Origin of the sequence: Hydrogenophaga sp., from assembly GCF_041913525.1 — a bacterium.
Taxonomy (GTDB): domain Bacteria; phylum Pseudomonadota; class Gammaproteobacteria; order Burkholderiales; family Burkholderiaceae_C; genus Hydrogenophaga.
This window is the reverse complement of the sequence record NZ_JAYSFD010000002.1, coordinates 1-53,419: the sequence shown is the minus strand read 5'-3', so window position 1 is coordinate 53,419 and position 53,419 is coordinate 1. Positions and strand designations below refer to the sequence as shown.

Genomic DNA, 53,419 nt, shown 5'->3' with positions numbered 1-53,419 from the left:
TGGCGGTACAGGTCAAAGTAGGTGACGCCGGGCTCGACGATGGCGTAGCCGTATTGCTCATTGACCTCAAGAATGCGGTTCATGCGCTTGAGGTCGAGCACGATGGTGCCCTTCAGCGCGGGCGAGGCGCCGCCGTAGGCGTAGTTCTTGCCCGTGGACACCGGCCACAGCGGCAGGCGGTAGCGGTTGGCCACCTTCACCACGGCCTGCACCTCTTGCACGGTGGCGGGGGCCACCGCGGCCGACAGGTCCACGCGGCGCGCGTCGCCCGGGAACATGGGGTCGCGCCAGGCCTGGCGGTCGTCTTCTTCGGTGAACACCCAGTCGGCGCCCACGATGGAGCGCAACTCGGCCACCGCACGCGTGAAATCGCGCGCACTGAGCTTTGGGGGGAGTGTCATGGCCTGGGCTTATTGGGTGAGGATCCAGCCGGCCAGCAGGTCGGCCTCGGCGTCGGTCACTTTGTTGGCGGGCATCACCGAGCTCTCGGCCGGGCCCCACACCCCGGCGCTGCCGCGCAGGATCTTGTCCTTGAGGTAAGCGCGGGCGTCGGCCTGGCCCTGGTACTTGGCCTTGATGTCCACCACGTAGGGGCCGATGCGCTTGAAGTCGGCCTTGGTGACGCTGTGGCAGGCGAAGCAGATCTTGTTGGCGAACAGGGCGTCGGCCTCGGTCTGGGCCTGGGCGGCCGCGGCGGCGCCGAAGAGGGCAGCGAAGGTGGCGAGTCGGAAGAGGTTCATCGCGTCGCTCCCGGTCAGGCGGCTTGCAGCAGCAACTGGGCGAAGCCCACCGGGTCGTCCACCATGGGCAGGTGCCCCTTCTCCACCGAGACGGTGTTCCAGCCCGGCTGGCCCTTGACGCGGTTGAAGTGCTTGAGCTCGTAGTCGCGGCCACGCGCGAACTGCGCCAGCATGATGTAGGTCTTCTTGGGCACGCGCTCCACCGCGCCGGTGAGCTTGAGCTTCTGCACGATGGCGCCCAGCGGGTGCGGGGTGTGCAGCTCGTCGATGCGCGCCCACTCTTTCTGCGGCAGGGCATAGAAAGCCGCTGGCGGGTTGGGCAGGCCCAGCTCGCCCTTGGCCAGGCGGGCGTCGATGTCGGCGTGCGAGCGCTGGCTCAGGTAGTCCTGGATGGAGGCGCCGTTTTCGTGCACGTAGGCGTTCACGAAGATCACCGAGGCCAGCTTGTCCAGCACCTTCTCGGCCACGCCGCTGACCACGCCACCGGTGAAGGAGTGACCCACCAGCACCACGTTGCTCAGCTCTTCCCACTTGATGAGGTTCACCACGTCTTGCACGTGGGTGTCCATGTTCACGTCGGGGCGCAGCAGGTGGGCGCGCTCGGCCAGGCCGGTGAGCGTGGGGGTGTAGACCACATGGCCTTGCGCGCGCAGCCAGTCGGCGGTCTTGGTGTAGATCCAGCTGCCGGCCCAGGCGGGGGGCAGCAGCACAAAGGTTTTTTTGGCGCCAGCGGCGGGCTGGGCCTGGGCCGGCGTGCTCACCAGCGGGGCGGCCACGGCGGCCAGGGCGGCACCCACCAGGCCACGGCGGCGGGACACGTTGACGGGGGAAACAGGGGCTTGGCTCATGGGGATGCTCTCAAACAGAAAGCCACGCCCCGGGTGAGGCGCGGCTGGTCAACACAGGCGGGTTTACTTGGCGGCGGCTTTGCCCTGGGCGCGGCGGTCGTCCACGTGCTTGAGCCACAGCTTCTCGGGGCAGTTGTAGCTGGCCACCACCACGTCGGGTGCGGCGCGCTTGAACACCTGCTTGCCCTTGACCGGGCGGGTGTAGACCACCGGGTCCACGATCTCGAAGTCGATCTCGATCAGGTCACCCTCTTTCGGGTCTTTCACCATCTTCCAGCGCTCGGTGAGTTCGGCCTTTTCCGAGCGCAGTTGCGGGCTCGGGTACAGGCGCTCGGCCAGGGCGGTGGTCTTGATGACCAGGGTGTCGTTGTCCCAGGTGGCGGTGGAGTAGCCGTTGATGCTGGGCGAGATGTTCTTGGGCGCGGGCTTGCCGTTCACGCGGATGCTGCGCGAGGTGTCGAACAGCTCGAAGAACACGTCAACGCGCTCGGCGGTCTGGTAGATCTCGGCCGGGTAGGTGCGGGCGCGCGACAGCATCATCCAGGGCATGCCCTTGAGGTCGCAGTACAGCGAGGGATCGTCTTTCTTGGGGTCCCACGACTTGAACTCGGCGGCCACCTTGGCGGCCTCGGGCGTGTACGGCGGCGTGCCTTGCTCGGGGCGAACCACCTTGGCCATGTCGAGCATTTCCCACACACCGTTGAAGTTGGGCTTGCCACCCAGGGCTTCAGACGACGAGGGCGACTGCGGCACCGAGCTGCAGGCCGCCAGGACCACGGTGGAGGCCAGCACGGCCAGGGCGCGCTTGAAAGGCAGGCGAGAAATCATGGGGGGTGTCTCCTGTTGTGAATCGAAAAAGAAAGCGTCGAAGCAGAGCGGATCAGTCGAGCGCGGCGTCATTGCCGCCCTTGTCGCCAAAGACCGTGCCGTCTTCAAAGTGGATCTCGCGGATGTAAATCTCGCGCGGCTGCTCCTTGTTCAGGTGCCCCACCACGCGGATCTTCAAACCCGGCGTGACCTTGGAGAAGTCCCAGCCACGGCGGCGCAGCAGGTTGGCCGCGCTGGTCTCCACGCGCCACTCTTCCGTCTGCCCTTGCTCGTTGGTCACCGCCAGCGTGATCTGCCCGTGCGGGTTGCGGAACGACGCGTCCTTCACCACGCCCGTGACGCTGTTGCGCTTGGTGATCTCCCACGCGGCGGGCGAGTGGTGGGCGTGCACGGCCACCGTGCCCAGGGTCAGCGCGGCCACCGCAGCGGCTTGCACCAGTTGGCGAATCGAAAACATGGCAGGTCTCCTCTCATGTGGGTCTGTCTGGGCCGGAATGGACCACTCCGGCAGGGGGATGGCGGCGATCTTAGGACCGAGACTTCATTCTTGTATTGGTGATTACACTAAGTATTTTGAGTTTTCTTTTGCTAGGCAATCTGAACCAATCGGGACCATCATGAACGGCCCCGGCTGTCGCGCGACTTGAAGCCGCAGGCCACGGCCGCCAGCCCCGACATCAGCGCCGCCAGCAGCAAACCGCGGTCGGCGGCACCGGCCCAACCGGCCGGGCTGAGCACCAGGCCACCGAGTGCGGCGCCCACCAGTTGGCCGCTCTGGCGCGAGATGGCGTGCATGCCGCCCACCGCGCCGCTGCGCTCCACCGGCGTGGCCGCCATCAGGGCGCGCACGTTCGAGCCGCTGAACAAGGCAAAGCCGGCGCCGGTGAGGGCCATGCGCCAGGCCACGTCCAGCGCGGTGGCGGTGCCGGGCAACCAGGCCAGCGACACCAGCCCCGCCGCGGCCAGCAAGAGGCCGGTGCTGCCCAGCCAGGCGGTGGACACCCGGTCGGACAAGGCCCCCGCCAGCGGGGCGGTGACCATCACCGCCAGGGGCCAGGGCGTGATGGCCAGGCCAGTGGCGCCCGGCCCCAGGCCCAGGCGGCCTTGCAGCAAAAAGGGCAGGCACACCATGGCCAGCACCTGGGCCACGAAGCAGGCGTAGGCAGCGGTGAAAGAGGCCGCGAACAAGGGCCGCTTGAGCAAATCCAGCGGCAGCAGCGCAAAGCCCCGCTGGCGCTCGCGCAGCACGAACGCCGCCCCCAGGGCCAGGCCCAGCGCGCACAGGGGCCAGCGCCAGGCACCGGCCAGCGGCGTGAGCACCAGCACCAAAGAAGCAAAGGCCGCGCCCTGAAGCACGGCACCCAGCGGATCGACGGCCGCCTCGCGCAGCACCGGGTTGCGCGGCAGCGAACGCCAGCCCAGCGCGGCCGTGGCGGCGGCGGGCACCAGCAGCAGCGCCAGCAGCGTTTCCCAGTTCGACCAGGCCAGTACCGCCCCGGCCACGCTGGGGCCGGCGGCATTGGCCGCCGCCACTGCCATGCCATTGAGGCCGATGAACCGGCCCAGGCGGTGGCTGGGGTGGGTGGCGCGCAGCAAGGCCATGCAGGTGGCCATCACCCCGGCGGCGCCCAGGCCCATCAAGGCGCGGGCCAGCAGCAGCGTGGGCAGCGGCCAGGGCGTGCGGGCCGACAAGGCGGCCAGCACGGTGGCGGCGGCAAACAGCGCCAGGCCGGCCATGAACACGCGGCGATGCCCGCGCGTGTCGCCCCAGGCCGCCAGCGGCAGCAAGGCCACCACGGTGGCCAGCAGGTAGAGGTTGACGACCCAGACGGTGACGCCGGCGTCCACGCCCAGCGACCGGGCCATGGAGGGCAAGGCCACGTAGGTGGTGGCATTGGCCAGCACCGTCATCACCACGCCCAGCACGATGGCCAGGGTGCTGAACCAGCGCCGGCGGCCTTTCAGCCCGTCGTGAACGGCCGCGCCCGGTGGCGGGGAATGCCCAGCCATGGCGCCCGGGCCCCGATCAGCGCCAGCGCGCGCCGTACACCGCCTCGGCGGTGCCACGCAGCACGGCCTGCACCTGCTCGGGCGAGAGCTTGGCGGTGGCGGCCCGGGCGGCGCCCACCATTTCGTCGTAGGTGCCGGCGGACTGGGCCACGTCAGAGCCCCACATCACGCGCTCGGCCGGGAAGTCTTGCAGCACGCGGTGCAGCACGTCGGCGCTGTTCACACCGTTCTTGGCCATGCGCGCCAGGTTGATGTGCGAGTACTTCAGGTAGACGTTGGCCAGCGGCTTGAGCGCCAGCAGGTCGGCGTCCACGCCGTAGTCGGGCGCACCGCTTTCCTCGATGGGGTTGGACAGGTGGTCCAGCACCAGGGGCACCTTGGGGAAGCGCTGGGCCAGCACCAGCAGGCTGCGCAGCACTTCCTGGCGGTTCCAGCGGTACATGTGCACGCACATCGACAGGCCCAGGCGCTCCACGGCTTCCCAGGCGCGCTGGGCGTTGTCGGAATCGAGCCAGCCGGTGCCCTGCCCTTTGGTCTTCTCCGACAGGCGCATGCCCACGGCGCCTTCGTCGGCCCAGCGGGCCACGGTGGCGGCAGAGTCGGCGGCGGCGGCGTCGATCACGCACACGGCCACCAGGCGGTCGGCGTGGCGCTTGGCCGAGTCGATCACGTAGGCGTTGTTGTAGCCATAGACGTGGGCGCGCTGCACGGCGCAGGCGCGCTCGACGCCCTGCTCGTCCATCAGGCCCAGCAGCACCTCGGCGGTGACGGGGTTGTCGAGCTTGCGGTCAAGTTCGCCCGACAGGGGCGAGACGGGGTAGCGGTCGAAGTCGGCCGAAACGAGGTGGGCGTGCGAGTCAAAGAGTTTCATGCGAGGGTGCGATCGAATCGTGAGAAAACGGCGGGGGCATCAGGCCACGCGGGCCATCTGCTGGCGGATGGCCAGGGCCGAGACCAGGGTGATGAACAGGGCGATGGTGATGACCACGAAGAAGCCCATGGCGGCGCCAAGGTTCAGCGCGGCCACGCCGGCGAAGGCGCTCACCACCGCACCAATGCGGCCCATGCCGGCGCCCGCGCCCAGGCCCGTGCCCTTGATGTAGGGCGGGTAGAGGTTGGCGCCCATGGTGTAGGTGAGGTTGAGCAGGCCGGCGGTGAAGAAGCCGAAGGCCGCCAGGCTGGGCATGGTGAAGGCCGCCACCTGGGCGTTGTACTGAAAGGCCACCGCGCAGGACATGGCGCTGGCCATGCCGCCGCCGCAGTACAGCAAGAAGGCCAGGCGCGAACCGAAGCGCTGCAGCACCCAGCCGCTGGCCAGGCCGCCCACCACGCCGCCCACGTTGAAGACCGAGATGCCCAGGCCCATGGTCATGGGGCTCAGGCCCTGGCCCATCATCATCACCGGGCCCCAACTGAACATGCTGTAGCTGGAGATGAAGCAGAAGAAGAAGGCCGACCACAGCAGCACGGTGCTGCGGCAGAACTCGGTGTTGAACAGGTCGCGCAGGCGCGCCTTGGGGCCGGTGCGGCCTTCGCCCACGAAGGGGGTGCCGGGTGCGAATTCGTGGCCGTAGCGGGCCATCAGGCGGCGCAGCTCGTCGCTGCGTTCGGGGTGCAGGGCCAGGTGGGCGGGCGAGTCGGGCAGCAGCGCGGCCAGCACGGCGGCCAGCAGCAATGGGCCCAGGCCCCCCAGCAGGAACAGGGTGTGCCAGCCGTGCGATTCGAGCACCAGCGAGGCCAGGCCACCGGCCAGGAAGCCCCCCAGCGGAATGCCCACCATGCTGGCGGCGATGGCGATGCTGCGACGGCGCACCGGCATCGACTCGAACAACAGGGCCATGCCGGCGGGAATGGCGCCGCCAATGCCCAGGCCGTCGAGCACGCGCACCAGCATGAGCTGCTCGATGTTGGCCACCAGGGACGACAGCGCGGTCATGCTGCCGAACAGCACCACGCAGCCAATGAGCGCGCGGCGGCGGCCGAACTTGTCGCAGAGGTAGCCACCCAGCACCGCGCCCAGGGCCACGCCCATGAGGCCGGCGCCCACCACGAACTTGAACGGGTCGCGGCTGAGGCCCCACTCTTTCATGAGCGCGGGAATGGCCACCGGCAGCACGGTGTTGGCCACGCCGTCCATGATGAAGACCAGCACGATGAGCAGCACCACCAGCTTCTGGTAGGTACCCAGCGGGTGATCGTTGATCACCTGCGAGGGGTTGATCGCGGCGGGTGAGGTGGTGGTGTTCACTGACGTGTCTCCGTTGGAATTTGTTATCGAAAGAATAGCGCCCTGGCTCAGCGCGATTGGCGCGCCAACAGGGTCTGCGCGTTGCCGCCGAACACGCCATCAACGGCCTGTGGGTAGAGCTGGCGCACCACCTCACGGCACAGGCCCAGTGCCTGGCCATAGCCTTCGCGCGAGGACACCACGGGGAAGTCGCTGCCCCACAGCAGGCGCTCGGGGCCAAAGGCCTCGAAGGCCGGGCGCAGCACCGGCGACGCCACGGCGGCCAGGGTGAACGGGTCGGCCGCCATCAAGGCAGGTCGCGCCAACAGCTCGCCCAGCCCGGGCAGCTTGATGCACACATGGGCATGGCGCGCCAGGCCGAACACGCGCTGGCGCGCGGCCACGGCGGCGGCATCGGCGTCGGGGCTGCTGTTGCTGCCCAGGTGCTCCAGCACGATGGTGAGCCGGGGAAACTGGGCCACCAGTGCGTCGAAGGCGGGGTCGCCAAAGGTGGCGCTGTTGCCCACGCAACTGACCAAGAGCCCCAGGCGCTCGGCCGCCCGCCAGATGGCCAGCGGGTCATCGCCCAGCGAGCGGTCGGTGGGGCGCAGGCGCACGCCCACCGCCCCTTGTGCGGCCTGGCGCTCCAGTTCGTCGCAGGCGTCGGCGCGAGACAGGTCCACGCCCACCACGCTCACGAAACGATCGGGGTGGCGTTGCACGCTGTCTTGCTGGTAGCCGTTGTCGAACTGGCCCAGCATCTGGATGAGCATGGCGCGTGAGACGCCATGGCGGTCCATGTGGTGCAAGAGTGTGTCGACGGGTTCGTACCAGCGGTCGCCGGTGTGGCAGTGGCTGTCAATGACCATGGGCTTTGGGGGCAAAAGCCGGCCCGCGTTAGCGGGCCGGCGGTCAGCAAGGGCGGACGATGGCGATCAGGTCGCCGCGGCTTCGGGGTGCAGGGGCACCTCGGCCTTCCAGTTGCTGGAGTCGGGGAAGCGCACGGTGGCGGCGCGGATCTTCGACCACGGCACGTCGGCACCCAGCACGGACGGGGTGGTGCCGTCCTTGGCGAAGTTGCGCGCGGCGCGAATCATCTGGCGACGCCAGGCGACCACGGCCACGTCGGAGCCACCCAGGTGTTCCTTGGTGCGGTCCAGGATGCGGCCCTGCGTCTCGCTCACGGCGTGGTCCTGCATCAAGATGCCTTCGATGCCCGACATGTTGGTCGTCTTCATCATCTGGCGGTCTTGCAGGTACCAGTTGTCGATGTTGCGCAGCTTGCGGAAGTTTTCGTCCACGTAGTGGCCGCCTTCCTTGATGCGGTACTCCACGTCAATGGGGGTGGTGTCGTCGAAGAACCACTGGATGTGCCAGGTGGACTCGTCGTCGCGCGGCACGAAGGCGTTGGCCATGCGGCGGTTCTTGCGAACGCCGGCGCCGTCCGGCGGGATCAGGGTGAAGAAGGGCATCACCACTTCGGTCACGCGGGCGTGCAGTTTGCCCTCGTCCACCAGGTTGCGCACGGCGCCGTAGCGCAGGCCGTACTTGGTGTATTCCACTTCGAGCTTGGGCGAGAGGTCTTTCTCGTGCTCGTACTTGGCGGGGTGGCCCCAGGGGCTTTCGCGGTGCAGCACGCCGGCGTGGGCCGAGTCGATGGTGCCTTCCACGGCCTGCGCGTAGTTGCAGTCTTCCAGCACCTTGAAGGGCACGCAGTGGCCTTCGGGGTAGTGCATCCACTCGAAGTCGGGGAACACGGGCTCGTGTTCGGCGGGGCCCATGTAGGTCCAGATCACGCCGGCCACTTCGCGCACCGGGTACGACTTGGCGCGCACGCGGCCCACCATGCTGGCGCCGGGCGGCTCGGCCGGGGTGTCCAGGCACTCGCCGTCGATGCCGAACTTCCAGCCGTGGTACAGGCAGCGCACGCCGTTCTCGGCGTTCACGCCCAGGGCCAGCGAGGAGCGGCGGTGCGGGCAGGCCTCTTCCAGAATGCCGACCTTGCCGTCGGTGTTGCGGAAGGCGATCAGGTCTTCGCCCAGCAGGCGAAAGCGCTTGGGGGCGCCGTCGGCCTCGGCCACTTCAGAGGCCAGCAGGGCCGGAACCCAGAAGCGGCGAACCAGATCGCCCATGGGCGTGCCTTGACCGGTTTGGGTCAGGATGTCGTTGTCTTCTTTCGAAAGCATCTCTCTCTCCTTGGAAAAATGGGGAAACGGGTGGGGTGCCGGTGGCCGGTTCAGGCCGCCGATTCGAGTTGGGTGGCCAGGGACCGCAGGGCCTGCACCGCGGTGTCGCGGTCCAGGTCAATGCCGATCAGGTCGTGAATGCGCATGACCTCGGCCTTGAGTTGGCGCCAGTGCGCGATCACGGCCGGCGCGGCGCGCACGTGCTGGGCCTGGCCCAGGCCCACGTCCACCCAGCGCCAGACCTCGTCGATCTCGGTCTCGCGGTAGATCAGCTCCATGTCGCCCGCCGAGGCCTCGATGCGCAGGGCCAGGGCCCGCAGCGTGGCCGGGCCGCAGTCGAGGATGTCGTGAAGCTCGTCGGCGCGGGCATCCACGCCGCCGGCCAGCAGTGCCGCGCTCATCGGCCCTTGACCCCGAACTTGGCGGGCGCCAGGCCCAGCAGGGCGCGGCCGTGGATGGCCATGGCGCCGTCCCAGGTGAAGGCGAAGTGCTGCGCGGCCGAGTTCACGTCGCGCCACAGGCGCTGCATCTCGGACGAGTCGTAGATGCCGGTGCCACCGGCCGCCTCGAACAGGCGGGTGGCGGCGTAGCGCGACTTCTGCGCGGCCCAGGCCCAGTCGCGGGCGATCTGCGAGGCCTTGAGCGAGGTGATTTCCGACGGGTCTTGGATCTCATCGCAGAACTGGGCGTTGGCCAGCACCAGGGCGTAAGCGGCGTCCAGGTCGGCGGCGGCCTCGGACAGGCGCGCAAACGTGGCCGACTGCTCGGCCAGTTGCAGCTCGCTGAAGGTGGACATGCGCGCAGCCGCGCCTTCCACGAAGTTGGCCAGGGTGCCACGGGCCATGCCCATGGGGGCACCGATCAGCGAGAAAGGCAGAACGGCCGTCCATGGCACGCCCAGGATGGGCTTGCCGGTGCGCTTGGCCTCGGCCGCCGCCACCACGCCCATGTCCTTGAACGACAGGGCGCGCGCACGGGGCACGAGCGAGTCTTTGATCTTGATGGTGCGGCTGCCGGTGCCGCGCATGCCGGCGGTGAACCAGTCGTCCACCACCTCGATGTCCGAGCGCGGCACGATCAGGAAGTGCGGCGCCATGCTGCCATCGGCGGCCTTCACCGGCACGCCCACCACGACCCAGCTGGCGTGGTCCACGCCGCTGCAGAAGCGGCCTTCGGCGTTGGTCAGGCGAATGGCGTCGCCTTCCACCACGGCTTCGCCATTGAGGCGGAACACGGTGGCCGACAGCGAGCGGCCGTTGGCGTGCACCTCGGCCTGGGTTTCCTGCGGGAAGAAGTTCAGGATCCAGCTATGGCCGGCCAGCACGCCGAACACCCAGCCGGTGGAGCCGCAGGCGCTGGCCAGTTCGGTGGTCACTTCCACCAGGGCGGCAAAGCCCAGGTTGGAGCCACCGTGTTCGGTGGGCGTGCCCACGCCGAACAGGCCGGCTTCCATGATTTCGGCAATGGTTTCGCGCGAGACCATGCGGTCGGCGTCGGTGCGGGCGGCGCGTGCCCGGATCTTGGGCAGCAGGGCCTTGACCGCGGCCATGGCGTCGGCGCGCGACTTCAAGACTGGCAAGGCAGCGCCGGTGGCGGCCTTGCGCTCGGTGGTGTCAACGTACATCTTTGGGCTCCGTGGGGTTCGGGGTGTGGCGGGCGCTGGCCTCAGACCGTTTCGGCGGGCTTCCAGCCGCGCATGGCTTCTTCGATCTGCAGGCGCCGCTCGTCCGTGAGGAACCAGCGGAAGTGGCCTGCCTTGGAAATGGGGGGCACGTTGTGGGCAACGCGCTCCCAGTGGTGACCTTCGTTTTCAGACACATAGACCTCGCCGGTGGCGGTGCCCACGCTGATGAGCACCTGCTCGCCCTGCTGGTGCAGGCCCATGGCTTCGATGTTGCCCACCACCGGGTTGGGCAGGCCTTCGCGGCGCTCTTGCCAGGTGGTGCCGAAGTCGTGGCTGACCATCACGGTGGCGTCGGCGTTGCGCTCCTTGGCCCATTCGCGCGGCGCGTGGCCGGGGCCACCCAGGTAGACGGTGTTTTCGTCGCGCGGGTCGAGGAACATGGCGTCGGGGTAGCCCACGCGCGACTGGCGGGTGAGCAGGTGTTCCCAGGTGATGCCGCCGTCCAGGCTGCGGAACAGGCCCTCACCGCCGCACAGCAGCAGGTGCTGGGGGTTGGACGGGCGAATCACCACGCGGTGGTTGTCGCGGCGGAACTTCTCTTCCACCAGGGCCACGTTTTCGTAGTCGGTCAGCTCGACCCAGCTCGCGCCGTCGTCCACCGACTTCAGCAGCGCGCCCTGCTCGATGCACACGTACAGCGTCTTGGGCTCGGCCGGGTGGAAGGCGATGTGCTTGACGTGGGCGATGTGCGGCGGGGGCGGGAAGGTCCAGCGGTCATTGCCGGGCACGTCGCTCACGGCGGGCAGATCGGTCCAGGTTTCGCCCATGTCGGTGCTGCGGTACAGGCCCACGGGCTCCGTGCCGCAATAGATCACGGTGCCTTCGGGGCGGGGCTGGGCCACCAGCATGTAGACGTGGGGGCGGTCCATGCCGCCGGTCTTCTGGCTCCAGGTGGCGCCGCCGTCGTCGCTGGCCCACAGGCCCTTGCCGCCGTGGGTGCCGGCCAGGATGCGGCCCGACACCGGGTCGTGCAGCACCGAGCTGATCTGGAACTCGACCAGCGCCCGGCGGGCCAGGGCCCAGGGCTTGCCCTGTGCTTCGCGCTCATAAATCAGCAGGCCCTGGATGGTGGCCACCAGCAAGGTGGTGGCCGGGCCGGCGCCCGAGGTGGTCGTCTGACCGTTCGGGGACAACACTGCAACGCTCATGAATCCTCCATTCGGCAAGGCCGGGGCGGGTGGCGCCGCGGCTTGTTCATCCCTGCTGACCGACGTGCACGGCCGCCAGGGGCTTCTTCCAATTCAGCCGACGCAGCGCGTCGATCCGGTTGTTGGGCTTGTGCGAATCATGCAACCGTGCCTGCGAACTTCACATAGGGACTTTCACTAACATGATTGCCTAGCAACTTGATTGGGCATTCTAGTGGAAGTTTTTGAAACGTCCAGCGGCAGTCGGGCAATGGGCACGCCCAGGCGACACCCCGGGCTTTCGGGCGCAAAAAAACCGCCGCCCGGCGCGGGCGGCGGTGGGGGTTGAGCGGCTGGGCTCAGGCCGTGATCAGGGCAGGCCCAGTTCCTTCTTGCGCTTGGCCAGGTGGCTGTCCCACAGGGCTTGCGGGCAGTTGTAGGAAAGGATGCGCACGCCCGGCTGGGCCCGCTTCCATTTCTGGGTGATCTTCTGCGGCTCGGTGTAGACCTCGGGGTCTTCGTAGACGCCTTCCACGTTGATGACGTCACCCACCTCGGGCAGCGTCTCCATGGTCCAGCGCTCGATCACGCGGGCCTTGGCGCTGCGCGGGAACGGATCTGGCATGGGGCGCGGCATCAGCTTGCGCGTCTCGATGACCAGGGTCTTGCCTTCCCAGCGGCCGATGGAATAGCCCTGCACCGAGGCACCGTCATCGGTCGGGAACGCCGTCTGGCCGATGTGGACGTTGCGCTCGGTGTCCATGCCCTCGAACAGCATGAACATGCGGTCTTCGTTCTGGTAGATCTCGTGCGGGTAGGTGCGGGCGCGCGAGCTCATCACCCACGGCATGCCGCGGTCGTCGCACAGCTTGATGCGGTCGTCCACGTCATTCACGTCGAAGTGCTTGGTGAAGTGGGCCATCTCCTTGGCGTACTTTTCGGTATACGGCGCCTTGGGGCCACCCGGGCGGGTCACGGCCTTGGCGTCCAGCATCTCCCAGACGCCATTGAAGTTCACTGGCGCGCGCTCGGCGGCGGCCTGCGTGGCCGGGCCCACGGCGCGCGGCGCGGCGGTTTGGGCAAAGACCAGCGAGCTGGCCAGGGCCACGGTGGTGCAGGCCAGTGCCTGCGCCATTTTTTGGAATTTCACTCGTTCATCCTCCACAAGACAAAGGCCTCGCCAGGGCGAGCGCCGCCCTCAGGCGAGGCCTGATAGCTCAAGCGCACCACCCGGCTGGGGTGGTGCCTTGTGTCGCGACAGGGCCGGTCAGGCCCGCATCAGAAGCGGAACGCCGCGCCCACGGTGATGGCGTTCACCGACTTGCCCTTGTCGGGGATAGCGCTGGTGAAGATGGGGATGCGCGAATCCGAGTCTTGGCGCAGCAGCGACAGGCCGCCGTAGACCATGAAGCCCGGCGCCACGTCGTGGGTGTAGGCAATGGCCAGGCCGGTGGCGTCGCGGTTGGCGCGCTGGTTGCTGTAGCGGCCCAGGCTCAGGCGGATCTGGCCTTCCTTGGACACCGGCACGATGGCACCCAGCAGCGCGGTGCGCTGGTTGCTGTTGTCACCGCCGGTGAGGGCCGGGTTGGTGGTGTCGCGCTGGATGAGGGTGATGTAGGGCTTGACCACGCCGAAGTCGTACGAAGCGGCCAGGGCGGCTTCGTTCACGTCGGTGCTGGTCTTGGAGCCGCTGGCGCGCAGCAGCAGCAGGCTGGCGTTGAGCGGGCCTTTGCCGTAGTTCAGCGAGAAGTCGAAGATCGACTTGTCGGTGTCCTTCGAGTCACGGCCGGCGTACGAGGTCTTCACGTGAAAGCCGTTGAACTCGGGCGACTGGTAGTAGATGGTGTTGTCGGTGCGGATGGTCGGGTTGATGTAGAAGCCCGAGGTCGAACCCGCCACTTGCGAACCCAGCGTGGTCAGCACGCCCCAGCCGTCCACCGTGGGCATCAGGATCGGGTCGTACTGCGTCATGAACTGGTAGGTGGGGCCTTGCTGGCGGCCCAGGCGCACTTCACCAAACTTCTTGCTGGCGATCGACAGGTAAGCCTGGCGCGACCACACGCGGTCGGTGCGGGCGGTGGCCTCGACCGGGTTGGTGGACGAACCGATGCGGCCCGAGTCCAGGTTGATGCCCGCCTCCAGGCGGCCACCCACGGTCAGGTCGGCGTTCACGTTGCGCGAGGCCAGGAAGCCCAGGCGCGAGCCGCCCACGCCGCCAGAGCCGACTTCGGTGGTGGTGTCGGTGACGCCGGCCGCGGTGGTGGAGTAACGCGCGGCGTACAGGTCGAACACACCGTAGATGGTGAGGTCGGTGCCCTTCACGGCGGTTTTGATGCCGCCCTCCTGCGCCATCGCGGGTGCGCAGGCCATCAGGGCTGCCACGCCAATCAATCCGAGTTTCATGCTGTCTCTCCTCAAGGTTCGCCCCCCGGGGGTGGGGCAGTGAGCGCGCATCAGGCGGCGCGCCATTTGTGTGATCAGGAAGCTGGTGCCCGCGCCTGCGGCGCTCAGCCCATGCCCTGGACTCATGCAGTCGCCGGCGTCTTTGCGGGATGTCGGCTAGGGCATGCGTGCTGGAGTCCATCCAACGCCGGCGACTCTACCATCGTGAATAACACATCTAATAGTGGTTTTCACTAGCTGTTGTGAATTGCAAGATTGCTATTCAATATAGGCTACCATCTTGGCAAAACAGGCGCTTCTGCGGCCTGTGCCGACAGAACCCCGAGAAGCCTTATGAACGCCAACACCCCGCCCAACGGCCCCCTTGCGGTGCGGCTGCGCTCCATCACCTACGCCGCGCGCGACACCCACCTGTACGAATTTGTCCGGCTCGACGGCCAGGCCATGCCCGACGTGGCCCCCGGTGCCCACGTTGACCTGCACCTGCCCAATGGCACGGTGCGCCCCTACTCGCTGGTGCGCGCCGGCCAGGGCCTGAAGTCGTACGTGGTGGGCGTCAAGCTCGACCCGAAAAGCCGTGGCGGCTCGCGCTACATCCACGAGAAGCTCATGGCCGGCACCGAGATGTCGCTGTCCGAGCCGCGCAACCACTTCCCGCTGAAAGAAGACGCACCGCACACCGTGCTGGTCGCCGGCGGCATCGGCATCACGCCCATCTGGTGCATGGCGCAGCGCCTGCAGGCCATCGGTGCCTCGTGGGAGCTGTGGTACTCGTGCCGCTCGCGCGCCGACGCCGCCTTCCTGGACGAAATGGCCGCCTTCGGTGATCGCGTGCACCTGCACTTCGACGAAGAGGCCGGCCACCTGCTGGACCTGCAAGCCCTGGTGGCCAAGGCCGCGCCCGATGCCCACCTGTACTGCTGCGGCCCGGCCCCCATGCTGGCGGCCTACGAAGCCGCCGCCGCCTCGCGCCAGCCCGAGACCGTGCACCTGGAGCACTTCGGCGCGGTGCAGGCCGCCGCCACCGACGGCGGCTTCGTGGTGGAACTGGCGCGCACCGGCGGCGAGCTGACCGTGCCCCAGGGCAAGAGCATTCTGGAAGTGCTCACCGCCCACAACGTGAGCGTGAATTCCTCTTGCCTGCAAGGCGTGTGCGGCTACTGCGAAGTGGCGGTGCTGCAAGGCGAGGTGGACCACCGCGACGCCATCCTCACCCCCAGCGAGCGGGCCTCGAACAGCACCATGATGGTCTGCTGCTCCGGGGCCAAGAGCGCCCGTCTGGTCCTTGACCTCTGACCTTCGCGAAAGACCCCCCCATGGCCAAGATCGTTCTGGGCGTCGGCACCTCTCACGGGCCGATGCTCTCCACCCCGCCCGAGCAGTGGGACCTACGCGTCACCGCCGACAAAGGCATGCGCCACCCCTTCCGGGGCCAGACCTACAGCTTTGATGAGCTGGCGCAACTGCGCACGCCCGAGCGGCTGGACCAGCAGATCACGCTGGACGTCTGGCGCGCGCGCCACGCGCAGTGCCGCCGCGCCATCAGCGAGCTGGCCCGCCTGTACGACGAGGTCAAGCCCGACATCGCGGTGATCGTGGGCAACGACCAGATGGAAATCTTCAACGACGACCTGGTGCCCGCCTTCAGCGTGCTCTGGGGCGACCAGATCATCAACAGCGAGTACACGCCCGAGCGCATGGCCAGCCTGCCGCCCGGCGTGGCGGTGTCGGTGAGCGGGCACATCCCGCCCGGTGGCGCGGTGCACGAAGCGGTGCCTGACCTGGGCCGCCACCTCACCGAGCACCTGATCGGCAGCGAGTTCGACATCACCGCCCTCAAGCGCCTGCCCGGTGACGAGACACCGCACGCCTTCGGCTTCGTGTTCCGCCAGATCATGAGCGACCGCGTGGTGCCCACCGTGCCGGTGCTGGTGAACACCTTCTACCCGCCCAACCAGCCCACGGCCAAGCGCTGCGCCGACTTCGGCCGCGCCCTGTTCCGCGCCATCGAGGCCTGGGACAGCGACGCCCGCGTGGCGGTGTTCGCCTCGGGCGGGCTGACGCACTTCACCATCGACGAAGAACTCGACCAGCTCCTGCTGTCGGCCATCACCGATGGCGATGTCGACCGCATCACGCAGGTGCAAGAGTCGTACTTCCAGGCCGGCACCTCCGAGATGAAGAACTGGATTCCCGTGGCCTCGGCCATGCAGGCCGGCGGCCTCAAGCCCACGGTGGTGGACTACGTGCCCTGCTACCGCTCGCTGGCCGGCACCGGCAACGCCATGGCCTTCGTGCACTGGCTGCCCTGAAGCGGCGCCCTTCCCTTCCACCCCCACCCACCCCAGCCCATGAACCCATCCGACTACGTGCGGCGCCTGCGCCGCCTGGACGCCTGCGCGGTGTCCGACGCCCTGGACAAACTCGGCCTGCGTGGCACCGCCACCGGCCTGCCCCAACGCTCTGGCAAAGGCCGCATCGCCGGCCAGGTGATCACCGTGAAGCTCGGCACCGGTGAGCCCCCGCCCGGACCACCCAAGCACCTGGGCTGCACCGCCATTGAAATGGCCGGCCCCGACCACGTGATCGTGGTCGAGCAGCGCACCGGCATCGAAGCCGGTTGCTGGGGCGGCCTGCTCACGCTGGGCGCCAAGGTGCGCGGCGTGGCCGGCGTGATCGCCGACGGCCCGCTGCGCGACGTGGACGAGGCCGTGGCCTACGAATTCCCCATCTTCAGCCGCAGCCTCACCGCCCTCACCGCCCGCGGCCGCGTGGTGGAAAAAGGCACCAACGTGCCGGTGCGCATTGGCGAGATCGCCGTGGACGGTGGCGACTACGTGCTGTGCGACGGCAGCGGCGCCATCTTCATTGCCGCGGCCGACATCGAGCGCGTGCTGCAAGCCGCCGAAACCATCGTCGCCAAAGAAGCCGCCATGGCCCGCGCCATCCTGGGCGGCACCGCCATCGGCCAAGTGATGGCCGGCAACTACGAACACATGCTGGAGAACTGAACCATGACCCAAGCCCCAACCGACACCAACGTGGCGCGCGCCGCCAAGCTCGACACCCCCACCCTGAGCGACGCGCTCGACAAGCTGGGCATCGTGGGCCAGTGCTACAAGATCAAGCCGCGCGACCCCAACTTCCGCCTCGCCGGCCGCGCCTGGACGCTGAAGTACGGCCCGGCCGCCAACCCGCCCGGCACGGTGGGTGACTACATCGACGACATCGAGCCCGGCAGCGTGATCGTGCTGGACAACAACGGCCGCGAAGACGCCACCGTGTGGGGCGACATCCTCACCGAGATCGCGCACCGCCGCGGCATCGCCGGCACGGTGATCAACGGCATCAACCGCGACACCCACCTGTGCCTCTCGCTGGGCTACCCGGTGTTCTCCATCGACAACTGGATGCGCACCGGCAAAGACCGCGTGCAAGTGGAAGCCACCGGCGTGCCGGTGAACATCGGCGGCGCGCGCGTGGCCCCGGGCGACATCCTCAAGGGCGACACCGATGGCGTGGTGGTGATCCCGAAGCAACACGAAGACCGCGTGCTGGCCGTGGCCGAAGAGATCGAGGCCGCCGAGCAGAAGATTCGCGACACCACCCGCGGCGGCGTGCGCCTGGACGAGGCCCGCCGCCAGTTCAAGTACCACCAGCTCCAGACCCGGGAGGCCCAATGAGCGACCGCCTTGACCCGGCCCTGACCACGCGCACCGACTTCGAGCGCGTCTCGGCCGCCACCGTGGCCGCCGCCACCGGCCTGCCCACGGCCACCTTGCACGAAGCCGCCGGCAAGATCGGCGTGATGCCCATGGCCATCAAGCCGGTGGCGCGAGGCATGCGCTTCGCCGGCCCGGCCCTCACGGTGCAATCGCCCGGTGGCGACAACCTCTGGCTGCACCGCGCCATCTACGCCGCCCAGCCGGGCGACGTGCTGGTGGTGAGCGTGTCTGGCGCCTACGAGCACGGCTACTGGGGCGAAATCATGGCCACCGCCGCCAAGGTGCGCGGCCTGGCCGCCCTGGTGATCGACGGCTGCGTGCGCGACGGCGAACTGCTGGGCGACATCGGTTTTCCGGTGTTCGCACGCGGCCTGTGCATTCGCGGCACCGGCAAAGACTTTGGCGCGCGCGGCTGGATCGGCCACCCCACCCTGTTCGACAACGTCACCGTCAACGCCGGTGACCTGGTGGTGGGCGACGGCGACGGCGTGGTGGCCATTCCACGCGAACGCGCCGATGCCGTCATCGAGGCCTCGCGCCAGCGCGAAGCCGCCGAGGCCGACCAGTTGCGCCGCATCGAGGCCGGTGAAACCACCATGCGCCTCTTCAACTTCGGGTAACGCACCATGACCATCAGCCTCGACGAGTTCAAGGCCGGCATGCGCCGCCTGGCCGCCGGTGTGTGCCTGATCACCACCTCACAGGGCGAGGGCCAGCGCAGCGGCCTGACGGCCACCGCGGTGTGCTCGGTGACGGCCGAGCCCCCCACCCTGCTGGTGTGCGTGAACCGCAAGAACGGCTCTTACGCCGCCATCAAGCAATCGGGCATCTTCGCGGTGAACGTGCTGGCCTACGACGACCGGCCCCTGGCCGACCGCTTCGCCAGCCCCATCGCCCCCGAGGAAAAATTCGGCCAGGGCCTGTGGCAGACGCTGGCCACCGGCGCCCCCGTGCTGGAGAGTGCCCTGGTGGGCTTCGATTGCCGCCTCACCAGCGCCATCGAGGCCGGCTCGCACGACATCCTGCTGGGCTCGATCGAAGCGGTGAAGGTGCGCCCCACCGACGTGAAGCCGCTGATGTTCGCCCACGGTGGCTACGGCGGCTTCTCGGCCGCCAACACCCCGCCCATGGCCGACCTGCTGTGGATGCCCACCTGGCCCAACCAGGTGGACTCTTGGTGGTGAACCCCACCGGCCCGGTGTCAGCGCGGCGGGTGCGCGGGCCGGGCGTGGTGGCGGGGGTGTCGCCAGCGGCCCCAGGCCACCACCGCCAGGCCCAGCAGGGCCACCGTCCACAGGGCTGAGAGGCCTAGGTCCAGCTCGAAGTTGGCCTGGGCGATCAGGGCAGGCGGCAGGTCTTGCACCCAGTCCAGCCACACGATCTCAAAGCCCGCGGTGAACAAGGCCACCACCACCGACAGGCCCAGCAACACCACCGTGGCCTTGGCCCGCCCGGGGTGACGGGGCGACCGCGCCAGCCACCGCCAGGCCAGCAGCCAGGCCAGACAACCCACCATCACAAAAGGCAGCGGGCCCACCGCCAGCGGCGAGAGCAAAAAGTGCAGCAGGCCCAACGGGGCCCAGAGGTACACCGTGCGCTGCAAGCGCTTCCAGCGCCGCCCGCCCAGGCGCCGCACGGCACCGTCGGTGGAGGTCAGGCCCAGGGCAAGCAAGCCCAGCGTGGCCACGGTGGCGAAGGCAATCGACCAGCGCCCCACGATCTCGCCTGCCATGGCCAGCCAGTCGGCCCGGCGAATGGCCACATAGGCCAGCACGTGCAGCAAGGCGTACACCAACGCGCCCACGCCGAGCTGGCGCCGCACCCACACCAGCGAGTGCCAGGCACCGATCTGGCTCAGCGGCGTGACGGCCAGGCAGGCCAGCAGCGCCCACAGCGACCAGATGCCGCTGTAATAAATGAGCGAGGGCAGCACCGAGTGGGCGAAGCCGCCACCCAGTGCCATGCCCACCGTCCACAGCCCTGGCAACACCAAGGCCGCCAGCACCGTGAGCTTGAAGAAAGAGAAGCGGCCGCGCGGATCGCGCCAGGGGACGAGGGACATGGTGGGCACCGTGGCAACAAAGCCGCCGGCCCGGCGCATCCTCATGACCCGCCGGGCAGCGGCGGCGCGCAGGCTATCAGATCTTCAGGTTGAACACCTTGCGGGCGTTGTCTTCGTAAATCATCTGGCGGTCGGCATCGGTGAGCCAATCGAAGCCGTCGATGTAGGGCTTGATGTCGTCCATGGTGCGGCCGGTGGCCGGGTTGATGGTGGAGCCCACGCCCGGGCACTCGGCGGCGAACAGGCAGCGGTCCACGCCCACGGTCTTGATCAGCAGGCGCAGCGCCTCTTCCGAATACAGCACCGTGTCGAAGTAGATGTTGCGCAGACCGTCCAGGAAGTCGTGCCCCTTGCGGTAGCCGCCCGACTGGAAGCGCCCGATCTGGTAAGGAATGGAGCCGCCGCCGTGCGAGCAGATCACCTTCAGGTTGGGGAAGTCCTTGAACACGTCCGAGTTCACCAGGCCATACACCGCGATGGTTTCCTCGTTGATGAAGTGCAGCGTGTAAGGCGTGCGCTCCGAGTACGAGCCAGTGGCGTGGATGTGCATCGGGATGTCGTACTCGCACAGCTTCTCGTACAGCGGGTACCAGTAGCGGTCGCCCAGGGGCGGGGCCTCGGTGCCGCTGTTCTCGTAGGGATCGGGGTTGAACAGCACACCACGAAAGCCCATCTTCACGCAGCGCTCCAGTTCGGGCAGCACGTTCTCGATGCGGTCACCCGAGACCTGGGGCAGGCCGGCCACCGGCACGAAACGGTCGGGCAGCAACTGGCAGGTGCGGGCAATGATGTTGTTGGTCTCTTCGGTGAACCAATGAACCAATTTGCCCGGCTTGGTGTTGTGCATCATCTGGAAGGGCCGGGGCGAGAGCATCTGCAGGTCGGTGCCCACGCGGTCGAGCATGTCGATGTGGCCGCACGGCGCCATTTCCTTCTTGTTGGCGTAGTGCAGGATCTCCTCGTCCGTCACCTCTGCCATGCGGCGACCGTGTTCGCCACGGTGGGACAAGATGAGCGCCTTGTAAGCCCACAGCTCGGCGGGGGGACTGACGTGACCGTGGCAGTCGATGATCATGAATATCTCCTTCGGGTTGACGATTGGCTTGGCTTAATGTAGAACCATCACAGAACCGGTTGCAATATTGGTTCTTATTGGTTCCATCACATGACCCCATCCCCTGACACCCCCGCCAGCGAAGGCCTGGACGACCAGCCCGAGGTGGCCAAGGCCCTGCGCGCGCTGCGCGACCGCCTCGAACAACAGCTCAAGACCCACCAGCGCCGCCTGCCGCCCGAGCGGCAGCTCGCCGCCGAGTTGGGCATTGGCCGCAACACCGTGCGCCGCGCCCTGGCCTTGCTGGAACAAGACGGCCTGATCGTTCGCCACGTGGGCCGTGGCACCTTCATCGCCGGTGGCGGCGGCCTGGCGCCACCCCAGTTGCACGCCCTCACCACCCAGGGCGCATTGGCCATCGACACCTCGCAGGGCCTGAGCCCGCGCGAGCTGCTGGAGGTGCGCTACGCCCTGGAGCCGGCCATGGCCGAACTGGCGGCCACCTGCGCGCGCCCGGCCGACATCGCCGAGATGCGGGAATGCCTGCGCCAGCGCGAAGAGGCCAGCCACCTCGACGCCTACGAGCGCTGGGACTACGCCCTGCACATGTGCATCGCCAAGACCACCCGCAACGCCATGCTCATCGAGCTGCTGGAACTGGTGAACCGCCTGCGCCGCACGGCCGGCTGGCGGCAGTTCCGCCGCGCCTCCATCCAGCCCGCCGAGCGCCAGCTCTCCAACGAACAGCACCGCGCCATCGTGGACGCCATCGCCCGCGCCGACCCGGCCGCTGCCTTCGCCGCCATGCGCCTGCACCTGGGCGCCGTCTCCGGCCACTACCTGCAACAGGTCCCCAGCCCCGCCCACCCCCTTGCCGCCGATGCCGACTGACACCGCCCCCACCCCCGCCGCCAGCCAAGACCCCGCCACCTTCGCCTGGCATGACGCCTTCCTGCTGGGCTTTGGCGAAATGGACGCCACCCACCGCGAGTTTGTTGACGTGGTGCAAGGCCTGCTGAACGCCGACGCCACCACCATGCCGCAGCGCGTGCAGGCCTTCATCGACCACGCCCACCGGCACTTCGGCGAAGAAGACACCTGGATGCGAGAGACCGACTTCCCCGCCGCCGACTGCCACATCGCCGAGCACGCCCAGGTACTGGCCTCGGCCGTGGAAGTGCTGGAACGCGCCCGCGCCGGCGACGTGGCCACCGCCCGCCGCTTCGCCGAAGAACTCACCCGGTGGTTCCCCGGCCACGCCGACTACCTCGACTCGGCCCTGGCGGCCTGGATGGTCAAGCGCCGCCACGGTGGCAAGCCGGTGGTGCTGCGCCGCCAGATCGCCTGAGCGGCAGCGGTGCGAACTGGGCGCAATCACCGGGCGAAATGATCGTTAAATCGAGTTTTACAGCCCTGACGATCGATTTCACGATCTCGTCATCCCTGACCGACTTCAACTGGCTATGATGTTCGTTTAATCAAGTTCTAACCTGATTAGCCTCGAATAATCGAACATGAAAGTCAGCCAAACCGCCATGCTTTCTCCTCGCCAGCTTGAGGAGTGCGCTCGCCTGGGGCGGCTGCTCGCCCGGCTGCGCCAGGCGCGGCAAGTGAAGCAGTCAGACGCCGCCTTGCGCGCCGGGCTGTCCCGCAACACGGCCTACCGCCTGGAAAAAGGAGACCCGGGACTCGCCATCGGGCAGGTGTTGCGCTATCTCGAGGCCATCTCGCCGGGCAGCACCCTGCTGGACCTGCTGTCTGAAACAGAGCCGGCTCTGCTGGCCCTGGCGGCACGCGAGAAGACCCAGCGCGTTCGCGACCTGAGTGCGGCCGAGCTGAAAGAGCTCGATTTCTGAGCCGCCCATGGCAAGCCAGAACCTCAAGTTGATGGTCTTCGCCCACCTCGGCGCGCAGTGGAAGCCATGCGGGCAGTTGCTCATGACCGAACAAGGCACCGAAGTGCAAGCCGCCAGCTTTGCCTACGGCCTGAACTACGCGCGGCGCCCGGACGCCCTGGAGGTCGACCCCGTCAGCCTGAGTCTTCGCCGCCCGCAAGACGTGCTGGGCAAGCGCCTGCTGCCCATCAACCGGCTGCCACTGTTCGGCGGCATTCGCGATGCCGCCCCCGACGCCTGGGGGCGACGTGTCATCGAGGCCAAGCTCAAGGCGCCGGCCAACAGCCTGCCGGAATCCCAGTACCTGCTGCACGCCGGCAGTGAGCGCGTGGGGGCGCTCGACATCCGCTCCAACATCACCGACGGCCCGACCCTTGGCCCCCAGGTGTCACACGACCTGACACACCTGTTGGAGGCCGCCGACCGCATCGAAGAGGGGCTGCCGGTACCGGCGCACCTGCAAGCCATCTTTGTGGACGGCACCGCGCTCGGCGGCGCACGCCCCAAGGCCTCGGTGCGCGACGAGGATGGGGTGCTATGGCTGGCCAAGTTCTCCAGCCGACAAGACCGCTTCGACGTTCCCGGCGTGGAGTGCGCCGCGCTGCGGCTGGCCGCTGAAGCCGGCCTGCGCGTGCCCCCACTCGACATGCGCGCCGTCGGCGACCGCAAGGTCATGCTCATCCGCCGTTTCGACCGCTACTGGGCCGCACCGACCACGGCGCCTGGCCCGGCGGACGACCTGTTGCGCACCACGCCCGGCCATGGCCGGGTGGAGCACCGCCTGGGCTTCGTCAGTGGCCTGACCATGGTGGCTTGCGACGAAACGGAATCGCGCACGAAGGGCTATGGCGACCTTGCACAAGCGGTGCGTGACCACTGCCACCCAAGCGTCATCCGCGCGGACAACGAAGAACTCTTCAAGCGCATGGTCTACAACATCTTTGTCAGCAACGATGACGACCACCTGCGCAACCACGGCTTCCTCTGGGACCCCAGATTGCCCGGCTGGCGCCTGAGCCCGCTGTACGACGTCTTGCCGCGTGCCAGCCAGGCGACCGAGCGCTTCCTGCACCTGGGGATAGGCCCTCAAGGGCGCCTGGCCACCCTCGACAACGCGCTGGCGGCCCACGCCAGGTTCACCCTCTCGACGCCAGAGGCCGAGCAACTGATCGCCGATGTCTGGAAGACGGTGCGCGAGTGGAAGGTCTTTTTTGAGCGCGCTGGCGTGTCCGCACTGGAGATCGACAAGATCGCGCCCGCGTTCCGGCATCTGGACGACGTGTCCACACCCGCTCTGCGCAAGCGACTGCCCTAGCGCAAGCATTGGCCTTGCATGCGCGCGCCATGTGCCTGACCGGTGCCGGGCCAGCGACCGGCGCCGGGCAAGGCCTGAGCCCCAATGAAAAACGCGCCCCTCGGGGCGCGTGTTGGCTGGAGAGGCGGCGGATCAGAGGCCGCGGTCGCGCAGCACACCCAGCAGCACCTCTTCCACGTAGGTGCGCTCCTCGTCGTACACGGCCATCAGGCGCTTGAGGTCTTTCTGCTCCAGCGCGGCAATGAGCTTGTGCTCTTGCTCGCAGGCGCGCCCCACCTTCTTGTTGCCCTTGGGGCTGCCCGTGGCCAGCAGCAGCGAGCGGTAGCGGTCGGTCAGGGCCCAGAGGCGCACGATCTCGCGCAGGATGAGCTTCTGCGGCGACAGGTCAAAGATGGCGAGCTGGAACTCGCGGTGCTTCACCGCCCACTGCGAGCGGTCGTCGGCGGCCACGATGCTTTCCAGCTCGGCCACCATGGCCTTGAGCTGGGCCAGGCGCGGCTTGTCGGGCCACTCCACGGTGGAGAGCAGGTCCACCTCAAGCAGGTGGCGCATGCGGTAAAGCTGGCGGGCCTCATCGCTGGAGAGCGGGGCCACGAAGAAACCGCGGTTGGGGTCGTGTTGCAGGCTGCCTTGTGCGGCGAGCAGTTTGAGGGCTTCGCGCACCGGCACGCGGCTGGTCTGGAAGCGCTCGGCCAGTTCGGCCTGGCCCAGGTGAACACCAGGCGACAGCGTGCCCCGGTTGATCAGCGCCTGAATCTCATTGGCAATTCGCGCTGGCACGTCAACCACTGGCGTGTTGTTTGCAGAGTCCACGATTGTTAGCTCAAAAAGATAGCCCACGAGGGTAGCACAGCTATCGTGAAAATGCCCTCCACCACCTGGGGGAAGGCACTAGGGAAAACGCCCAAAACCCGCGTCTGGCGCGGGTTCCGGCACAAAAGCGGCACGATCAGGCGTCGCGCCGCCAGGGGCTGACGGTGACGTGAATGGCGCCCTTGACCTCACGGCCGGCGGTGGCCTTGATGGCCAAGTCCACCTGCTCCAGCGGGTAGTCGTGCGAGCACACGCGCTCCAGCGGCCAGCGCCCGCTGGCGATGTAGCGCAGGGCCAGCTCCACGGCGGCGTAGCTGCGCCCGCGCGGGGCACGCACCGTGAGGTAGCGCTTCTTGATCTCACCGATGGGCACCGACTGCTCCAGGCCGTTGAGGCTGAGGTAGGCGCCCTTGGCGGCCAGCGCCACGGCCGTGGCGGCCACGCTGCCGGTGGGGTCGCCGGTGGTGTCCACCACCACGTCCACGCCACGCCCGCCGGTGATCTCCATCACGCGGCGGCTGAGGTCTTCCTGCTCGGCGTCGATGGCCACGTCCGCGCCCAGGTGCAAGCTCAGGTCCAGCCGGTCACGGTCGCGCGTGAGGCCGACCAGGATCACGTTGTAGGCACCCGCTGCCTTGGCCGCGAGCACGCAGCCCAGGCCTTGCTGGCCGGGGCCGAACACCAGCACCGTCTTGCCCGGGCCGGCGCCACCGTCCAGACAAGCCCACTGCACGCCGTTGCCAAAAGGCACGGCCAGCGTGGCCAGACGGGCGTCAAGGTGGGCCGGGATTTTGTGCATCACCGCGTTGGCCGGCAGGTGCATGTACTCGGCGAAACCGCCCCACAGGTGCGGCGCGGCCTCGCAGGTGCTCATGCCGAAGCGCGGGGTGTTGAGGCGGTCTTTCACGTTGAAGAAGTCCACCTCCATGCACAGGCGGAAGTCGCCCTTCATGCACCACTCGCAGTGCCAGCAGGGCAGGTACTCGTGCAGGGCGACGCGGTCGCCCACCTTCACGCCCCAGCGCCGGGCGGCCACCTCGCCCACCTCGTCGATGGTGCCCACGTTTTCGTGGCCCATGATGATGGGCGCGTGGTTGGGCTTGCGGTAGACCTCGGGGTCGCTGCCGCCCACGCCGGCGCACTCCACGCGCAGCAGGCCGGCGTCGGGCGCCACCACGGGGCGGGGAAACTCGCGAATTTCGATGACTTCGGGCGCGGTCTTGACGGCCGCGCGAACAGTGGCTTGGGACATGGGTTGGCGAGGGGTGAGGCGGCCGCTCAGGACCAGAGTTCGGGGTAGGCGATCAGGCGGCCGCAGGCCACGGCCAGGAACCAGAAGCCGATGGACAGGGCCGCGCACAGGCGGGCCAGCGCGGGCGAAGGCTGCTGGGCGTCCCAGGCCGCCACGCTGCGGTGCACACGGAACTGGAAGAAGCCCGCGTTCAGCCCGGCCAGCACGATGAGCACCAGCTTGGACAGCAGGAAGGGGTTCTCCAGAAAGTAAGAACCGTCGGTGATGAACATGCTCACGCCGCTGAACACCACGATGGCGAAGCCCGACCACACCCAGGGCAGCAAGTACTTCTCGGTGAGCGTCACCGGCAGCACGCGCGAGAAACCCAGCAGGCGCAGGTCGGTGAGGGTGATGGCGCCCACCAGCAGGGCCACGCCCATCAGGTGCAGGCTCTCGAAGATGGCGTAGCCCCAGAGCGAGGTGCCGACCCAGGTGCCGTAGGCGGAGTATTTGAGTTGAAGCAGGAATTCGGTCATGGTGTGGTGCGCGGTTCGGCCGGGGCCCAGGAGATCAGTCTTTGCCGCCGATGTAGGCCAGCAACTTGCCCATCACGATGATGGTCAGCAGCAAGAGCACCGACAGCGCCGCCAACGCCTTCTGGCGTGCGCCGGCCTGGGTCGGGGCCACCGCTGCCGCGAACTGCCAGCGGTACAGATAGACGTTGACGGCCACGGCCAGTGCCAGCAGCACCAGCTTGATGCCCATCACCGGGTTGACGGCGAAGATGTGCAGAAAGGCCACCGCCATGTGCACGCCGGTCAGCAGGAACAGCACCAGCCCCACCAGCACCCAGCGGTAGAGGTGGCGCGAAAAATCGCGCAGCGGCAGGTCGCGGGCGGCGCCGAGCACTCGCACATTGCCCGCGATGAGCGAGCCCACCACGATGGAGATGCCGATGATGTGCACCACCTGCAGCAGGGGGTACAGGATGTCGGAGTTGCGAATCCACTCCGCGTAGGCGCTGGCGTCTACCCGTTCGATCAGGCTCATGGTGTTTCAGGGTTGGGATTGAGAGGGCGACTTCGCCATGCCGCCAGCGAGGTGACGGGCCAGGGTGTCGATGTCGGCGGCATCCAGGCGCCCTTCCCAGGGCGGGCAGGTGCCGGCACGGCCCTGGGCGATGCTCTCGAACAGGGCCTGGCGCGTGGCGCCGTATTGCAGGCGCGGCGCCAGCAGGTTGGGGCCGCCCACGCTGGTGTTGCCGCGCGCGTCCTGGCCGTGGCAGGCCACGCACCATTCAAAGTTGGCTTTGCCGCGCAAAGCGGCGGCGGCATCGGCCGGCTGCTGGCGCAGTTGCAAGAGGTATTCCACCAGTTCGTGCACCTCGTCGTCGGAGAACTCGGCGGCATTGGTCTTGAAGGCGGGCATGATGCCGCCCCGGGTGGCCGCATGGCCGGGCACGCGAATGCCGTGGCGAATGGTCTGTGCGATGGACTCGGCGCTGCGGCCCCAGGCCGCCAGACCGCCCGACAGGTCGGGCACACCGGGCCCGCCCTGCTTGTTGGCCCCGTGGCACTGGGCGCAATGCTGGCGGTACAGCGCCTCGGCGCGTGCCTCGCCCCGGGCCTGGGCCGAGGCCAGCACGGGCAGCCAGGCCAGCAGCACGAGAACGAACCCGTGCCGCCAGCGGGCGCGGGCCGTGGTGACAAGAGAAGAGGCGATGAAGCGAGGCATCGGGGCGCGATGGGTGAGACCGGACTTGCATCAAAAAGATGCAAGATTGAAATATTTAATTGCTAGGCAACTTTTCCGATCATTTCTCAGCACCCCCCTCGCGTCAACCTGGGGTTAACCCTGGCCGAACGGACACAAAAAAGCCCCGGGGCGCGGGGCCACGGGGCGGGTCTGGCGGGCCGGGCGGCGTGGGCCTCAGGCCGGTGTGCGCGGGTCAACCACGCGCTCGCCGTCTTCCTTGGTGAAGGGGCCAGGCAGCGGGGGCAGCAGGTCCAGCACGCGCTCGGAGGGCCGGCACAGGGCCGCGCCACGCGGCGTGACCACGATGGGCCGGTTCAGCAGCACCGGGTGCTGGCCGATGGCGTCCAGAATGGCCTCGTCGCTCACACCGGGCCGGTCCAGCCCCAACTCGGCACAAACAGCCTCTTTGGCGCGCAACACCTCACGGACACCCACGCCCATGGCGGCCAGCAGGGCCAGCAGTTGCTCGCGGCTGGGCGGGGTCTTGAGGTACTCCACCACCACCGGCTCGATGCCGGCGTGGCGGATCAGCGCCAGCACATTGCGCGAGGTGCCGCAGCGCGGGTTGTGCAGCACGGTCACGCCGTCGGCAAAGCCGGGGGGCAACTGGTAGGCGCTCACGCCAGGCCCTCGGCCTTCAGCGCGGCCTGCACGGCCGGGCGCTGGCCCACGCGGGCCAGGAAGGCGGCCACGTTGGGCCACGGCGCCAGGTCGATCTTGAGCATGCGCGTCCAGCTCAGCACCACGAAGAGGTAGGCGTCGGCCACGCTGAAGGCATCGCCCATCAGGTAGGGGCGGCTGGCCAGTTGCTCGTTCACGTAGGCCAGGCGGCGCTCCAGGTTGGCGCGGGCGCCGGCCTTCCAGTCGTCGCTGGCGGCGGGGTTGAAGAAGGGGCTGAAGTTCTTGTGCAGCTCGGTGCCGATGAAGGTGAGCCAGCTTTGCAACTGGTAGCGCGCCAGGGTACCGTTGGCCGGCGCCAGGCCCTTGGCGGGCACCTGGTCGGCCAGGTACTGCACGATGGCCGGGCCTTCGGTGAGCAGCTCGCCGCTGTCGAGTTGCAGCGCGGGCACATAACCCTTGGGGTTGAGGGCGGCGTAGTCGGCGCCGCTGGCGGTCTTCTTGGCCTTGAGGTCCACGCGCTCGGACTCGTAGGGCAAGCCGAGTTCTTCCAGGACGATGCGGGGCGACAGCGAGCAGGCGCCGGGGCTGAAAAAGAGTTTCATGGGGTCAACAAAAGGTTGGAACGGAACGGCCCCGATGCGGGGTGCCCCGTAGGGTAGCCGGCTTTGCACGAGGCTGCCGGCCCCCGGGCCTTTTGGGGAGGCCCCGGCCCCCGGCACCAGGTGTTCAGGCCGTGGCCGGCTCGTGCTGGAACAGGAAGCTGTCGGTGTAGATGAAGTCGGGGTCGGCGCCTCGGGCGATAAGGGCTGCCCGGGCGTCGGCGATCATGGCCGGCGAGCCGCACAAGTAAAAGGCGCACTCGCCCAGGTCTTGCACGTCTTGCAGCACCGCGTCTTGCACATGACCGCGCCGGCCGGCCCAGCCCGCCGACGCGCGGGAGAGCACCGGCTCGTAGCGGAACTCGTACAGGCGCTCACCCCAGGTGCGGATCTCGGCATCGAGGTACAGGTCGGCCTCGGTGCGCGCGCCCCAGTAAAGGCTCACGGGTGGGCAGTCGGGGTCGTCCATCAGCGACTCCAGCATGCTTTTGAGCGGGGCCAGGCCGGTGCCGGTGGCCATCATCACCAGGGGCCGGTAGTCTTGGGTGTGCAGGTGAAAGCCGCCCAGAGGCAGCTCCACCTCCAGCGCGTCGCCCACTTGCAGGGCGCGCACGGCGTGGTCGGTGAAGCGCCCGCCGTCGATGCGGCGCACGTGAAAGTCCACCACCGCGCCTTGCGGGCGCGAGGCCATGGAGAAGCTGCGGTGGCTGCCGTCTTCGAGCAGCACGTTCATGTACTGGCCGGGGCGGAACTGCAGGCTGTCGTCGGGCAGCTCCAGGCGCAGGTGGGTGACGTCATCGGCCAGCGCGCACACCTCGGTGACGCAGGCCAGCAGGCGCGTGGGCGGGCTGCAGCCCTGCAAGGGCTCGGCGCTGATGACCAGGTCAGAGCAGGCGCGTGCCTGGCACAGCAGGGCATAGCCGGCCTCGGCCTCTTCTTCGCTCAGGCCCATGGGCAGCTCGTCGTACTCGACGCGGCCCTCCACCAGCTTGACCCGGCAGGTGCCGCAGCCACCGAAGCGGCAGTCGTGCTGCAGCTCGACCGAGCAGCGCAGCGCGGCCGACAGCACGGGTTCGTCGGCCTGTGCCTCGAAGGCCTGGCCGGTTTCCAGCCAAGTGACGCGGTGTGCCATGGCGCGCTCCTCGGTGCTCACTTCTTGATGTCGGCCTGCACCAGGACGTCCTGGCCGCTGGGAGCCAGCAGGTCCTTGAGGGCTTGCAGGGCGGCCAGGCCGCAGGCGGTGTCTTGCTCGCCGTTGCCGCCGCTCAGGCCCACGCCGCCCACCACCTCGCCATTCACCACGATGGGGAAGCCGCCGACGAACACGGCGAACTTGCCCTCGAAGCTCCACTGGATGCCGAAGGCCTCGTTGCCAGGCAGCGCGGGGCCGTTGGGCGCGGTGTTGAAGAGGTGGGTGGAACGCTTGTGGCCGGCGGCGGTGAAGGCCTTGTTCCAAGCGATTTGCGGGCCAGTCACGCGGGCGCCGTCCATGCGCTCAAGCACCAGCGGAAAGCCGCCTTCGTCGGTGATGCACACGGTCTCGGGCACGCCCAGGGCCTGGGCCTTGTCCAGCGCGGCGGCGGCCATGCGGCGGGCTTCGTCGAGTTGCAGTTTCAGGGAAGTCTTCATGGCGGTTCTCGGGTATCGGTAAGGGAATGGGCGGCGTTCAGAGGCCGCGGTAAACGACCTTGGTCTGGGTGAAGAACTCCAGGCCCACGCGGCCAGACTCGCGGAAGGTGGAGGTGCTGGAGTTCTTCACGCCGCCGAAGGGTGCGTTGATGAGGTTGCCGGTGGTGGTCCGGTTGATCTTCACCGTGCCCGACTGGATGTCGTTGGAGAACTGGTGGATGTAGCGCGGGTTGCGCGTGGCGATGGCGGCCGAGAGGCCGTACTCGCTGTCGTTGGCCATGGCCATGGCCTGCTCAAAAGACTCGGCCTCCAGGATGGCGATCACCGGGCCGAAGATTTCTTCGCGAGCGATGCGAGCCTTTTGCGTCACGCCGTCAAAAATGGCGGGCGTCACGTAGTAGCCGTGTGCGTACTCGCCGTCTTGCAGGCGCTCGCCGCCGCACAGCAGTTGCGCCTCTGCGCGGCCGATGGCGATGTAGGACAGCACCGTCTCCAGTTGCTTGGCGGTGGCCAGGGGGCCGAGGTCCATGCCTGGCTGGTGACCAGGGCCGATCTTCAGGCCCTTCACCTTGGCCACCAGGCGCTGGGTGAAGTCTTCCTTCACGGCCTTCATCACGATCACGCGGCTGGTGCCGGTGCAGGCCTGCCCGGTGAGCGAGAAGCCGCCCTTGATGGCCAGGTCCACCGCCTTGTCCAGGTCGGCGTCTTCCATCACGATCAGCGGGTTCTTGCCGCCCAGTTCCATCTGCAGGCGCGTGGTCAGGTGCACCGTGCGGTGGATGTGCATGCCCGCCTGGGTGGAGCCGGTGAAGGAAATGGCGCGAATGGCCTGCGAGGTGGTGATGATGGGGCCCACGTCGCCGGCGCGGCCGGTGATGTAGTTGATGACGCCCGCCGGCAGGCCGGCGTGCACCAGCGCCTCGACCAGGCGCAGGCCGCTCAGGGGCGCGTCAGACGAGGGCTTGAAGACGATGGTGTTACCCGTGACCAGCGCTGGCGCGATCTTGCGCGCCGGGATGGAGGCCGGAAAGTTCCAGGGCGAGATCACCGAGACCACCCCCAGCGGCTCGCGCTGGCTGTAGACCATCAGGTCGGGGTCGTCTTGCACATAGGTTTCACCGCCAAAGGTCTGGCCTTCGGTGGCGTAGAAGCGAAAGGTCTGCGCGGCGCGCACGAACTCGTCCTTGCCCAGGGCGACCGATTTGCCCTCTTCCCGGCTGAGCTCTTCGCCAAAGCGCTGGGCGTTGGCCTCCAGGTAGTCGGCGGCCTTGTTGAGCAGGCGGGCGCGCTGGCCCACCGGCGTGCGGCGCCAGCCATCAAAGGCGGCGGCGGCGGCGTTCACGGCGTCTTCAGCGTCCAGCGCGGTGGAGGCTTGAAAGCGTCCCACCAGCTCACGGGTGTCGGCCGGGTTCATGTTGTCGAAGGTTCGACCGCTGCGGCACTTCACCCATTCGCCATTGATGTAGTTGAGGAATTCTTCGGTCTGCATGGAAGGACGGCTCCGGGATCGGATGTCGGGAGGGGGAGAGGACGGGCGCGCACGCGCCCGTCCGGCTCAGCAAGCGCTCAGGCGGCGCTTGAGGTCACTGAATGGCGATCAGGCGGCCAGGGCCAGCGAGGGCTTGTCCAGGGTGGGGGCCACGTAGTCGTTGTAGAGCGCGGTGGTGTAGAGCAGGCGCATCTGGGCACCGATCTCGCAAATCTTCAGGCAGCGCTGTTGCAGCTCGATGGTGTTGGCGTGCTCCAGCACGATCTGGTAGCCGCGCTCGCCGTGGATCTCATCCGAGACGATGTGCAGGTCGAAGAACTCCACTTCTTCGTCGGTGAAGCCGTACTTCTCGCGCAGGGTGGGGGTTTGCTTGCGGTAGATCGAGGGCACTTGCGACTCCAGGCCCACCACGAGGCCGGCCACGGCGACCACGGGGTCTTCGCGCATGGCCACGGCGTAGCACCAGCTTTGCAGGCCACGGGTGGTGGGCGACATGTTGTCGGGGTCAACCACGCGCTCACGGGTGGTGCCGCAGGCCTCGGCGAAGCGGATCAGCAGGTCGGTGTGACGGTCGCCACCGATTTCCTCTTCGTACATGTTGGCCAGCAGGAAGTCCTTGGCCTCGGTCATGTGGTCGGGGGTGCGGGCGTAGAGGTAGCCCAGGTAGTCGGCGAAAGGGCCCACGTAGTGGTAGTGGTTCTCGGCCCAGCGCGCCAGGTGCTCGCGGCTGAGGGTGCCACCGGCCCAGGCCAGGCTAAAGGGCGACTGGTTGGCGCTCTTGCCCTTGATGGCGTTTTCGAGGGCGGTCCGGAATTCATCGCGGTTCAACAGTTGAGACATGAAAGGCTCCTGAATGAAGAGTGGGGTGGATGTCTGCCGGCACCTGTCCGGAACGGGCCAACCGCAGGCAGCGTATACAGTATACCGAGACTGCGCCAATAGGAAGGCCTTTTGGGGGCTTTCCATTCCCTTTTGACCGGGTGATTGGCGTTGACTCGATTAAAGTATACTGTATACTGAGCTCAACGCAACCGATTTTTCAGGCCTCCGAAAGCCCCCTCACCATGCCCATCGTCACCTTCCACAAGAACGGCCAGACCTACCAAGGCGAGGTCAAACCGCAAACCAATCTGGTGGTGCGCGCCGGCATCAAGGAATTTCCCTTTCCCCACCTGAAATACGAGTGCGGCATGGGCAAGTGCTCCAAGTGCGCCACGCGGGTGCTGGCAGGTGCCGAGCACCTGCCCCCACCCAACTGGAAAGAGAAGAAGCAGCTGGGCGAGCGGCTCGATCAGGGCTATCGCCTGACCTGCCAGCTCTGGCTGGAGCACGACATCGAGCTCGTGCAGGAATAACCCCACGCAAGGACCGCGCCATGTACGTCATCCTGACCTCCAAACCCGGGCAGTTCCGCAGCGAAGCGGGCCCCGGCCTGAACCCGGTGGAAGCCTACGACTACCGCTTTTATGGCCGCCTGCGCGCGCGCTTCGTGGTGGCCGAGCTGCTCAACCCCACGCGGGTGCGCGTCATCGACGAGACCGAGCCGGTCACCGTCAACGCCGTGCCCTCCAAGTTCCTGGAGTCTTTCTCCACCCTCGACGCCGCCCGGCGCGAGCTTCACCACCTCTGCTCATTCGGGGCGATGCAGGCCGAACTCGTGCCAGTGGCCCTTGCCGACATCAGCCGCCCTCTTTCTGTTCAGCCATGATCCAGATCACCTTCATCAACAACGAGCACAAGGTCGCCAGCGCGCCCGACAACAGCAACCTGCTGCGCGTGTCGCTGCGCGAAAAGGGCGGCATTCCGTTCAAGTGCGGCGGTGGCCTGTGCGGCACCTGCAAGTGCCGCATCGAGCAAGGGCTGGAGCACACCGACGAGGTCAAGGCCAAGGAGCGCAAGCACCTGAGCGATGAGGACATCGCGGCCGGCTACCGCATGGCCTGCCAGACCTTCGTGCGCGGAGACATCGCCGTCTCGTGGTGAGGCGCACGCGGCCATGGCGCTTCTGGATCTGCTGAACAGCATCGGCTGGGACCGTCTGCTCGCCATGGGCAGCCTGGTGCTGGTGGGCGCCTGCCTGCAGGGCGTCAGTGGCCTGGGCTTTGCCATGTTCGCCTCGCCCCTGGCCGCGCTCTGGTTCCCCGAACTGGTGCCCGGCCCCATGCTGGTGCTGAGCTGCCCGCTGGCGCTCATGACAGGCATGCGCGACCGCCGCTCCATTGAATGGCCCATGGCGCGCCTGGCCCTGGTGGGCCGGGTGGTGGGCACCGGTGTGGCCGCCGTCAGCCTGACGCTGCTCTCTGCGCAGACGCTGTCGGTGCTGTTCGCTGTGCTGATCCTCAGCGGCGTGGGCCTGAGCCTGTCTGGCTGGCGCGTGATGCCCACGCTGCGCAACACCACCATTGCCGGGCTGGCCTCGGGCGTGATGGGCACCATCACCTCGGTGGGCGCACCGCCCTTTGCCATTGCCATGCAGCACATGCCGGCCGATCGCCTGCGCGGCACTTTTGGCGCCATCTTCTTCATTGGCTCGGCCGTGTCGATCGCGGCGCTCACCGCCGTGGGCCGCATGGGCGCGCACGAGTTCCTCATCAGCCTGATCCTCATGCCCTGGATGCTGGCCGGCTTTCTGGTCTCGGGCCTGCTCAAGGGGCGCGTGCCCGCGGCCCGGGTGCGCGCGCTGCTGCTGGGCATGGCCGGCCTGGGCGCGCTGGGCATTCTGGCCCGGGTGCTGACCGGCCACTGAGGCCCCCCCTTCCCCCTGTTCACTCCCTTTCAAGGACCCGCCATGCAACACATCACGGACGCCGTGGTCGACGCCACCATCACCCCCGAGCAGGCCCAGGCCGTGCTGCTGGACGCCTTCGAGCGCTTCGGGCGCGGCGAGGCCGCCATGCAAGAGCGCATCCGCACCGAAGCGGGCGGGGTGAAGCTCTCCACCCTGGGCGCGGTGATTCCCGGCCAGGAAGTGGCCGGCGCCAAGGTCTACACCACCATCAAGGGCCAGTTCACTTTTGTGATCCTGCTGTTTTCCACCGTGGACGGCCGCGCCCTGGCCTCATTCGACGCGGGCGCCATCACCCGGCTGCGCACCGCCGCCTGCTCGGTGATCGCGGCGCGCCACCTGGCCCGCGCGGGTGCGCGCCGCCTGGCCCTGTTCGGCGCCGGTGTGCAGGGTCGCATGCACGCGCAGCAGATGGCCAAGGCCTTCGCGCTGCACGACATCCGCGTGTGCGATCCCTACGCCAGCCCCACGGTGGCCGAGGAACTGCAGGCCTTGTGCGGCGTGCCGGTGCGCCTGTGTGGCGCCGACGAAGCGGTGGACGACGCCGACATCGTGGTCACCGCCTCGCGCTCGACCACACCCCTCTTCGGCGGTGCGCAACTCAAGCCCGGCGCCTTCGTGGCGGCCATCGGCTCCAGCCTGCCGCACACCCGCGAACTGGACGACACCGCCCTGCGGCGCGCCAGCGTGATCGCGGTGGAGTGGAAACCGCAGACGCTGCGCGAGGCCGGCGACCTGGTGCTGGCCGCGCCCGAGGTGCTGCGCGAAGAACAGATCGTGGAGCTGGGCGAACTGGTCACCGGGCAACACCCGGGGCGCCAGGACGACAGCGCCATCACGCTGTACAAGTCGGTCGGCGTGGGCCTGGAAGACGTGGCCCTGGCCGGTCTGGTGTGGCAGCGCCTGCAAGCCGGCGCCTGAGCGCCGGCGGCGCGCGTCCGCCCGATCAGGGCTCCATCTGCGCCGCGTTGTACACGTGGCGCATGGCCAGCAGCGCGGCCAGTTCGGCATCGCCCTTGATGACCGCGCGCAGGATGGCCGCGTGCTCGTCCCAGTTCTGTTCGCCACGCGTGCGGTTGATGGGCGCGAACAGCAGGGCCGTGCGGTCGCGCAGCGACCGCATGATCTCTTGCAACACCGAATTGGCGGCGATGCTGCCCAGCGCGTCGTGAAAACGCTGGTTCATCTGCATCAGCGTGGCCGGGTCGCCCACCGCGGCCAGGCGCGCGCCCTCTTCCAGAATTTTTTCCATCTCGGCAATTTGCCGGGCGTCGTGGCGCTGGGCCGCCAGCTTGGCGTTCAGGCCTTCGAGCGTGGCGCGCACTTCCACCAGTTCGCGCACCTGCTCGGGGCTGAACGACGTGACCGACGCGCCCCGGCGCGGCTCGATGGTGACCAGGCCTTCCGATGCGAGCTGCCGCAGCGCCTCGCGCACCGGCATGCGCGACACCCCCAGTTCTTCCGAGAGGCGGCTCTCCACCAGGCGCTCGCCCGGTGGAATGGCACCGCTGAGGATGCGGTCGCGCAAGGCCTCGACCACCAGCGTGGTCAGCGGCGAATGGGCGGCGCCCAGGGTGGCTTCCTTCTTCAGCAGGGTCATGGCGCTTGGTGTTCTCGGTCGACTGTATGGAGCGGGCCCGCGCAGAACGCCGCCCGAGGCGCCCGAATTTTATGCGAGCCCCCTGTCCAGGGGCGGGGCGGTGAGCCACCAGTGGTTTTTTCCATTCTTTCTTTCCCTTCCATCAAAGGAGTTTTCATGAGCGTCGATTTCTTGCATTGGTTGCCCGCCTACCTCGCCCTGGGCGTGGCCGGTGGTTTTGCCGCGGGCCTGCTGGGCATTGGCGGGGGCATGCTGTTCGTGCCTTTGCTCACCTGGCTGTTCGAGGCCCAGGGCTTTGCCCGCGCCTCGCTGGTGCACATGGCACTGGGCACCTCGCTGGCCATCATCGTGTTCACCTCGATCTCCAGCGCGCGCACCCACCACGCCAAGGGCAATGTGGACTGGTCCATCGTGCGCGGCATCGCACCGGGCATCCTGCTGGGTGGCCTGGTGGGCGGCTGGCTGGCCAAGCAGCTCAGCACCACCGCGCTGGCGATGCTGTTCGCGGTGTTTGTCTCGTACTCGGCGCTGCAGATGTTCCTCAACGCCAAGCCCAAGCCCACGCGCCAGTTGCCCGGCGCGCTCGGCCTGGCCGGCGTGGGCACGGCCATCAGCGCGCTGTCGCAGCTGGTGGGGGCCGGAGGCGGCTTTCTTTCGGTGCCCTTCATGACCTGGTGCAACGTGAACATGCACCGCGCCGTGGGCACGTCGGCGGCGCTGGGCCTGCCCATTGCCATCATGGGCGCGGTGATGTTCTTCATTGGTGGTCGCGGAACAGTGGATCTGCCAGCGGGCAGCCTGGGCTTCATTTATTTGCCGGCGTTTCTGGGTGTGTTGATTCCGGGCGTGCTGATGGCCCCTGTGGGCGCCCGTCTGGCGGCACGGCTGCCGGTGGCCACGCTCAAGCGGGTGTTCGCGGCCTTCCTCTTCGTGCTGGCGGCCAAGATGCTTCATTCGGCCTGGCTGACTTGATGCCACGGGGCTTCGGCCCCGGCTTTCGGGCAAAAAAACACCGCGCCGAGGCGCGGTGAAACAGCATAGGAAGTCAACCGGAGAAACAAGGGGTCGAGGCCCCTTTCGATCAGAAGGTGTGCAGCATGCCCACGGCCAGCAGGCTGCCGTCCTGGTCGGCAGCACCCGGCACCTTGGTGGTGTTGGAGCGGTAACCACCGTAGACGGTGGTGCGCTTGCTCAGGCTGTAGAAGGCCGCGACGCTGTAACCGGTGCGCTTCACATCGGCGGCACCCGGTGCCACGGTGTTCACGAGCTTGCCGGTGTAGTTGGCGTCGCCGGTGAAACCGGTGATGCCACCCTTCGAGTTGGCCACGCCACCCGAGAGCAGCCAGCCGCCGCCCAGGGGCACGTCGGCGCCCAGGGCCCACTCGTTGGTGCGGCTGCCGTCGTGACTGACACGACCATAGCTGGCCAGCAGCTTGGCCGGGCCGAAGTCGTACGAACCACTCAGGCGGGTGAAGTTGATCGCCTTGGCGGCCGAGGTCGCCTTTTCCGTCTGGTAGGCCACGGCCGCGAACAGCGGGCCCTTGCCGTACTTCACGTGCACGCTGGTGATGGAGCCAGCACCAGTGGTGGGCGTCTTGTTCTCGCCCAGGCCGTAGCTCACGGCCGCGCTCAGGCCGCCGAATTCGGGCGTGGCGTAGTACAGGCCGTTGTTCGGGTTGTCCTTGTACGAGGTGGTCAGCCAGGTGCCCTGGTTGGGGGCCAGCACCGAGTTCTTGGCCGCCAGGGTGGAGCCACTCACGTCGTCGAAGGCGCTCCAGGCCTTGCCGAAGCGCGCGTCACCAAAGCCACCGGAGATGCCCACCCACGACTGGCGGCTGAAGGCCTGGCCAGTGCTGGCAGTGCCGGCGTCCAGGGCGAAGCCCTGCTCAAGCTGGAAGTTGGCCTTGTAGCCACCGCCCAGGTCTTCGCTGCCCTTGAAGCCAAAGCGGCTTTCGTAGATGCCACTGCTCTCCAGCTTGGTCACGCGCTGACCGGTGGCGGCGTTTTTCTGGCTGGCCAGGTAGATGTCGGCCAGGCCATACAGCGTCACGCTGGACTGGGCCATGGCGGCGCCGGTGGCCAAGGTGGCGGCCACCAGAACGATGCTCTTCTTCATCATGATTTCAAGTTCCTCAGACAGTTTTTGAACAGTTTTTTTGGTCGGGCCTCAGGCGATCAGAAGATCACCACGGCGGCCAAGGTGGCCGCGCTCAGGCCCAGCAATACCGGTAGCGTCAAGGCCCTCACCAGATCGGTCACCGAGACACGGGCGAACCCGGCCACGGCGATCAGCGAAGACCACGCAATCAACGTCCCACCCCCGGTCCAGATGGCCCCCATCTGACCGATCGCGGCCAGGGTGGCTGAGTCCATGTTCGAGACGGGGCCCATGGCGCCCGCCAGTGCGCCGGTCAGCGGCAGGCCAGAGAAGCCCGAACCGTCGATGCCGGTGACCATGCCCACGATCAGCAGACCGAAGGCCACGAAAACCTTGCTGTGGGGAATCCAGTCCTGCGCGCCGGCCACCAGCTCAAACAGGAAACTGGGCGTCTGGTTGGCGGCGGTGCCAAAGATGGCGGCAGCGGATTCGCTGGCACCCAGGAAGAAGAAGCCCGCGATCGGCAGCACCGAACCCATGGCGCGGAAGGCGAACACAAAACCCTCGGTGATGTGGTCGGCGCTGGCTTCCAGCATGCCCTTGGAGCCCTTCATGGCCAGGGTGGCGAAGATCATCAGCAGGCCGGCAGCGCCGCCCACCAGCGAGGCAGCCGCCCCACCCTTGAGGTCGCCCAGCGGCACGCCGAACTTGGGCAGTGCCATCAGCACCACGATCACCAGGAACACCAGCGGGGTCACCAGGGCGAACACGCGCGACCACTTGGCCTGCTCGGGCGGCAGCGAGGCCAGCTCGCGTTCGATGTTCTGGTTGGTGGACAGGTCTTCTTCGTGGCTGGTGCCTTGGGCGATTTCCGCCTTGTGCGCGGTGCCTTCGTGGCTCACCAGTTCGCCCGTGGTGGCCAGGGCCTGCCAGCGCTTGAGCAGCAGCGGGTTGGCCGGCTGGAAGGTGCGGCGCTGGAACAGGTACACCAGCAGCAGGGCCACGGCACCAGTGATGAGCGACAGCACCAGGGCGCGGTCACCAATCACGGCGGCCGAGGCACCGGCGGCCTTGGCGCTGATCATGGGCGCCACGCCGATCACGTAGTCAGACGACAGCGCCATGCCCTGACCGGCAATGGCCACGGCAGCGGCGCCCACCAGCGGGGGCAGGCCGGCGGCAATGGCGGCGGGCAACAACACGGCGCACACCAGCGGCACGGCCGGGGTGGGCCAGAAGAACAGCGAGATCAGGTAGGTGATCAGGCCCAGCAGCAGGTAAGACACCGTGCCGTTCTTCATGAGCACGCGGAAGGGCCGCACCATCAGGATGTCGGACTTCAGGTCCTTCAGGCTGTTGAGCAGCGCCGTCATCAAGGCAATGACCAGGAAGATGTTGAATAACTCCTTGGCCGCCACCAGGCTGGCGCTGTAAATGCTGCCCAATGCCCCGATGGGGCTGCCGGTCCAGGCGAAGGCCACCAGAAAAGTGGCGGCAATCGACGGCACCAGCACGTTGGCGCGGAACATCATCGTGACGATGATGCTGATGACCCCGATCAGGTACATCCAGTGCGCAGCTGTCAGTGTTACGTTGGAATCCATGTTGACCTATCAAATTGGTATGAGCCGTCGTGGGCCGGCCCGCTGTTGCGATGTCACCTCGCCCCGTCATGCCTGACCGGGCGCGGCGCTTTCCCTCACTTCACTTCGTTTGGCAACGGGCGGATCGCTGACCATCCGCCCGCTGGCGCTTCTCCTGCATTCACCACTTGGGTGCGCTTTCCCCTTTTTGGGGCTTCCTCCGTCCCTGCGCACCGAATCGTATACAACATACAGTTTGAAGAGGCTCAGGGTTTTCCCATGCAAAGTCGAACGCCAAAGCATTCGATTTCTTCACTCTGGAGACCATCCTCTCTTCGGCTTCCACTCCCTGTGCACCTTTTGGCTAACCATGTATACGGTATACCGATGCACAAGCCGATATCAAGCACGGAGCGTGCCAACCCAAAATCCCTCGCCGAACCGGTTGAAAGTGGCTTGGCAGCACCCGCCATCGACTCACCGCCATCGACTCACCGCCATCGAATCGGCTCAATCGGTATACTGTATTCATAATCACCCATCATTCTCCAGGAGCCCGCCCATGCCGCCCCCTACCCCTTCCACTTCCCCCTGCGTCATCGGTGAACGGGCCATGGTGGCCACCGGCCACCCCCTGGCCGCCGAGGCGGCCGCCAGCGCGCTGGCCGAAGGCGGCAGCGCGGTGGACGCGGCCATCGCGGCCGACGCGGTGCTGGGCGTGGTGGAGCCCATGGCCACCGGCATTGGCGGTGACCTGCTGGCCATGGTGGTGCCGCCCGGGGCCGAGCCCCAGGCCTACAACGGCACCGGCCGCTCGCCGCAAGACTTGCTGCCTTCACTGGTGAGCGCCTTCCCGCGCGGCAAGCTGCCCGAGCGCCACATGCTCACCGCCACCGTGCCCGGCGTGGTGCGAGGCTGGCACGACCTGCACCAGCGACATGGGCGCCTGCCCTGGCAGCGGCTGTTTCAAGACGCCATTCGCGTGGCCAACCAAGGCTTCCCCGTGGCGCCCGTGGCGGCGCGCGAATGGGCCCTGTTCCAGCCCGTGATCGCCCGCGACCCGGTGGCCGCCGCGCTCTACCGCGCCCACGCCGTTCCCAGCGCTGGCGAGCGCTTCGCCAACCCCGAACTGGGCGCGGTGCTGCAGGCGGTGGCCAACGAGGGGCCCGATGCCTTCTACCTGGGCGAGCCCGCGCGCGCGGCCGAGCGCGCCAGCGACACACTGGGCGGCGTCTTGAAGGCGCAAGACTTTGCCCGGCACACAGGCCACTTCGCTGCGCCGCTGCGCGCCAACTTCCGAGGCCTGGAAGTGCTGGAGTGCCCACCCAACACCCACGGCCTGGCCGTGCTGCACACACTGCAGGCACTGGACGCGCTTGACCTTGACCCGCACGACCCGCTCACCACCGTGGCCATGGTGGACCGCATGGGCGAGGCCATGGCCCACGCCAAGAAGGTGGTGGCCGACCCCGCCGGCAACACGGTGTGCACCGTGGTGGTGGACAGCGATGGCCTGGCCATCACCCTGATGAGCAGCGTCTTCAAGCGCTTTGGCTCAGGCATTGGCGTGCCCGGTTGCGGCTTTGTGCTGCAGAACCGGGGCTTCGGTTTCTCGGAGCCGGGTCACCTCAACGGCCCCGGGCCCGGCAAGCGGCCGTACCACACGGTGGTGCCCGGCGCGGCCCTGCGGGGCGGCGTGTTCCACGCTGGCTTCGGCGTGGTGGGCGGCGCCATGCAGCCGCAGGGCCATGTGCAGATCCTCACCCGCGTGGCGGCCTGGGGCGAGCCGCTGCAGGCCGCCATCGACGCGCCACGCTGGCGCCTGGAAGGCGAGCGCGCCCTGGCCATCGAGGCCGGCACGCCACCTGCCATCGAACAGGCCCTGCGGGCCGCCGGCTACACCGAGCCCACAGGCCAGGGCGAACTGGGCGGGCGCAGCGACTTTGGCGGTGCCCAGGTGGTGATGCGCGCCCCGGACGGCCGCCTCATTGGCGGATCGGACCGCCGCAAGGACGGCATGGCCCTGGCCTGCTGAGCCCACCGTTTTCCCCTTTGCAGAGAAAGACCCGACATGAGCCTGAAGATCTACGGCATCGCCGCCTCGCGCGCCATCCGTCCCCTGTGGGCGGCGGAAGAGCTGGGCATTCCCTACGAGCACATCCGCCTGCACTACAACGCACCCGAGACGCGTGAGGCGCCCTACCTGGCCCTGAACCCCAATGGCACAGTGCCGGCCATCGACGACGACGGCCTAGTGCTGTTCGAGTCGCTGGCCATCACCCTGCACCTGGCGCGCAGCCGCCCCGCGGGCGGCCTGTGGGCCAGCAACGTGGCCGACGAAGCGCGCATCGGCCAATGGACGCTGTGGGCCGCCACCGAGGCCGAGCCCCTGGCCCGCCAGTGGTTCCACCACACCGCCTTCCTGCCCGAGGCGCAGCGCATCCCGCGCCTGGCCGACGAGGCGCTGGAGAAGCTGCAGGCCCGCCTGCGCGTGCTTGACGAGCACCTGGCCACGCGCGACTACCTGGTGGGCAATGGCTTCACCGTGGCCGACCTGAACGTGGCCGCCGTGCTGCAGCGCCTGAACGACATGGCCCGCGAAGCCGTGCCCTATGCACGGGCCTGGCACGCCCGCTGCCTGGCACGACCGGCGGCGCAGCGCGCCTTCGCCTTGCGCCAGGCGGGCTGAAGCGGTCACCCGGCCGGGCACAATGCCCGGCCATGACAAGCCCTACCCCGTTGAGCGCAGCCCAGGTGCGCGCCCTGGCCGAGCAACACGGCCACCAGCCGCCCTGCCCCGCCTGCCAGCCCTTTGACCGCGCTGGCTGGGACTCTTTCCCCTCCACCGTGAGCGACGCGGCCCTGCAGTGCCTGGGCGCGCTGTGGTCGCCCGCGCACGACACACCCGAGCCCACGCTGGAGGAGCAGCGCCCGCCGGGCATTGACCAGTGGTCGCCGCAGGCGCCGATCGCGCTGGGCTTCTTTCCCTACAACCGATGCGAGGTGTGGGCCTGCAAGGCCTGCCAGAAGCCGTTTCTGCGCTACACGGAATACGGCGGCTATTACCACGACGCGCGCCTGCGCACGCTGGACGCGGCCCGCGTGGTGGCGGACTGAACCGCCAGGGCGCCCTCAGTCGGCGCGGCGGTAGATCTTTTGCAAGAGCGTGGTGAGGGTGCGCCGCTCGGCATCGGTGAGCCGGCCGGAGGCGCGGTCTTCGGCGGCGATCACGGTGGCCTCGGCCTCGTCGGTGAGGGCCTGGCCGGCGGCCGTGAGGTAGAGGCCTTGGGCACGGCCGTCGGTGGGGTGCACCAGGCGCTCGACCAGGCCACGCGATTCGAGCTGCTTGATGATGCCCACCAAGTTGGGCGGCAGGATGTCGAGCACGCTGCACAACTGGCGCGAGGTCACGCCCGGGTTGTGGCCAATGAGCGTGAGCACCGAGAAGTCGAGCGGGCCGCGCAAGTCAAAGGGCTTGACGCTGTCCACCATCGAGGCGATCACGGTGAGGGCCGCGCGGCGTGCGTTGTAGCCAATCAGCCGTTCCAGCGCGGACACGTCCACCGTGTCCACCGCTTCGGGCACGGGCTTGGCGGCGGCGCGAGGGGCACGGCGACGAACGCCGCCAGGGGCCGGGGAGGACGCAGGTGACTTCGCGGGCATGGGCGTGACAACAGGCTGGGAAGCCGGCATGTTAAGCCCGCCCTGCCCCGCGCCCTTTGCCGCCCGGGACAACCAGGCCCGCGCGGCCATCAGGCCAGGGCCTGCTCGACCATGCGGCAGCGCCAGTCAAGCTCGGGCCACACCCAGCGGGCAAAGGCGGTGGCGCTGCGGGCATCGCCGCCACTGGCCTGCAGGCGCGCCCAGGCCCAGGCCATGAGCGCAATGGTGGTGGCGCGCAGGAAATCGCCGGCCACCGGGTACAGGGCTTGCGCGGCCGGGGCCTGCGCCTCGGGCAGCGACTGCACCAGTCCACGCAGGCGGGCCACGCCGTCCAGGGCGCGGGCGGCGGCGTCGCCGCTCAGGGGCGCCAGATCGGCCTGCAGCTCGTCCAGCAGGCGCAGCAGGCCCACGCCACGGTCGCTCAGCACCTTGCGGAACAGCAGGTCTTGCGCCTGGATTTCGTTGGTGCCTTCGTAAATCATGGCCACGCGCGAGTCGCGCACCACCTGCTCGATGCCCCACTCGCGCACGTAGCCGTGGCCACCGAAGACCTGCAGGCAGTCGCTGGCGCCGTGGAAGGCCTGGTCGGTCCAGCTGGCCTTGAGCACCGGGGTGAACAGGGCGCACCACTGTTGCGCGCGCTCGCGCCGCGCGGCGTCGGGGTGGTGGCGGCCCACGTCGAGTTCGAGCGCGGTGCGGTAGGCCAGCACGCGGCCGGCGTCGATCCAGGCGCGCTGGGTGTCCAGCAGGCGCTGCACGGCGGGGTGCTGGATGATGGGGTCGGCCGGCTGCGAGGCGTCGCGCGGGCCGGGGGCGCGCATCTGGCGGCGGTCTTGCGCGTAGGCGCTGGCCTTCTGCCAGGCGGCGTCGAGCAGGCCCACGCCTTGCAGGGCCACGTGCAGGCGGGCCGCGTTCATCATGAGGAACATGGCGTTCAGGCCCTTGCCGGGCTCGCCCACGATCCAGCCGGTGGCCTCGTCAAAGCGCATCACGCAGGTGGGGCTGCCGTGCAGGCCCATTTTTTCTTCGATGCGCTCGCACACGGCGGCGCTGCGGCTGCCGTCGGGATAGAACTTGGGCACCAGGAACAGCGACAGGCCCTTGGGGCCAGGCGGGCTGTCGGGCAGGCGCGCCAGCACCAGGTGCACGATGTTGTCGGTGAGGTCGTGGTCACCGCCGGAGATGAAGATCTTGGTGCCGCTGATGCGGTAGCTGCCGTCGGCCTGCGGCACGGCCTTGGTGCGCGCCAGGCCCAGGTCGCTGCCGGCGTGCGGCTCGGTCAGGCACATGGTGGACAGCCACTCACCGGTGGCGAGCTTGGGCAGGTACTGCGCCCGCAGCTCCTCGCTGCCGTGGTGCTTCACGCACTCGTAAGCGCCGTGCAGGATGCCGGGGGCCATGGTCCAGCCGTGGTTGGCCGCGCTGAGCCATTCGTACAGGATCATCTCCAGCACGGCGGGCAGGCCCTGGCCGCCGTCGGCCGGGTCGGCCGAGAGCGCGGGCCAGCCGGCCTGCCAGAAGGCCTGGTAGGCATCGCGAAAACCGGGCGGCATGGTCACGTTGCCATTGGCCCAGCGCGCGCCGATCTCGTCACCGGTGCGGTTGAGCGGGGCCACCACCTCGCCCACGAACTTGCCCGCCTGCTCCAGCACCTCGCGCATCAGGTCGGCGTCGGCGTGCTCGGCCAGGGCCGGCAGTTCGGCCAGGATTTGCGGGGCCTGCAACACATCGAGCAACAGGGTGGCGGCGTCGGCCGCGACGGGGCGGTAGTCGTTCATGGCGGGTGGGGTCGAAAACGGTCGAAAAAAAAGCGCCACCGGGCCGAAGCGGCCCGGGGCGCTGTCCAGGCAATCAGCTGTCGGCGGAGAAGCCGATTTCCTTCACGATGCCGCGCCACTGCTCGGCGTCGGCCTTGAGCCAGGCGGCCAGTTCATCGGGCGTGGAAGAACGCACTTCCATGCCCACTTGTGCCAGGCTGTCGATCACGTCCTGGCTGGCCAGGGCGGGCTTCAGGTAGGCGGCGGCGCGGCGGCGGGTCTCGGCCGAGGCCTTGCCCGGCAGGAAGAAGCCATACCACTCGCGCACGGCGATGTTGTAGCCCTGCTCTTTCAGGGTGGGCACGTCGGGCGTGAAAGGCGCGCGCTCGGGGCCGCTGGTGGCCAGCAGGCGCAGGCGGCCGCTCTTGAGGTGGGGCAGGTAGTCGCCCACGGGCGAGCACATGGCCGAGATCTGGCCGCCCAGCAGGTCATTGATGGCCGGGGCCGAGCCGCGGTAAGCCACGTGGCGCAGGTCGGTCTTGGTGGTCTTGGCCAGCAGCGCGGCGGTCAGGTGCGGGATGGAGCCAGGAGCGGGCGAGCCGTAGGTGGCCTTCTCGGGGTTGGCCTTGGCCCAGGCCAGGAATTCCTTGACGGTCTTGATGCTGGCCGGCACGGCCGGGCCCACGCCGAAGCCCAGGCTGAAGAAGCAGGCCACCGACACGGGGGCCACGTCGTCCAGGGTGTAGGGCAGCTTGCTGTAGGTGAAGGGGTACACCGACAGCATGGACGAGGGCGTCAGCAGCAGGGTGCGGCCATCGGGGTTGGAATTCTTCAGGTTGGTGATGGCGATCTGACCGCCCGCGCCGGGGCGGTTGTCCACCAGCACGTTGGCGGCGTAACCACCACGCAGCTTGTCGGCGATGCGGCGCGACAGCGCATCGGTGGTGCCCCCGGGCGGGAAGCCCACCAGGATGCTGGCGGTGTCAAAGCTCTGCGCCTGGGCACGGGCGCTCAGCGGCAGGCCAAGGCTGGCCAGGGCAGCGGTGCCGAGCACCGATTGGGCGAATTGGCGGCGGGTGGTCATGCAAGTCTCCTGGAAAAAATGAAAGGAAAGAAAGGAACCGTCTGCGCGGTCTTGATCGTTTTCTCGGACCTCACTGGCACAAGGCCTTGATGTCTTCGGGAATGGGGATGGCTTTGATGCGGTCGGGGTTCTCGGGCGGGTGCACCACGAAAGCACGGGTCTCGGTGCCTTCGCACAGTACCTCGTCGCCGCGCATCACCACGTGGCGGTGGATGAACACCTTCTCACGCCACTCGGTCACGCTGGTGTGCACCTGCAGGCGCTCGCCATAGGTGGCCGGGCGCATGAACTTGGTGTGGATCTCCAGCAGGGGCGTGCCGACGATGCCGCGCGTCTTGACCAGCTCGCGCCAGGGCGGCACGCCGTTCTTGACGAAGAAGTTCAGCGAGGCGGCGTCCATCCACTTGCTGAAGTTGGGGAAGAAGACGATGCCGGCGGGGTCGCAGTCGCCGAACATCACCTCCACCTCGTACACAACGGTTTTGCTCATGGTGGGCTCCGCTCAGCGAGGGCTCATGCGCAGCGCGCCGTCCAGGCGGATCACCTCGCCATTGAGGTGGCCGTTGCTGACGATGTGGCAGGCCAGCTCGGCGAACTCGCTGGGCTCGCCCAGGCGCGGCGGGAAGGGAATGCTGGCCGCCAGCGAGGCCTGCACCGGCTCGGGCAGGGTCTTCATGAGCGGGGTGGCGAACAGGCCGGGGGCGATGGTGCACACGCGAATGCCGTGTTGCGCCAGGTCGCGCGCCATGGGCAGGGTCATGCCGACCACGCCGCCCTTGGAAGCGCTGTAGGCCTGCTGGCCGACCTGGCCGTCAAAGGCGGCCACCGAGGCGGTGAACACCATCACGCCCTTGTCGCCCTGGGGCGTGGGCTCCAGCTTGGCGCAGGCGGCGGCGAAGAGGCGCGCCACGTTGTAGGTGCCGATCAGGTTCACCTGCACCACGCGCACGAAGTCGTCCAGCGGCGCGGGCGAGCCGTCTTTGCCGATCACGCGCTTGGCGGTGCCAATGCCGGCGATCTGCATCAGGATGCGCGCCGGGCCATGCACGGCGGCCGCGCCGTCGATGGCGGCCTGCACGCTCTCGGGCTGGGTCACGTCGCACTGGAAGGCCTGGCCGCCGATCTCGCCGGCCACGCGCTGCGCGTTGGCCAGGTTCACGTCGAGCACGGCCACCTTGGCGCCCAGGCGGGCGAGTTCGCGGGCGGTGGCTTCGCCCAGACCCGAACCACCACCGGTGACCAGGGCCGCTTGTCCTTGAATGTTCATGGCTTGTCTTTCTCTGGCGCCGCGGCTCAGGCCGCGGCGGGGTTTTCGATCAGCAGGGCAATGCCTTGGCCACCGCCCACACAGGCGCTGGAGATGCCATAGCGCTGGCCGCTGCGGCGCAGTTCGCGCGCCAGGGTGTGCGTCAGGCGCACGCCGGTGCAGGCCAGCGGGTGGCCCAGGGCGATGGCGCCGCCGTTCACGTTGAGCTTGGCCAGGTCCAGGCCCAGCTCGCGGCCCACGGCCAGGGTCTGCGCGCCCTGGGCTTCGTTGATCTCGAAGCGGCCAATGGCGTCCAGCGTGAGGCCGGCGCGCTCCAGCAGCAGGCGAATGGCCGGGGCCGGGCCGATGCCCATGATCTCGGGCGGCACGCCCACGGCGGCGGCGGCCACCACGCGGGCCAGCGGCTGCTTGCCCTGGGCGCGGGCGTACTCGCCCGAGGCCACCACGGCGGCGGCGGCCGCGTCCACCAGGGCCGAGCTGTTGCCGCCGGTCTGCACGCCGTCTTCAAACACCGGGCGCAGCTTGGCCAGCACCTCCACCGGCGAGATGCGCGGGTGGGTGTCGGCGTTCACCTCGGTGACCTTGCCCTGCAGCTTGATGCCGCGCGACTGGTAACCGGCCAGCTCGAATTTCTCGCTCACCACCGGCACGATCTCGCCAGCGTGGAAGCCGCTTTGCTGGGCGGCCACGGCCTTGGCAAAGGAGTCGCTGGCGAACTGGTCCACCTCTTCGCGGGTGATGCCGTATTTCTTGGCCAGGTTCTCGGCGGTCTGGATCATGTTCACGCGGGCGGCCGGGTCTTTCAGGGCCTCCCACATGTAGTCCTTGAAGCCCACCGGCGCGCCCAGCTTGAAGCCGGTGCGGTGGTCGAACGCGGCAATGGGGTTGCGCGTCATGTTCTCGGTGCCCACCACCAGGGCCACGTCGCACACGCCCGACTGGATCTGCTCGCCAGCCTGGCGGAACAGCTCAAAGCCGGTGCCGCAGATGCGCTGGGCCATGATGGCCGGCACGTCTTGCGGCACGCCGCAGTACAGGCCGATGTGGCGCGGCAGGAAGAACTGGTCAAAGTCGCCAGGGGCCATGTTGCCGGTGATGACCGAGCCGATGTGCTCGGCCGGCACGCCAGCGCGGGCCAGGGCTTCGCGCCCGGCCTTGATGCCCAGGTCGGTGGGCGAGATGTGCCCGAAGGCACCGCAGTAGTCCACCATCGGGGTGCGAACGCCGTCGAGCATCCACACATCGTCGAAGGCGTTGAAGAATCCTTTGCGGGTCATGGCGGTTCCTTGGGTGGGCATCAGGCCCGGGGTTTCAGGATGTAGTGCAGCGCGTCGGCGTGCAGCTTCTCGACCGTGTCGGCCCGGTGGGCCAGCACGGCGCGCTGGTTGATGGAGCCCTTGTCGGTGATCTCGCCGCGGTCAATGGTGGGCGGATCGGCCAGCAGGCACAGGCGGGCGATGCGGTTGGCGCTGCCGGTGGCCGTGCGCGCCAGCTCGTTCACCACCTGCTGGAAGTGGGCCAGCACCGGCTCGCTGTCCACCACCTCGTGCATCGATGCCGTGGCCGGCAGGCCGCTGAGCTGGCGCACCGCGGGGGTGGGGAACACCATGGCGCCCACCTCTTTCTGGTTCAGGCCGGTGATGACCACGTCTTGCACATAGGGCGCGCCGGCCGCGATGATCTTGCCGCGCAGCGGGCCCACGCTCACGAAGGTGCCGGTGGAGAGCTTGAAGTCTTCGGCGATGCGGCCGTCAAAGCGCAGGCCCAGGTGAATGTCGGTCTCGTCGATCCAGGTGACGGCGTCGCCCGAGCAGAAGAAGCCTTCGTCGTCGAAGTGCTCGGCCGTCTCGGCTGGCGCGCGCCAGTAACCCGGCGTGACGTTGGGGCCCTTGTAGCGCACCTCGGTCTTGGCGCCCATGTTCACCAGCTTCACCTCCATGCCCGGGCAGGGCAGGCCCAGCTCGCCGGCCTTCAGGTCGGGCTTGGTGCCAAACAGGCAGTGCGGGCCGGTCTCGGTCATGCCCAGGCCAGAGGCCACCACGATGCGCTGGCCCAGTTCGCGCTCGGCGCTCTCGTACAGGCTGTCCCACACCGGCTGGGCCAGGGCGGCGCCGGCGTAGAAGAACATCTTCACCCGCGACAGCAGCGTGCGGCGCAACTGGTCGTCGGTCTTCATGGCCTGGGCGATCACCTCAAAGCCGGTGGGCACGTTGAAGTACACCGTGGGCGCGATCTCGCGCAGGTTGCGCAGCGTCTCGCCGATCAGCGCCGGGGTGGGCTTGCCGTCGTCGATGTACATGGTGCCGCCGTGGTAGACCACCATGCCGAAGTTCTGGTTGCCACCGAAGGTGTGGTTCCAGGGCAGCCAGTCCACCAGCACCAGCTCGCCCTCGGCCATCACCGTCATGGCCTGGGCCACCTGTTCCTGGTTGGCGCACAGCATGCGCTGGGTGTTGATCACCGCCTTGGGCAGCTTGGTGGAGCCGCTGGTGAACAGGAACTTGGCGATCGTGTCGGGGCCGGTGGCGGCCATGGCGGCGTCCACCGCGTCGGTCACGGGCGTGGCCAGCAGGTCGGCAAAGCGGGTGCTGGCGCGGCCTTCCAGCTCGCCATTGACCAGCAGCACTTCCATGTCATCACCGGCAATGGCGTGAATGGCGCGGCCATAGCGGTCGGCGTCGCTGGCGAACACCAGGCCCGGGGTCACGGTGCGCACCACGTGCTTGAGCTTGTCGTAGTCGGTGCTGATGAGCGAATAGGCCGGCGAGGTGGGCACGAAGGGCACGCCCGCCACCAGGCAACCCAGGGCCAGCAGGCCGTGCTCCAGGCTGTTCTCCGACAGGATGAGCACCGGGCGCTCGGCGCTCAGGCCGCGCGAGATCAGGCCCTGGGCAATGGCGCGTGCCCGCGCCCAGGCCTGGGCGTAGGTGACCGACTGCCAGTCGCCAAAGGTGATCTTGCCGTCGGCGCCGCGCAGCGGCTCGCGCCGCGCCATCCACACCTGGTCGGGGCGCTGCTGCGCCCAGTGCTGCAGGCGGTCGGTGAGGCGCTCGGGGTAGGGGTTGAGCGCCACGTCGGGCGCCAGGTAGTGCACGCCAGGGGCGCCGTCGCGCAGCTTGGCGCGCGTCACGCCGAAGGTCATGGGGCGGAAGGGAACCGTGCTCATGTGTCTCCTCTTGTTCTGCTGCGCGGGCCTCAGCCCTTTTGCACCTTGGCGGCCTTGCCTTCCAGGAAGGCGCGCACGCGCTCCTTGGCCTCGGGCGCGGACTGGGCGATGGAGGCCATCAGCGCCTCGGTGAACAGGCCGTGGTCGGCCGGCTGCTCGGCAATGCGCGGCAGCGCGTGCATCAGCGCGAAGTTGGTCATGGGCGCGTTGGTGGCGATGCGGGTGGCCAGCTCCAGCGCCTTGTCCAGCGCGGTGCCGGTGGGCACCAGGTACTGCGCCAGGCCCACGCGCTCACCGTCCACCGCGTTGTAAACACGGCCGGTGAGCATCATGTCGGTCATGCGGGCCGCGCCAATGAGCTTGGGCACGCGCACCGCGCCGCCGCCGCCCACGAAGATGCCGCGCGTGCCTTCGGGCAGCGCGTAGAAGGTGGTCTCGTCGGCCACGCGAATGTGGCAGGCGCTGGCCAGCTCCAGGCCGCCGCCCACCACCGCGCCGTGCAGCGCCGCCACCACGGGCACCGCGCCCTGCTCCACCGCGTCCAGCGCGTGGTGCCACATGCGCGAGTGGTGCACGCCAGCGGCGGCGTCGCGCTCTTGCAGCTCCGACAGGTCAAGGCCGGCGCAGAAGTGGTCGCCCTCGCCGTGGATCACGGCGGCGCGGGTGTTGGCCGGCAGGTTCTGGAAGGTGTCGCGAATGGCCAGGATCAAGCCGTCGCTCAGGGCGTTGCGCTTGGCCGGGCGGCACAGGCGAACCACCGCCACGTCGCCTCGCATCTCCAGGTGCACGCCATCGCGCGCCACCGTGCTGTTGTGTTCGTTTGCCATCGTGAACCGCCTTTAAATCGTTATCTGAAAAAACTATTTAAGCGAATGCTACCGTTATGGGAAATAACTTTCCAGATCGGCGGATCAGTGTTTTCCCTAGGTGGCGACGAAGGGCATGGCGGCGGCGCTCCGGCGCAGAAACGGCAACGCCCGGGACAAGCCCGGGCGTTGGGGTGGCGCAGGGGGCCACCGGGTGGTGGGCAGGGCGCGCGCCGCGCCCTGCGATCAGTGCCGCGTCAGACGCTTTGCACCAGCTCCGGCACGGCCGAGAACAGATCGGCCTCCAGGCCGTAGTCGGCCACGGCGAAGATCGGGGCCTCGGGGTCTTTGTTGATGGCCACGATCACCTTGCTGTCCTTCATGCCGGCCAGGTGCTGGATGGCCCCCGAGATGCCAGCGGCGATGTAGAGCTGCGGCGCCACGATCTTGCCCGTCTGGCCCACCTGCAGGTCGTTGGCCGCGTAGCCCGCGTCCACCGCCGCGCGGCTGGCGCCAATGGCCGCGCCCAGCTTGTCGGCCAGGGGCGTCATGACTTCGTTGAACTTCTCGGCGCTGCCCAGCGCACGGCCACCGCTGACGATGATCTTGGCCGCCGTGAGCTCGGGGCGGTCGCTCTTGGCGATCTCGCTGCCCACGTAGGCGCTCTTGCCGTTGCCGCTGGCGGCCGTCACGGTTTCCACGGCGGCACTGCCGCCTTGGCCTGCGGCATCGAAGCCGGTGGTGCGCACGGTGATGACCTTGGTGGCGTCCGCGCTTTGCACGGTGGCGATGGCGTTGCCGGCGTAGATGGGGCGCTCGAAGGTGTCGGCGCTGATCACCTTGGTGATGTCGCTGATCTGCGCCACGTCCAGCTTGGCGGCCACGCGCGGGGCCACGTTCTTGCCGGCCGCCGTGGCGGGGAAGAGCAGGTGGCTGTAGCCAGCGGCGATGGCCAGCACCTGGGCGGCCACGTTCTCGGCCAGGCCGTGAGCGAAGCCCTCAGCGTCGGCGTGGATGACTTTGCTCACGCCGGCGATTTGCGCGGCTTGGGCGGCGGCAGCAGCGGCGTTGTGGCCGGCCACCAGCACGTGCACTTCACCACCCAGTTGGGCGGCGGCGGTGACGGTGTTGAGCGTGGCGCCTTTGATGCTGGCGTTGTCGTGTTCGGCAATAACAAGTGCGGTCATATCAGATCACCTTCGCTTCGTTCTTCAGTTTCTCCACCAGGGTCGCCACGTCCGGCACCTTGATGCCCGCGCCGCGCTTGGGCGGCTCGCTCACCTTCAGGGTCTTCAGGCGCGGGGCCACGTTCACGCCCAGGTCCTCGGGCTTGACGGTCTCCAGCGGCTTCTTCTTGGCCTTCATG

General features: G+C 68.3%; 59 protein-coding genes and 1 pseudogene (1 of these 60 cut by a window edge). 19 read left to right on the top strand and 41 right to left on the bottom strand.

The window, feature by feature from the left end; genetic code table 11:
- From ACE3RQ_RS03075 to ACE3RQ_RS03005, 15 genes are all read right to left on the bottom strand, one after another.
- Positions 1-401: the beginning of an FAD-binding oxidoreductase gene (locus tag ACE3RQ_RS03075; protein WP_374519812.1), read on the bottom strand. It extends 1,165 nt beyond the left edge of the window; 401 of the gene's 1,566 nt are visible here — the first part of the coding sequence; its start codon is at positions 399-401; its stop codon lies beyond the left edge, outside the window.
- Between the two features lie 9 nt (positions 402-410).
- Entirely contained in the window at positions 411-740 is a 330-nt protein-coding gene (locus ACE3RQ_RS03070; RefSeq protein WP_374519810.1) for a c-type cytochrome, read from the bottom strand.
- Between the two features lie 14 nt (positions 741-754).
- Positions 755-1,588: an alpha/beta fold hydrolase gene (locus ACE3RQ_RS03065; RefSeq protein ID WP_374519808.1), complete on the bottom strand. Its 834-nt coding sequence runs from the start codon at positions 1,586-1,588 to the stop codon at positions 755-757.
- A gap of 63 nt (positions 1,589-1,651) precedes the next feature.
- Positions 1,652-2,416 carry a hypothetical protein gene (locus ACE3RQ_RS03060; protein WP_374519806.1) on the bottom strand — a complete coding sequence of 255 codons (765 nt, stop codon included), beginning with the start codon at positions 2,414-2,416 and terminating at the stop codon, positions 1,652-1,654.
- Positions 2,417-2,468: 52 nt separating this feature from the next.
- Positions 2,469-2,873 carry a DUF6152 family protein gene (locus tag ACE3RQ_RS03055; RefSeq protein WP_374519804.1) on the bottom strand — a complete coding sequence of 135 codons (405 nt, stop codon included), beginning with the start codon at positions 2,871-2,873 and terminating at the stop codon, positions 2,469-2,471.
- A gap of 158 nt (positions 2,874-3,031) precedes the next feature.
- Positions 3,032-4,426: an MFS transporter gene (locus ACE3RQ_RS03050; protein WP_374519802.1), complete on the bottom strand. Its 1,395-nt coding sequence runs from the start codon at positions 4,424-4,426 to the stop codon at positions 3,032-3,034.
- Between the two features lie 16 nt (positions 4,427-4,442).
- Positions 4,443-5,297, bottom strand: coding sequence for an amidohydrolase (locus ACE3RQ_RS03045; RefSeq protein ID WP_374519801.1), 855 nt, complete (start codon positions 5,295-5,297; stop codon positions 4,443-4,445).
- Between the two features lie 39 nt (positions 5,298-5,336).
- Positions 5,337-6,674: an MFS transporter gene (locus ACE3RQ_RS03040; RefSeq protein WP_374519799.1), complete on the bottom strand. Its 1,338-nt coding sequence runs from the start codon at positions 6,672-6,674 to the stop codon at positions 5,337-5,339.
- Positions 6,675-6,721: 47 nt separating this feature from the next.
- A complete protein-coding gene (locus ACE3RQ_RS03035; RefSeq protein WP_374519797.1) occupies positions 6,722-7,522 on the bottom strand; it encodes an amidohydrolase in 801 nt (266 codons plus the stop codon).
- 66 nt (positions 7,523-7,588) lie between these two features.
- Positions 7,589-8,839 (bottom strand): Rieske 2Fe-2S domain-containing protein, encoded by a 1,251-nt coding sequence (locus ACE3RQ_RS03030; RefSeq protein ID WP_374519795.1) that lies wholly within the window; start codon positions 8,837-8,839, stop codon positions 7,589-7,591.
- 50 nt (positions 8,840-8,889) lie between these two features.
- Complete coding sequence (locus tag ACE3RQ_RS03025; protein WP_374519793.1) at positions 8,890-9,240, bottom strand: hypothetical protein; 351 nt, start codon at positions 9,238-9,240, stop codon at positions 8,890-8,892.
- Entirely contained in the window at positions 9,237-10,463 is a 1,227-nt protein-coding gene (locus ACE3RQ_RS03020) for an acyl-CoA dehydrogenase family protein (RefSeq protein ID WP_374519791.1), read from the bottom strand. The genes ACE3RQ_RS03025 and ACE3RQ_RS03020 overlap by 4 nt, the downstream gene beginning before the upstream one ends.
- 41 nt (positions 10,464-10,504) lie before the next feature.
- On the bottom strand, positions 10,505-11,671 hold the full coding sequence (locus ACE3RQ_RS03015; RefSeq protein ID WP_374519789.1) for a WD40/YVTN/BNR-like repeat-containing protein: 1,167 nt from the start codon (positions 11,669-11,671) through the stop codon (positions 10,505-10,507).
- Between the two features lie 349 nt (positions 11,672-12,020).
- Positions 12,021-12,800 (bottom strand): hypothetical protein, encoded by a 780-nt coding sequence (locus ACE3RQ_RS03010; protein ID WP_374519787.1) that lies wholly within the window; start codon positions 12,798-12,800, stop codon positions 12,021-12,023.
- A gap of 128 nt (positions 12,801-12,928) precedes the next feature.
- Entirely contained in the window at positions 12,929-14,053 is a 1,125-nt protein-coding gene (locus tag ACE3RQ_RS03005) for a porin (protein ID WP_374519785.1), read from the bottom strand.
- Positions 14,054-14,386: 333 nt separating this feature from the next.
- Between ACE3RQ_RS03005 and ACE3RQ_RS03000 the strand changes: the two genes are divergently transcribed.
- The 6 genes from ACE3RQ_RS03000 to ACE3RQ_RS02975 are packed head-to-tail and all read left to right on the top strand — an operon-like array spanning position 14,387 to position 18,962.
- The gene (locus ACE3RQ_RS03000; RefSeq protein ID WP_374519783.1) at positions 14,387-15,349 is read left to right on the top strand and encodes a 2Fe-2S iron-sulfur cluster-binding protein; all 963 of its coding nucleotides are present in this window, start codon (positions 14,387-14,389) and stop codon (positions 15,347-15,349) included.
- Positions 15,350-15,369: 20 nt separating this feature from the next.
- Complete coding sequence (locus ACE3RQ_RS02995) at positions 15,370-16,365, top strand: protocatechuate 3,4-dioxygenase (protein ID WP_374519781.1); 996 nt, start codon at positions 15,370-15,372, stop codon at positions 16,363-16,365.
- Between the two features lie 39 nt (positions 16,366-16,404).
- A complete protein-coding gene (locus tag ACE3RQ_RS02990; RefSeq protein ID WP_374519779.1) occupies positions 16,405-17,064 on the top strand; it encodes an RraA family protein in 660 nt (219 codons plus the stop codon).
- Positions 17,065-17,067: 3 nt separating this feature from the next.
- The gene (locus ACE3RQ_RS02985) at positions 17,068-17,736 is read left to right on the top strand and encodes an RraA family protein (protein WP_374519777.1); all 669 of its coding nucleotides are present in this window, start codon (positions 17,068-17,070) and stop codon (positions 17,734-17,736) included.
- Positions 17,733-18,398 carry a 4-carboxy-4-hydroxy-2-oxoadipate aldolase/oxaloacetate decarboxylase gene (locus ACE3RQ_RS02980; protein WP_374519775.1) on the top strand — a complete coding sequence of 222 codons (666 nt, stop codon included), beginning with the start codon at positions 17,733-17,735 and terminating at the stop codon, positions 18,396-18,398. The genes ACE3RQ_RS02985 and ACE3RQ_RS02980 overlap by 4 nt, the downstream gene beginning before the upstream one ends.
- Before the next feature lie 6 nt (positions 18,399-18,404).
- Positions 18,405-18,962: a flavin reductase family protein gene (locus ACE3RQ_RS02975; protein WP_374519773.1), complete on the top strand. Its 558-nt coding sequence runs from the start codon at positions 18,405-18,407 to the stop codon at positions 18,960-18,962.
- A 17-nt stretch (positions 18,963-18,979) separates the two neighbouring features.
- Here the strand turns inward: ACE3RQ_RS02975 and ACE3RQ_RS02970 are convergent, their stop codons facing one another.
- Both ACE3RQ_RS02970 and ACE3RQ_RS02965 read right to left on the bottom strand, forming a co-directional pair.
- Positions 18,980-19,840, bottom strand: coding sequence for a sulfite oxidase heme-binding subunit YedZ (locus ACE3RQ_RS02970; RefSeq protein WP_374519771.1), 861 nt, complete (start codon positions 19,838-19,840; stop codon positions 18,980-18,982).
- Positions 19,841-19,916: 76 nt separating this feature from the next.
- Positions 19,917-20,915 carry an amidohydrolase family protein gene (locus tag ACE3RQ_RS02965; RefSeq protein ID WP_374519769.1) on the bottom strand — a complete coding sequence of 333 codons (999 nt, stop codon included), beginning with the start codon at positions 20,913-20,915 and terminating at the stop codon, positions 19,917-19,919.
- Positions 20,916-21,005: 90 nt separating this feature from the next.
- Between ACE3RQ_RS02965 and ACE3RQ_RS02960 the strand changes: the two genes are divergently transcribed.
- The 4 genes from ACE3RQ_RS02960 (at position 21,006) to ACE3RQ_RS02945 (ending at position 24,104) form a co-directional block, all read left to right on the top strand.
- Positions 21,006-21,785 carry a FadR/GntR family transcriptional regulator gene (locus ACE3RQ_RS02960; RefSeq protein WP_374519767.1) on the top strand — a complete coding sequence of 260 codons (780 nt, stop codon included), beginning with the start codon at positions 21,006-21,008 and terminating at the stop codon, positions 21,783-21,785.
- Positions 21,775-22,242 carry a bacteriohemerythrin gene (locus ACE3RQ_RS02955; protein WP_374519765.1) on the top strand — a complete coding sequence of 156 codons (468 nt, stop codon included), beginning with the start codon at positions 21,775-21,777 and terminating at the stop codon, positions 22,240-22,242. Before ACE3RQ_RS02960 ends, ACE3RQ_RS02955 begins: the two co-directional genes overlap by 11 nt.
- Before the next feature lie 166 nt (positions 22,243-22,408).
- Positions 22,409-22,750, top strand: coding sequence for a helix-turn-helix domain-containing protein (locus ACE3RQ_RS02950; protein ID WP_374519763.1), 342 nt, complete (start codon positions 22,409-22,411; stop codon positions 22,748-22,750).
- Between the two features lie 7 nt (positions 22,751-22,757).
- Positions 22,758-24,104 carry a type II toxin-antitoxin system HipA family toxin gene (locus ACE3RQ_RS02945; RefSeq protein WP_374519761.1) on the top strand — a complete coding sequence of 449 codons (1,347 nt, stop codon included), beginning with the start codon at positions 22,758-22,760 and terminating at the stop codon, positions 24,102-24,104.
- A 132-nt stretch (positions 24,105-24,236) separates the two neighbouring features.
- On the opposite strand, the gene ACE3RQ_RS02940 is transcribed toward ACE3RQ_RS02945, so the two are convergent.
- The 11 genes from ACE3RQ_RS02940 to ACE3RQ_RS02890 form a co-directional block, all read right to left on the bottom strand.
- Positions 24,237-24,917: a GntR family transcriptional regulator gene (locus ACE3RQ_RS02940; RefSeq protein WP_374519759.1), complete on the bottom strand. Its 681-nt coding sequence runs from the start codon at positions 24,915-24,917 to the stop codon at positions 24,237-24,239.
- 136 nt (positions 24,918-25,053) lie between these two features.
- On the bottom strand, positions 25,054-26,169 hold the full coding sequence (locus tag ACE3RQ_RS02935) for a zinc-binding dehydrogenase (protein WP_374519757.1): 1,116 nt from the start codon (positions 26,167-26,169) through the stop codon (positions 25,054-25,056).
- Between the two features lie 26 nt (positions 26,170-26,195).
- Complete coding sequence (locus tag ACE3RQ_RS02930; protein WP_374519755.1) at positions 26,196-26,687, bottom strand: DUF6644 family protein; 492 nt, start codon at positions 26,685-26,687, stop codon at positions 26,196-26,198.
- Between the two features lie 34 nt (positions 26,688-26,721).
- Complete coding sequence (locus tag ACE3RQ_RS02925; RefSeq protein ID WP_374519753.1) at positions 26,722-27,201, bottom strand: hypothetical protein; 480 nt, start codon at positions 27,199-27,201, stop codon at positions 26,722-26,724.
- Between the two features lie 6 nt (positions 27,202-27,207).
- The gene (locus ACE3RQ_RS02920) at positions 27,208-27,885 is read right to left on the bottom strand and encodes a c-type cytochrome (protein WP_374519751.1); all 678 of its coding nucleotides are present in this window, start codon (positions 27,883-27,885) and stop codon (positions 27,208-27,210) included.
- 195 nt (positions 27,886-28,080) lie between these two features.
- A complete protein-coding gene (gene arsC / locus ACE3RQ_RS02915; protein ID WP_374519749.1) occupies positions 28,081-28,527 on the bottom strand; it encodes an arsenate reductase (glutaredoxin) in 447 nt (148 codons plus the stop codon).
- Positions 28,524-29,129, bottom strand: a complete 606-nt coding sequence (gstA, locus tag ACE3RQ_RS02910; RefSeq protein WP_374519747.1) for a glutathione transferase GstA — start codon at positions 29,127-29,129, stop codon at positions 28,524-28,526. The genes arsC and gstA overlap by 4 nt, the downstream gene beginning before the upstream one ends.
- Before the next feature lie 124 nt (positions 29,130-29,253).
- Positions 29,254-30,258 (bottom strand): 2Fe-2S iron-sulfur cluster-binding protein, encoded by a 1,005-nt coding sequence (locus ACE3RQ_RS02905; RefSeq protein ID WP_374519745.1) that lies wholly within the window; start codon positions 30,256-30,258, stop codon positions 29,254-29,256.
- A gap of 17 nt (positions 30,259-30,275) precedes the next feature.
- Positions 30,276-30,755 (bottom strand): heme-binding protein, encoded by a 480-nt coding sequence (locus tag ACE3RQ_RS02900; RefSeq protein ID WP_374519743.1) that lies wholly within the window; start codon positions 30,753-30,755, stop codon positions 30,276-30,278.
- A gap of 37 nt (positions 30,756-30,792) precedes the next feature.
- On the bottom strand, positions 30,793-32,244 hold the full coding sequence (locus tag ACE3RQ_RS02895; protein WP_374519741.1) for an aldehyde dehydrogenase family protein: 1,452 nt from the start codon (positions 32,242-32,244) through the stop codon (positions 30,793-30,795).
- A 108-nt stretch (positions 32,245-32,352) separates the two neighbouring features.
- Positions 32,353-33,084 carry a TenA family transcriptional regulator gene (locus ACE3RQ_RS02890; protein ID WP_374519739.1) on the bottom strand — a complete coding sequence of 244 codons (732 nt, stop codon included), beginning with the start codon at positions 33,082-33,084 and terminating at the stop codon, positions 32,353-32,355.
- A 224-nt stretch (positions 33,085-33,308) separates the two neighbouring features.
- Between ACE3RQ_RS02890 and ACE3RQ_RS02885 the strand changes: the two genes are divergently transcribed.
- Genes ACE3RQ_RS02885 through ACE3RQ_RS02865 form a run of 5 tightly spaced genes read left to right on the top strand, consistent with a single transcriptional unit; the run spans position 33,309 to position 35,950 of the window.
- Positions 33,309-33,599: a 2Fe-2S iron-sulfur cluster-binding protein gene (locus tag ACE3RQ_RS02885; protein ID WP_374519737.1), complete on the top strand. Its 291-nt coding sequence runs from the start codon at positions 33,309-33,311 to the stop codon at positions 33,597-33,599.
- Between the two features lie 20 nt (positions 33,600-33,619).
- Positions 33,620-33,952, top strand: a complete 333-nt coding sequence (locus tag ACE3RQ_RS02880) for a ferredoxin (protein ID WP_374519735.1) — start codon at positions 33,620-33,622, stop codon at positions 33,950-33,952.
- Complete coding sequence (locus tag ACE3RQ_RS02875; protein WP_374519733.1) at positions 33,949-34,227, top strand: 2Fe-2S iron-sulfur cluster-binding protein; 279 nt, start codon at positions 33,949-33,951, stop codon at positions 34,225-34,227. The genes ACE3RQ_RS02880 and ACE3RQ_RS02875 overlap by 4 nt, the downstream gene beginning before the upstream one ends.
- A gap of 13 nt (positions 34,228-34,240) precedes the next feature.
- Positions 34,241-34,990, top strand: coding sequence for a sulfite exporter TauE/SafE family protein (locus tag ACE3RQ_RS02870; protein WP_374519731.1), 750 nt, complete (start codon positions 34,241-34,243; stop codon positions 34,988-34,990).
- A gap of 42 nt (positions 34,991-35,032) precedes the next feature.
- Positions 35,033-35,950, top strand: a complete 918-nt coding sequence (locus ACE3RQ_RS02865) for an ornithine cyclodeaminase family protein (RefSeq protein ID WP_374519729.1) — start codon at positions 35,033-35,035, stop codon at positions 35,948-35,950.
- 25 nt (positions 35,951-35,975) lie between these two features.
- Here the strand turns inward: ACE3RQ_RS02865 and ACE3RQ_RS02860 are convergent, their stop codons facing one another.
- Positions 35,976-36,629, bottom strand: a complete 654-nt coding sequence (locus ACE3RQ_RS02860; protein ID WP_374519727.1) for a GntR family transcriptional regulator — start codon at positions 36,627-36,629, stop codon at positions 35,976-35,978.
- Between the two features lie 156 nt (positions 36,630-36,785).
- Here ACE3RQ_RS02860 and ACE3RQ_RS02855 point away from each other — a divergent pair, with 156 nt between their 5' ends.
- Complete coding sequence (locus ACE3RQ_RS02855; protein WP_374519725.1) at positions 36,786-37,601, top strand: sulfite exporter TauE/SafE family protein; 816 nt, start codon at positions 36,786-36,788, stop codon at positions 37,599-37,601.
- A gap of 109 nt (positions 37,602-37,710) precedes the next feature.
- Here ACE3RQ_RS02855 and ACE3RQ_RS02850 read toward each other — a convergent pair whose 3' ends face one another.
- Both ACE3RQ_RS02850 and ACE3RQ_RS02845 read right to left on the bottom strand, forming a co-directional pair.
- Positions 37,711-38,748, bottom strand: coding sequence for a porin (locus ACE3RQ_RS02850; protein ID WP_374519723.1), 1,038 nt, complete (start codon positions 38,746-38,748; stop codon positions 37,711-37,713).
- Positions 38,749-38,804: 56 nt separating this feature from the next.
- Entirely contained in the window at positions 38,805-40,331 is a 1,527-nt protein-coding gene (locus tag ACE3RQ_RS02845; protein ID WP_374519721.1) for a hypothetical protein, read from the bottom strand.
- 541 nt (positions 40,332-40,872) lie between these two features.
- Between ACE3RQ_RS02845 and ACE3RQ_RS02840 the strand changes: the two genes are divergently transcribed.
- The 3 genes from ACE3RQ_RS02840 to ACE3RQ_RS02830 are packed head-to-tail and all read left to right on the top strand — an operon-like array spanning position 40,873 to position 43,427.
- Positions 40,873-42,345 (top strand): gamma-glutamyltransferase family protein, encoded by a 1,473-nt coding sequence (locus tag ACE3RQ_RS02840; RefSeq protein ID WP_374519719.1) that lies wholly within the window; start codon positions 40,873-40,875, stop codon positions 42,343-42,345.
- 36 nt (positions 42,346-42,381) lie between these two features.
- Positions 42,382-42,999: a glutathione S-transferase family protein gene (locus ACE3RQ_RS02835; RefSeq protein ID WP_374519718.1), complete on the top strand. Its 618-nt coding sequence runs from the start codon at positions 42,382-42,384 to the stop codon at positions 42,997-42,999.
- A 32-nt stretch (positions 43,000-43,031) separates the two neighbouring features.
- Positions 43,032-43,427 carry a hypothetical protein gene (locus ACE3RQ_RS02830; RefSeq protein WP_374519716.1) on the top strand — a complete coding sequence of 132 codons (396 nt, stop codon included), beginning with the start codon at positions 43,032-43,034 and terminating at the stop codon, positions 43,425-43,427.
- A gap of 15 nt (positions 43,428-43,442) precedes the next feature.
- Here the strand turns inward: ACE3RQ_RS02830 and ACE3RQ_RS02825 are convergent, their stop codons facing one another.
- From ACE3RQ_RS02825 to ACE3RQ_RS02780, 10 genes and pseudogenes are all read right to left on the bottom strand, one after another.
- Positions 43,443-43,973 carry a MarR family winged helix-turn-helix transcriptional regulator gene (locus ACE3RQ_RS02825; RefSeq protein WP_374519714.1) on the bottom strand — a complete coding sequence of 177 codons (531 nt, stop codon included), beginning with the start codon at positions 43,971-43,973 and terminating at the stop codon, positions 43,443-43,445.
- 89 nt (positions 43,974-44,062) lie between these two features.
- Entirely contained in the window at positions 44,063-45,751 is a 1,689-nt protein-coding gene (locus ACE3RQ_RS02820) for an acyl-CoA dehydrogenase family protein (RefSeq protein ID WP_374519712.1), read from the bottom strand.
- Positions 45,752-45,824: 73 nt separating this feature from the next.
- Complete coding sequence (locus ACE3RQ_RS02815; protein WP_374519710.1) at positions 45,825-46,814, bottom strand: Bug family tripartite tricarboxylate transporter substrate binding protein; 990 nt, start codon at positions 46,812-46,814, stop codon at positions 45,825-45,827.
- 70 nt (positions 46,815-46,884) lie between these two features.
- Complete coding sequence (locus tag ACE3RQ_RS02810) at positions 46,885-47,304, bottom strand: acyl-CoA thioesterase (RefSeq protein WP_374519709.1); 420 nt, start codon at positions 47,302-47,304, stop codon at positions 46,885-46,887.
- A gap of 12 nt (positions 47,305-47,316) precedes the next feature.
- Positions 47,317-48,081, bottom strand: a complete 765-nt coding sequence (locus ACE3RQ_RS02805; RefSeq protein ID WP_374519707.1) for an SDR family NAD(P)-dependent oxidoreductase — start codon at positions 48,079-48,081, stop codon at positions 47,317-47,319.
- A 26-nt stretch (positions 48,082-48,107) separates the two neighbouring features.
- Entirely contained in the window at positions 48,108-49,358 is a 1,251-nt protein-coding gene (locus ACE3RQ_RS02800) for an acetyl-CoA C-acyltransferase (RefSeq protein ID WP_374519705.1), read from the bottom strand.
- Between the two features lie 20 nt (positions 49,359-49,378).
- The gene (locus tag ACE3RQ_RS02795) at positions 49,379-51,247 is read right to left on the bottom strand and encodes a feruloyl-CoA synthase (protein ID WP_374519703.1); all 1,869 of its coding nucleotides are present in this window, start codon (positions 51,245-51,247) and stop codon (positions 49,379-49,381) included.
- Positions 51,248-51,276: 29 nt separating this feature from the next.
- Positions 51,277-52,074 (bottom strand): crotonase/enoyl-CoA hydratase family protein, encoded by a 798-nt coding sequence (locus tag ACE3RQ_RS02790; RefSeq protein WP_374519701.1) that lies wholly within the window; start codon positions 52,072-52,074, stop codon positions 51,277-51,279.
- Between the two features lie 236 nt (positions 52,075-52,310).
- A complete protein-coding gene (locus ACE3RQ_RS02785) occupies positions 52,311-53,240 on the bottom strand; it encodes an electron transfer flavoprotein subunit alpha/FixB family protein (protein ID WP_374519699.1) in 930 nt (309 codons plus the stop codon).
- Between the two features lies 1 nt (position 53,241).
- Positions 53,242-53,419, bottom strand: a pseudogene (locus ACE3RQ_RS02780) (electron transfer flavoprotein subunit beta/FixA family protein); the annotation flags it as partial.

Excerpts from the sequence above, each read along its gene's own strand:
- ACE3RQ_RS03070 (WP_374519810.1), bottom strand. The coding sequence starts at position 740 with ATGAACCTCTTCCGACTCGCCACCTTCGCTGCCCTCTTCGGCGCCGCC.
- ACE3RQ_RS03065 (WP_374519808.1), bottom strand. The coding sequence starts at position 1,588 with ATGAGCCAAGCCCCTGTTTCCCCCGTCAACGTGTCCCGCCGCCGTGGC.
- ACE3RQ_RS03060 (WP_374519806.1), bottom strand. The coding sequence starts at position 2,416 with ATGATTTCTCGCCTGCCTTTCAAGCGCGCCCTGGCCGTGCTGGCCTCC.
- ACE3RQ_RS03055 (WP_374519804.1), bottom strand. The coding sequence starts at position 2,873 with ATGTTTTCGATTCGCCAACTGGTGCAAGCCGCTGCGGTGGCCGCGCTG.
- ACE3RQ_RS03050 (WP_374519802.1), bottom strand. The coding sequence starts at position 4,426 with ATGGCTGGGCATTCCCCGCCACCGGGCGCGGCCGTTCACGACGGGCTG.
- ACE3RQ_RS03045 (WP_374519801.1), bottom strand. The coding sequence starts at position 5,297 with ATGAAACTCTTTGACTCGCACGCCCACCTCGTTTCGGCCGACTTCGAC.
- ACE3RQ_RS03035 (WP_374519797.1), bottom strand. The coding sequence starts at position 7,522 with ATGGTCATTGACAGCCACTGCCACACCGGCGACCGCTGGTACGAACCC.
- ACE3RQ_RS03030 (WP_374519795.1), bottom strand. The coding sequence starts at position 8,839 with ATGCTTTCGAAAGAAGACAACGACATCCTGACCCAAACCGGTCAAGGC.
- ACE3RQ_RS03025 (WP_374519793.1), bottom strand. The coding sequence starts at position 9,240 with ATGAGCGCGGCACTGCTGGCCGGCGGCGTGGATGCCCGCGCCGACGAG.
- ACE3RQ_RS03020 (WP_374519791.1), bottom strand. The coding sequence starts at position 10,463 with ATGTACGTTGACACCACCGAGCGCAAGGCCGCCACCGGCGCTGCCTTG.
- ACE3RQ_RS03015 (WP_374519789.1), bottom strand. The coding sequence starts at position 11,671 with ATGAGCGTTGCAGTGTTGTCCCCGAACGGTCAGACGACCACCTCGGGC.
- ACE3RQ_RS03005 (WP_374519785.1), bottom strand. The coding sequence starts at position 14,053 with ATGAAACTCGGATTGATTGGCGTGGCAGCCCTGATGGCCTGCGCACCC.
- ACE3RQ_RS03000 (WP_374519783.1), top strand. The coding sequence starts at position 14,387 with ATGAACGCCAACACCCCGCCCAACGGCCCCCTTGCGGTGCGGCTGCGC.
- ACE3RQ_RS02995 (WP_374519781.1), top strand. The coding sequence starts at position 15,370 with ATGGCCAAGATCGTTCTGGGCGTCGGCACCTCTCACGGGCCGATGCTC.
- ACE3RQ_RS02990 (WP_374519779.1), top strand. The coding sequence starts at position 16,405 with ATGAACCCATCCGACTACGTGCGGCGCCTGCGCCGCCTGGACGCCTGC.
- ACE3RQ_RS02985 (WP_374519777.1), top strand. The coding sequence starts at position 17,068 with ATGACCCAAGCCCCAACCGACACCAACGTGGCGCGCGCCGCCAAGCTC.
- ACE3RQ_RS02980 (WP_374519775.1), top strand. The coding sequence starts at position 17,733 with ATGAGCGACCGCCTTGACCCGGCCCTGACCACGCGCACCGACTTCGAG.
- ACE3RQ_RS02975 (WP_374519773.1), top strand. The coding sequence starts at position 18,405 with ATGACCATCAGCCTCGACGAGTTCAAGGCCGGCATGCGCCGCCTGGCC.
- ACE3RQ_RS02970 (WP_374519771.1), bottom strand. The coding sequence starts at position 19,840 with ATGTCCCTCGTCCCCTGGCGCGATCCGCGCGGCCGCTTCTCTTTCTTC.
- ACE3RQ_RS02965 (WP_374519769.1), bottom strand. The coding sequence starts at position 20,915 with ATGATCATCGACTGCCACGGTCACGTCAGTCCCCCCGCCGAGCTGTGG.
- ACE3RQ_RS02960 (WP_374519767.1), top strand. The coding sequence starts at position 21,006 with ATGACCCCATCCCCTGACACCCCCGCCAGCGAAGGCCTGGACGACCAG.
- ACE3RQ_RS02955 (WP_374519765.1), top strand. The coding sequence starts at position 21,775 with ATGCCGACTGACACCGCCCCCACCCCCGCCGCCAGCCAAGACCCCGCC.
- ACE3RQ_RS02950 (WP_374519763.1), top strand. The coding sequence starts at position 22,409 with ATGAAAGTCAGCCAAACCGCCATGCTTTCTCCTCGCCAGCTTGAGGAG.
- ACE3RQ_RS02945 (WP_374519761.1), top strand. The coding sequence starts at position 22,758 with ATGGCAAGCCAGAACCTCAAGTTGATGGTCTTCGCCCACCTCGGCGCG.
- ACE3RQ_RS02935 (WP_374519757.1), bottom strand. The coding sequence starts at position 26,169 with ATGTCCCAAGCCACTGTTCGCGCGGCCGTCAAGACCGCGCCCGAAGTC.
- ACE3RQ_RS02930 (WP_374519755.1), bottom strand. The coding sequence starts at position 26,687 with ATGACCGAATTCCTGCTTCAACTCAAATACTCCGCCTACGGCACCTGG.
- ACE3RQ_RS02925 (WP_374519753.1), bottom strand. The coding sequence starts at position 27,201 with ATGAGCCTGATCGAACGGGTAGACGCCAGCGCCTACGCGGAGTGGATT.
- ACE3RQ_RS02920 (WP_374519751.1), bottom strand. The coding sequence starts at position 27,885 with ATGCCTCGCTTCATCGCCTCTTCTCTTGTCACCACGGCCCGCGCCCGC.
- gstA (WP_374519747.1), bottom strand. The coding sequence starts at position 29,129 with ATGAAACTCTTTTTCAGCCCCGGCGCCTGCTCGCTGTCGCCCCGCATC.
- ACE3RQ_RS02905 (WP_374519745.1), bottom strand. The coding sequence starts at position 30,258 with ATGGCACACCGCGTCACTTGGCTGGAAACCGGCCAGGCCTTCGAGGCA.
- ACE3RQ_RS02900 (WP_374519743.1), bottom strand. The coding sequence starts at position 30,755 with ATGAAGACTTCCCTGAAACTGCAACTCGACGAAGCCCGCCGCATGGCC.
- ACE3RQ_RS02895 (WP_374519741.1), bottom strand. The coding sequence starts at position 32,244 with ATGCAGACCGAAGAATTCCTCAACTACATCAATGGCGAATGGGTGAAG.
- ACE3RQ_RS02890 (WP_374519739.1), bottom strand. The coding sequence starts at position 33,084 with ATGTCTCAACTGTTGAACCGCGATGAATTCCGGACCGCCCTCGAAAAC.
- ACE3RQ_RS02885 (WP_374519737.1), top strand. The coding sequence starts at position 33,309 with ATGCCCATCGTCACCTTCCACAAGAACGGCCAGACCTACCAAGGCGAG.
- ACE3RQ_RS02880 (WP_374519735.1), top strand. The coding sequence starts at position 33,620 with ATGTACGTCATCCTGACCTCCAAACCCGGGCAGTTCCGCAGCGAAGCG.
- ACE3RQ_RS02875 (WP_374519733.1), top strand. The coding sequence starts at position 33,949 with ATGATCCAGATCACCTTCATCAACAACGAGCACAAGGTCGCCAGCGCG.
- ACE3RQ_RS02870 (WP_374519731.1), top strand. The coding sequence starts at position 34,241 with ATGGCGCTTCTGGATCTGCTGAACAGCATCGGCTGGGACCGTCTGCTC.
- ACE3RQ_RS02865 (WP_374519729.1), top strand. The coding sequence starts at position 35,033 with ATGCAACACATCACGGACGCCGTGGTCGACGCCACCATCACCCCCGAG.
- ACE3RQ_RS02860 (WP_374519727.1), bottom strand. The coding sequence starts at position 36,629 with ATGACCCTGCTGAAGAAGGAAGCCACCCTGGGCGCCGCCCATTCGCCG.
- ACE3RQ_RS02855 (WP_374519725.1), top strand. The coding sequence starts at position 36,786 with ATGAGCGTCGATTTCTTGCATTGGTTGCCCGCCTACCTCGCCCTGGGC.
- ACE3RQ_RS02850 (WP_374519723.1), bottom strand. The coding sequence starts at position 38,748 with ATGATGAAGAAGAGCATCGTTCTGGTGGCCGCCACCTTGGCCACCGGC.
- ACE3RQ_RS02845 (WP_374519721.1), bottom strand. The coding sequence starts at position 40,331 with ATGGATTCCAACGTAACACTGACAGCTGCGCACTGGATGTACCTGATC.
- ACE3RQ_RS02840 (WP_374519719.1), top strand. The coding sequence starts at position 40,873 with ATGCCGCCCCCTACCCCTTCCACTTCCCCCTGCGTCATCGGTGAACGG.
- ACE3RQ_RS02835 (WP_374519718.1), top strand. The coding sequence starts at position 42,382 with ATGAGCCTGAAGATCTACGGCATCGCCGCCTCGCGCGCCATCCGTCCC.
- ACE3RQ_RS02830 (WP_374519716.1), top strand. The coding sequence starts at position 43,032 with ATGACAAGCCCTACCCCGTTGAGCGCAGCCCAGGTGCGCGCCCTGGCC.
- ACE3RQ_RS02825 (WP_374519714.1), bottom strand. The coding sequence starts at position 43,973 with ATGCCCGCGAAGTCACCTGCGTCCTCCCCGGCCCCTGGCGGCGTTCGT.
- ACE3RQ_RS02820 (WP_374519712.1), bottom strand. The coding sequence starts at position 45,751 with ATGAACGACTACCGCCCCGTCGCGGCCGACGCCGCCACCCTGTTGCTC.
- ACE3RQ_RS02815 (WP_374519710.1), bottom strand. The coding sequence starts at position 46,814 with ATGACCACCCGCCGCCAATTCGCCCAATCGGTGCTCGGCACCGCTGCC.
- ACE3RQ_RS02810 (WP_374519709.1), bottom strand. The coding sequence starts at position 47,304 with ATGAGCAAAACCGTTGTGTACGAGGTGGAGGTGATGTTCGGCGACTGC.
- ACE3RQ_RS02805 (WP_374519707.1), bottom strand. The coding sequence starts at position 48,081 with ATGAACATTCAAGGACAAGCGGCCCTGGTCACCGGTGGTGGTTCGGGT.
- ACE3RQ_RS02800 (WP_374519705.1), bottom strand. The coding sequence starts at position 49,358 with ATGACCCGCAAAGGATTCTTCAACGCCTTCGACGATGTGTGGATGCTC.
- ACE3RQ_RS02795 (WP_374519703.1), bottom strand. The coding sequence starts at position 51,247 with ATGAGCACGGTTCCCTTCCGCCCCATGACCTTCGGCGTGACGCGCGCC.
- ACE3RQ_RS02790 (WP_374519701.1), bottom strand. The coding sequence starts at position 52,074 with ATGGCAAACGAACACAACAGCACGGTGGCGCGCGATGGCGTGCACCTG.
- ACE3RQ_RS02785 (WP_374519699.1), bottom strand. The coding sequence starts at position 53,240 with ATGACCGCACTTGTTATTGCCGAACACGACAACGCCAGCATCAAAGGC.